Genomic DNA, 56,277 nt, shown 5'->3' with positions numbered 1-56,277 from the left:
CTATTGGCAGCTGCCGGCCGAGTTGCCGCAGGCCGCAGGCCCGATTCCGCAGCTGGCCGACGATGCCCTGGTGGCCATCGGCTTCACTTCCGGCAGCACCGGCAGCCCGCAGCCCAACCCCAAGACCTGGGGCAGCTTCCTGACCAGTACGCGTCAGGATCTGGTCGCGCTGGAAAGCCTGTGGGCGCACACCGATGCGGTGCCGCACGTGGTCGCCACGGTGCCGCCGCAACATATGTACGGCATGGAATTGTCGGTGCTGCTGCCGATGGTGACCGAGCTTGCGGTGCATGCGGGCCGCCCGTTCTTCCCGGACGATGTGGCGCGCGCGCTGTCGGACATTCCTGCCCCGCGCGTGCTGGTGACCACACCGGTGCACCTGCGCGCGCTGGTCGAATCCGGCGTGGCGTTGCCGCCGCTGGTCGGCATCGTCTCGGCCACCGCGCCGTTGGCGCAGGAGGTGGCCGCGGCCGCCGAAGCGCGGTTTGGCGGCGAGGTGCGCGAGATGTTCGGTTCCACCGAAACCTGCGTGTTCGCGGTGCGCCGCACCGCGCTGGAGGCGGCGTGGACACCGCTGCCCGGTGTGCGCCTGGAAACCCAGGCGGCAGGCACCTTGGTGCACGCACCGCATCTGGCCACGCCGGTGCTGCTGGCCGACATGATGGACGTGGCTGCCGACGGCACCTTCCAGGTGCGCGGACGGCAGGCCGATCTGCTGGAAATCGCCGGCAAACGCGCCTCGCTGGCCGATCTGACCCGTCGCCTGCTGGCCATCCCGGGCGTCGTCGACGGCACCATCGTGCAGCTCGCACCCGAGCCCGGTCAGGCGGTCGGCCGCATCGCCGCACTGGTGGTCGCCCCAACCCTGGACGAAGCGCAGATCCTCGCCGCTCTGCGCGTCAGCGTCGACCCGGTGTTCCTGCCGCGCCGCCTGCGCAAACTCGCCGCACTGCCACGCAACGAAACCGGCAAGCTGCCACGCGATGTGGTGCTGGGTTTGCTCAACGGCTGAGCGCGGGTCTCGCCACCGAGCATTGCTGCTGCGTGGCTGCAGCGGGTATCAGTACTGACGCCCGCAATCGCTCACCCATGCACCCCATCGATCTCCACCGCCAGCTCGTCGCGGCAGATCACCGCGTGCAGCAGCAGACGCGGCACCGCATCGCCGAAGCGGGCGTCCAGCGCCTGTGCGACCCTGGGCAGGTCGTCCTGCTCGCGCACGTAGACCTTCAGGCGGGTGCCGGCGCCGAACTGCGCGGACAGGGCGGGGGCGTGCTGGCGTGCGGCGCCGAGCAGGGCATCGAAGTTGGCGAAGGTCTCTTCCAGCTGCGCCAGCAACTGGCCGGTGTGCATCGAGGCGTGCCCGACCACGGCGGCGGTGCCCGACAACAGCAGCGGCATGTCGCTGCCGGCCGGCGGCAGCATGGCGCGCGCGAAACTCGGCGGCTGCGGGCCGTATTGGCGCGGGTAGTTGTAGGCGCTGACCTGGCGTGGATTCTCCAGCGGGGTGCCGGCGTCGCTGGCGGCCAGCCAGTAGATCTGGATGACGCGTTCGGCATCGCAGCGTCCCACCGCCGTGGCGGCTGGCAGCTGCGCAGTGTCGAAGGCGCCCAGCCCGCGCGCACGACCCACGCAGAATTGCCGGTAGCGTTCGCGGTCGCCACTGCCCAGGGTGATGGCGTCCAGATAGTTCCAGATACGCAGCAGGCGCGGAGTCTGGCTGCCGGTGACGAAGGCGGTGATCTCCGCATAGGCCTTGGCGGCGGCGTCTTCGATATCGACATCCTGCTCGTCGATTTCGATCACGCCGAACTGCAGGCGGCCGTCGCTGGCCCAGGCGATGTTGCCGTCGCGGCCGCTGTGCACCGCTGCATCGCTGCGCCACACCTCCAGCACGTTGGCTTGATAAGGCTGCAGCGGCACGCGCAGGTAGCGTGGGTCGTCCAGGCGCGGCGCCGCAGTGCCGAAGCCGAACACGGCCAGCACCTGCGGGTCGGCCAGCAATGCGGACGGGTCGGTCTGATCGACATAGTCGACCTGCAGGCGGGGATGGCGCACGCTGTGCGTGGTCTGGGCCTGGGAAGCGGTCATCGGGTGTCTCGTCGTTGCGTGTCGCGTTGCAGGGTGTCGCCGTCGAAGCCGAGCGTGGCCTGACGTCGGCGCTGGCGCCAGGACTGCCAGGCGCGCGGCATCATCGACAAGGTGGTCAATGCATAGATGGCGCGGAACGCGCGCAGGCGCAGGCGTACCTTGGGGCTGTCGAACACATCGCCGGCCAGCATCGCCACCACCGCTTCTTCGATCTGCCAGGTGTTCCGCGGTTGCGCGAACAGGGCGCGCATGGTCGGCGAGGTGAAGCGGTAGATGAACCACTTGAACTCGTCCACGCCGCGCTTGAGTTCGCGCTGCAAGGCGCGCTGCAGTTTCGCCTCGTGCTGCGGCATGCGCAGGGCCTGGTCCACCATCGCCGCACCGCGCTCGGCGCTGTGCATGGCCAGGAACACGCCCGACGAAAACATCGGATCGACGAAGGTGTAGGCATCGCCCAGCATCAACCAGCGCGGGCCGGACATGCGCGTGCATTCGTAGGCGTAATTGCCGGTGGCATGCACCGGAGCCACGCGTTCGGCGCCGAGCATGCGCGCGTTGAGCTCGGCGTTGAGCGCGAGCGTGCGCATGAAAAAGCCTTCGCTGTCGCCTTTGCGGCTCTTCATGTATTCCGGATAGCAGACCGCGCCCACGCTCATGATGTCGTCCGGCAACGGGATCAGCCACATCCAGCCATGCGCGTGGCGGTAGATGCTGATGTTGCCGGCATCCTCGCCCGGCCGGCGCGCCACGCCGCGAAAATGGCTGAACAGCGCGGCCGATTGATGTCTGGCATTGGCGCGCTTGAGCTTGAAGCGGTTGCCCAGGAAGGTGTCGCGGCCGCTGGCGTCGAGCAGATAGCGCGGGCGGAACTGCTGCACCCCCGCCACGCCTTGTGCCTGCAGCACCGGCTGCTGCCCGTCGAACTCCACCGCTTCGACCTTGACCTGATCGCGCGCATCCACGCCCACCGCCCGCGCGCGCGCGAACAGCACATGGTCGAACTGCGCACGCGGCACCTGGAAGGCGAAATCGGCCTTGACGCCCAGTGCATGCGAAAAACGGAAGGTGTTGTAGCCGCCGCTGTCGTTGGGAAAGTCCGCGCCGCGCTTTAGCACGCCGATGCCGCGCACGTCTTCCAACACGCCCAGGCGTTCGAGAATCGGCATGTTCATCGGCAGCAGCGACTCGCCGATATGGAAGCGCGGATGCTGCGCCTTCTCCAGCAAGGTCACCTGCCAGCCCTGCTGGGCCAGCACGATGGCCGCCGTACAGCCCGCCGGCCCGCCGCCGATGATCAGGATATCCGGGCACTCTGGCGCGGGAGCCGGCCCGGCTGCCGGCTTGGCGGTCGGGGTCGGGCCAACAGCGGTGGAAGTCATCCTGGAACGAACCTGCAGCGGGCGAGCGTCATGCAGTCATGATAGCCTGACCGGCGGCCCGGACAGGTATGCCGGCCGCCGAATCGCTGCTGCAGAACGATCGACACCATCGACAATGCGGCCGCAAGGCCGGCCTGGCGAGTGCTCGGAATCGGCCGGCACGGCAACGTACACTGTCTGTGGTTCCGCAACATCGCCCATGCCGACCCGACGGTTGCCTGCGACGCTGTGGTGGTTGTTTTGTAATTTCGCTGCGAATCTGTCGCCCGACCCTCACCTGGAAGCTCTCTGGATGTCCTCGCAAACCGCTGCCGAACGTGAACTGGCCGAACTCCTGGTCGAAAGCCTGAACCTGGAAGACGTCCAGCCCGCCGACATCGACCCAGAGGCGCCGTTGTTCAATACCGGGCTGGGACTGGATTCGATCGACGCGCTGGAACTGGCGCTGGCGATCAGCAAGCGCTATGGCTTCCAGCTGCGCTCGGACAATGACGAGAACCGTCGCATCTTCGCGTCGCTGCGCGCATTGTCGGCGCATGTCGAAGCCAACAAGACCGTCTGACCTGCCAACTGCAGCGCCTGCCGATGCGCCCCCGTGGGTGCTGGGGCTGGGCGTGCTGCTGGCGGTGGCGTATTCGCCGCTGGCGCATTGGGCCAACGCCAGCCATCGCCCGGACCTGGCCGTCATCGCCGGTGGCTTGCTGGTGCTGATGGTGCTGATCGAACCGATGGTCGCGCGCCGGGCCTGGGCCTGGGCGCTGGCCGTGCCGGCCGTGCTGGGCCTGAGCGCGTTGTGGCACTCGCCGTACGCGATGCTGGTGCTGGCCGCGCCGCCGGTGGTGTTCACCGGCTGGATCGCCTGGTTCTTCGGCCGCAGCCTGCGCCACGGGCGCACGCCGTTGATCAGCCGCATTGTCGAAGGGCTGTATCGCCAGGCCGGCATGCCGATCAGCCCGGAGCAATACCGCTACACGCGCCGCCTCACCCTGGCCTGGGCGCTGCTGCTATGCGCGCTGACTCTGGTCAATCTGGTGCTGGGCCTGTGCGCCGAACCCAGTGGCGTGCTGGCGCAACTGGGCTACGCCTCGCCGCTGCCGATCAGCGACGCGCGCGCGTCGCTGTTCGCCAATCTGCTGGCGTACGGGGTGGTTGGCGGGTTCTTCGTGGGCGAATATCTATTGCGCGGCCGCTGGTTTCCACAGCGCCCCTATCGTAATCTGCCAGACTTCTTGCGCCAGATGGCGCGGCTCGGGCCGGAATTCTGGCGCGATCTGCTGCGCTGAGTGCGTGGCCAGGGCAGCGACGGACGTGCACATTTTCGGGGACAAGACAAAAATGCCGTTGGCAGGGATGCCGTCGCGCCTGGCGTGGGCCGTGTTCAATCTGTTGCAATTGGCTTTCACGCTGACGTTTACCGCTGGCGGAATCGTCTATGCCCTGGCGTTGCTGGCGATCACGCGCGACGCCGACCGCCTGCTGCGCATGGGCGCCTGGATGTGGTCGCCGGTGCTGTTTCGCGGCGCCGGTGCCAAGGTGATCGTGGAAGGCCGCGAGCGCGTGGACTGGTCCAGGAACTATCTGTTCGTCAGCAACCACCAGTCGGTCATCGATATCTGCGCGTTGTTCTACGCCTTGCCGGTGCCGCTGCGGTTCCTGCTCAAGGACGAAATGCTCAAGGTGCCGTTCGTGAACTGGTATGCGCGGGCCACCGGCATGCTGTTCCTGGACCGCGACAGCCGGCGTGCCGGGGCGATGGTGCGCCGGCAAGCAGCCGCGCTGCTGCGCGAGGGCAAACAGTTGTGTCTGTTTCCCGAAGGCACCCGCAGCCGCAGCGGCGCATTGTTGCCATTCAAGGCCGGGCTATTGCAGGCCGCTATCGATGCTGGTGTGCAGGTGGTGCCGGTAGCGGTGGATGGCTGCGGAAAGGTGCTGCCGGTGGAGGGTGTGTTCAGGGTGCGCCCGGGCATCATCCGTGTGCGTATCGGCGATCCGATCCCGGTGACCGGGCCGGATGCGCCGGATCGCCAGCAATTGACCGAGCAGGCACATAACGCCGTGGCTGCGATGCTTCAACCCAGGATTTGAGTTGCCTGCTTATGGATTTCGTCGTGCCGCATGATCATCCCTGCCTGCCCGGGCACTTTCCGGGGCGTCCCGTGGTGCCTGGCGTGGTCGTGCTCGACCACGTGCTGCAGGCGGTGGAGGCCGCATATGGCCCACGTGCCGCGGCACGCCTGCCGCAGGTGAAGTTCGTGCAGCCGTTGCTGCCCGGGCAGATGGCATCGGTCACGCTGGACGGCGTCGGCCCGCGCTGGCGCTTTCGCGTACAGCGCGCCGACGAGCTGCTGGTCAGCGGCGAACTGGTGGCGGAGGCGGCGCGATGAGCAGTCAGTGGAAGCAACGCCCGGAAGGCGGTGGACGGTTCGCGCTGTGGCTGATCCGCGGCATTGCCCAGCATGCAGGGCGCGCGGTGGGACGCGCGCTGCTGTACCCGATCACGCTGTACTTCCTGCTGGTGCGTGCGCCCGAGCGCAGCGCCTCGCGTTCCTATCTGACGCGCGTGCTGGATCGCCCGGCCACGCTGCGCGACGTGGCGCGGCACATCCACACCTTCGCCTCGACGATTCTGGACCGCGTGTACATGCTGTGCGGGCAGATGCAGCGCTTCCGGGTCGACATCACCGGGCTGGATCAGCTGCATACGCAGATGGACCGCGGCCGCGGCGTGCTGATCTTCGGCTCGCACCTGGGCAGCTTCGATGCGCTGCGCGTGCTGGCCACCGAGCGGCCGGACGTGCAGGTCAAGGTGGTGCTGGACAAGGCCCACAACCGCGCCATGACCGAGCTGCTGGGCGCGCTGAATCCGCAGCTGGCGGCCAACATCATCGATGCCGGCATGGACGCGACCTCGATCGTCATGGCGATCAAGGACGCCACCGACGCCGGTGCGCTGGTGGCGCTGCTGATCGATCGCCCGCGCGAGGGCGACCCGGCGTTGCCGACGATGTTCCTCGGCCGCAACGCGATGTTCCCGACCTCGCCGTGGCTGATCGCCGCGGCGCTCAAGGTGCCGGTGGTGCTGGCCTTCGGCCTGTATCGCGGCGGCAATCATTACGAGCTGGCGTTCGAGACCTTCAGCGAAGGCCTGGACGTGCCGCGTCGCCAGCGCGCGCCGGTGCTGGCGGTACTCATGCGCGATTACGCGGCCAGGCTGGAACATTACACGCGCTACGCGCCGTACAACTGGTTCAACTTCTACGATTTCTGGAACACCCACCATGCCGATGTGCCGCACCCTGTCGTGGATGCTGATACTGCTGTTCAGCGCCGCACCGCTATGCGCCGCACCGCCTGAGACGCTGGACGTCGGCCAGGTGCTGCAGCGCCTGGCACGTCCCGCACCGGTCAGTACCGAGTTCGTCGAACTGCGTGGCTCGGCCCTGCTGAAGACGCCGCTGCGCGTGCAGGGCCATTACCGTCGCCCGGATGCGCAGACCCTGGTGCGCGAGGTCAGTGCGCCGTATCGCGAGACCACCACGTTGCAAGGCGACGAGGGCGTGCTGGAACGCGAGGGCAAATCGCCGCGGCGTTTTTCGCTGAGCCGGGTGCCCGAACTGGCCGGCTTGAAGTCCGGCTTCGGCGCGTTGCTGGCCGGCGACCGCGCGCTACTGGAGCAGCACTACCGCATCAGCGGGCAGGGCCAGCCGCAGGCCTGGCAACTGACGCTGCAGCCCAGGGACGCTGCCGTGGCCAGGCAGGTGCGCGAGTTGCGTCTGTACGGGCGCAATGACGAGTTGCGCTGCATCGAAAGCCTGCCGGCCAAGGGCGACGTGCAACGCACGCTGCTGGCCGGTGCGGCGCGCGAGGCTACAAGCGTGACCGATGCAGCGGCATTGACCACGCTGTGCCACGGGTCGGGCGCGTGACGCAGCGCGCCCTCGGCGCAAGCAAGGCGCCAGCACAGCCCGATGCCGCGCGTGCGGCTGGTGGACGTTCCGCTGGCACGGCGAGGCTTGCGCATGGCGTTTAAATTGAACGCAAACCGCCGCATCGGCCTGGCGCTGCTGTGGCTGGCCTTGCTGGCGGTCGCCGGATTCTGGTTGAGCGAGACGCTGAACGTCACCGGCGATCTGCGCAAATTCATGCCCGCCCCGCGCACGCCCGCGCAGAAATTGCTGATCGAAGAACTCGGCGAAGGCCCCGGCTCGCGCCTGTTGCTGATGGCGCTGTCCAACAGCGACCCGGCCACGCTGGCCGCGCAGTCGCAGGCACTGCAGCAGGCCCTGGCCGCACAGCCGGAGCTGTTCGAGCTGGTCGGCAATGGCGGCACTGCGGGGCTGGATGCGATCCCCGAGCGCCTGCTGCCGTATCGCTATCTGCTCAGCGACAGTTTCGATACCACGCCGCTGGATGCGCACACCCTGCAGGCGGCATTGCAGTCGCGCGTGCAGGATCTGGGCTCGCCTGCGGCTGCGCTGGTGGAGCCGTTGCTGCCGCGCGACCCCACGCTGGAAGTGCTGCATCTGGCCGAAACCCTGCAGCCGGCAGCGGCGCCGCAGACGCGTAACGAGGTGTGGTTCGACCGTGCCGGCACCTCGGCCTTGCTGATCGTGCAGACGCGTGCAGCCGGCTTCGATCCCACCGGTCAGCAGCTGGCCTACGACGCGGTGCAGGCGGCGTTTGCCAAGGTCGGCAAGGGCAGCACGACCCGGCTCACCTTGACCGGCCCCGGCGCGTTTGCGGTGGAAATCACCGCGCGCACGCAGGGCGAGGCGCAATGGATCGGCACGCTGGATACGGTGGGACTGGTCTTGCTGCTGCTGGTCGCCTATCGCAGCTGGAAGATTCCGGTGCTCGGCGTGCTGCCGCTGGCCAGTGCCGGGCTGGCCGGTCTGGCTGCAGTGGCGGTGTTGTTCGATGGCGTGCACGGCATCACCGTGGCATTCGGCTTCACCTTGATCGGCGTGGTGCAGGATTACCCGATCCACCTGTTCAGCCATCAGCGTCCCGGTCTGGATCCGCGCGACAACGCGCGCCATCTGTGGCCGACGCTGGCCACCGGCGTGGTGTCCACCTGCATTGCCTATGTGACCTTCCTGTTTTCCGGTGTGGATGGCTTGCGGCAGCTGGCGGTGTTCACCATCGCCGGGCTGGCGACCGCCGCGATTACCACGCGGTGGCTGCTGCCGTGGTTGATCGACCCGGCGCCGCGCGACTACGCCGATTCGCGCATGCTCGCCGCGCTGTGGCGCGGCATCGCGCGCCTGCCGCGGCCGCGCATCAGCCTGGCGGTGATTGCGCTGATCGGCATCGCGGTGATCGCGTTCGCCCCCGGCCAGTTCTGGCAGAACGATCTGTCGAAATTGACTCCGGTGCCGCCCAAGGCCCTGGCGCAGGACACGCATCTGCGGCAGGAACTGGGCGCACCCGACGTGCGTTATGTGCTCGCGCTGCCTGCCGTCAACGACGAGGCAGCGCTGCAGGCCAGCGAGCAGTTGCGCCCGCGCCTGGATGCCCTGGTGCGCGCCGGCGCATTGACCGGTTACGACATGGCCGCGCGCTATCTGCCCAGCGCCAAGACCCAGCGTGCGCGTCAGGCCGCGTTGCCGGATGCCGCGCAAGCGCGCGCATTGACCGACAGTGCGGTGGCCGCCACGCCGTTTCGCAGCGATGCGTTCGCGCCGTTCCTGCAGGATCTGGACGCTGCCAAGCGCGCCGCGCCGCTGTTGCCGAAGGACCTGGCCGGCTCGCCGCTGGCAACGTCGGTCGGCGGGCTGCTGCTGGGCCGTGGCGATCGCAGCACCGCGCTGGTGTCGTTGACCGGCCTGCGTGATCCGTCGGTACTGGCCGCCGCCGTGCAAGGCAGCGGCGCGCAGCTGCTGGATCTCAAGGACGCGTCCGAATCCCTGGTCGCCGCGTATCGTGGACGTGTGCTCGGCGCGCTCGGGCTGGCCGCGCTGCTGCTGGCGGCGACGGTGGCGATCGCGTTGCGCGCCCCACGCCGGATCGTGCGCGTGCTGCTGCCGATGGCGCTGACCACGGTGCTGATCCTGGCGATCCTGCGCGGCATGGGGGTGGAGCTCAATCTGTTCCATCTGATCGCGTTGATCCTGGCGGCAGGTCTGGGCCTGGATTACGCGTTGTTCTTCGACCATGCCGGCGACGATCACGCCGACCAGCTGCGCACCTTGCATGCCTTGATCGTGTGCAGCCTGATGACGCTGCTGGTGTTCGCGTTGTTGGCTGCGTCCAGTATCCCGGTGTTGCGTGCGATCGGCAGCACGGTGGCGCTGGGGGTGCTGTTCAATTTCATTCTGGCCTTGCTGGTGTCGCGCGAGCCGGCGCTGGAACGTGCAAGAAACGGAGATGCACATGCAGGGACGTGAGGCGATTGCCGCGCTGATTCCGCACCAGGACAGCATGTGCCTGTGGGAAGAAGTGGTGGAGTGGGATGCGCAGCGCATCGTGTTGCGCAGTGATGCCCATCGCAGCGACACGCATCCGCTGCGTTCCAATGGCCGCCTGCGCGCGCTGCATCTATGCGAATACGGTGCACAAGCCATGGCCGTGCATGGCGGCTTGCTCGGACGGGAATCGGGCAAGCCGGTGCGCCCGGGCATGCTGGTGGCGTTGCGCGCGGTGGACTTGCACGTCGCGTATCTGGACGACCTGCCCGATGCGATCGTCTGCGAAGCGCAGGTGTTGCTGCAGGGCGAGGACAGCCAGCAATACAGTTTTCGCCTGAGCCACGGCGCGCAATTGCTCGCCGAAGGGCGCGCCACGGTGATGCTGGGCGCCGCGCAGGCGACCGAGGCCTCGTAGGAGCGCGCTTGCGCGCGATGGCTTTAGCGCTGACGCCGCATCGCGCGCAAGCGCGCTCCTACAAGATGTCGGCGATCAATGCTGGATCTATTCCTGCGCCTGCTGCGAGTCGTTAGGATGAGGCTCTTTCCGCCGTCGCGTCTGCGGCTTTCATCGAGGCTTCCATGAGCACTTCCATTCCGCAGCGCCGCGCACTCGTCACCGGCGGTAGTGGCGATCTTGGTGGTGCGATCTGCCGTCAGTTGGCAGCACAGGGTCGCCATGTGATCGTGCACGCCAATCGTAATATCGCCCGCGCCGATGAAGTGGTCGCAGCGATCGTGGCCGACGGCGGCAGTGCGCAGGCGGTGGCATTCGATGTGGCCGATGCGCAGGCCAGTGCATCGGCGCTGGCAAGCCTGCTGGAGGTCGGCCCGATCCAGATCGTGGTCAACAACGCCGGCATCCACGACGATGCGCCGATGGCCGGCATGAACGCCGAACAGTGGCATCGGGTCATCGACGTGTCGTTGCACGGGTTCTTCAACGTGACCCAGCCGCTGCTGCTGCCGATGGCGCGTACCCGCTGGGGCCGTATCGTCAGCGTGTCGTCGGTGGCGGCAGTGCTGGGCAATCGCGGGCAGACCAACTACGCCGCGGCCAAGGCGGCCTTGCACGGTGCCAGCAAATCGCTGTCACGCGAGATGGCCAGTCGCGGCATTGCGGTCAACGTGGTCGCGCCGGGCGTGATCGAAAGCGAGATGGTCGGCGAAAGCTTCGCGCCGGAAGTGATCAAGCAACTGGTACCGGCCGGCAGGGTCGGCAAGCCCGACGAAGTGGCCGCACTGGTTGCGTTTCTGTGTTCGGAGTCAGCTGGCTATATCAATGGCCAGGTCATCGGCATCAATGGTGGGATGGGCTAGACCGCATCGAAGTTGATGTAGCGGCATTCGCCATGCATCACGGATGCCTTGGTAATAAGCACCTCGTCTCCAGCACGACTAAGCGTGTGGATATATTCCAGATGCCCTGAGGAAGTCTTGAGGAATGTATAGACCTCGGCAGTCTTGCCAGGGTAAACAACCAGCACGGATACCGAGCTAGTGCCGCGACTCAGCAGCATGACCTTTGCTCCTTCCTCGCGAGCTGACACTATCTCCTTGCGTACATCTACATACGTCAGGTCGTAGTCATCCCCGTGCTTTGACAGTTTCGTCAGGCCGCCCGTGATCTTTTCATCGTTCCAGCCACTGTCTTTTGCTGTGATGATACCTGTCTCGGCGTAATAGCCCTTTCCTGACGGATTTGAGCACGCGGCAATTTCCTCCGCGTGCGTCGGCGAACTAAGCGCAAGCAAGGTTACGAAGGAGCCAAGTTTCATCCACGCCTCTCTGCACGTAATAAAACTCACGCCGCGTCGGCGTACCAGGCGGCGGTGAGGATCGGTTCGCCGGTGGCGTTGGCGGTCAAGACGTCCAGCCCATGGTCCGGCAGTTCGGCATGACGCTGGCGTGCCTGCTGCAGGATCTCGCGTGCCAGCACCGCCATCTGCGCGACGTTGCTGTGGATGCGTGCGGCAAAGGCGTCGTCGTCGAGGGTGTCGTGCAAGGCGCCGTTGAGTTCGTTGAACCAGCCGATCAGGTATTGATCGAGCAGGCGCCCATCGTCGCTGGCCAGGCCTTGTGCAGTGTTGTGCTGGCCCCAGTCGTGCAGCACACGTTGCATCGCCAGATTCATGTCGCGCGCGTAGAAAAAGTCTGCCTTCATGCGCGAGAGCAGGCTCAGGTCGGCGATGCGTCCGGAGCAGAACAGCGGCGCCAGCAGCGACCAGTAGTAGGTGTAATCCCAGATCACCTTGACCGGCATCACCTGTGCATCGCCGAACAGGGCGTACTGGTCCTGATACAGGGTCAGGGTGTTTTCGTAGAACGAAAAATACAGCTGCTGATACAGCTCGACATACGGGCTGAGCGACCTGCCGGCGCGGTCGCGGCCGATCAGTTCGCAGATGTAGGTGTTGGACATCGCGATGAAGTCGCTGCCGGGCGAATAGAACGGGTCCAGGAACAAGCCTGCTTCGCCGGTCAGCGCCCAGCGCTGCGGCGAGAACACCTGCTTGCAGCCATAGGAGAAGTTACGCAGGAACAGGAAGTCCTGCAGCCGGTAGTCGGCCTTGTCGAGTGTGGCGGCGACCTGCGGCTGATGCGTGCGCAGCCAGGTCATCGCCTTGTCGTGGGTGTTCATCGTGTCCAGCGGGTGCATCGACGCATCGCAGACGATGCCCAGCGAATGCGCACCGGACGACAGCGGAATCAGCCAGAACCAGTAGCCCGGCCCGCACATGTGGTTGGTCGAGCGCCAGCGGTCCGGCGGCGTGCAACGCTGCAGCCAGCTGCTGTCCTGCGACCAGCCATTGGGGTCGATCAGGCCTTCCACGCGCCACCACACCGCATTGGCGTCGTGCGCATTGTCCTGCGCCAGGCCGAGCTTGCGCTTGAGCAGGCCGGCGCGGCCGCTGGCATCCACCACCCAGCGGGCGCTCAGCGTGCCGGCCTCGCCGGCGCGCTCGTAGCGCACAGCGTGGTCGGCCTGGTCATCGGACAGGTCCACGCCCTTGACGCTGCAGCTGTCGACAAACGTGATGCCCTGCGCGCGGGCGCGCTCGCCGAGGAAATTTTCGAAGCGGCCGCGGTCGATCTGCCACGACGGCGTCGGCAGGATCTGGCTGACGCCCAGCTCGGTGCAGCGGTCGATATCCTCGCGCTTGTCGGAGAAGAAGAAGCGGAACCCGAACTTGCGGATCTGCTCGGTCTCCAGATGCTCGCGCAGGCCCAAGACCTCGGCGAAGTAATGCGCGCCGATCTCCACCGTGGACTCGCCCACCTTGAACGCCGCCTCGCGCACCGGGTGCGCACGGCGCTCCAGCACGGTGATCTCCAGCGCGGGATCGCGTTGGCGCAGCTGCAGGGCCAGACTCAGGCCGGCCAGGCCACCACCGGTGATAACGACATCGGCACGCTGTGCATTCATGGAGTTGGCTTGCTCTTGGTAACCGCGGGCACAGTAGCAAATTCGCCGTCAGCGTCGTCGATCAGCACCGGGTTGGCGCGCACGCGGCGGTACTCGCGCCAGATATGCCCGTAGCTCCAGGCCTGGACCACCACATGCGAGGTGATTTCCCACAGGTCGCGTACCAGGCGGAAATGGCTCTTGCGGAACGCGCCCGGCGAGGTGCCGGCGTAGCGGGTTTCGATCGGCACCGCGACCACGCGCGCGCCGGCCTGGCGTGCGGCGGAAATCAGCAGCTGCGCTTCGAACACGAAGCCTTCGCCGGGCACGTCGGGCAGGGTGAACACCGAGGCCGGATACAGGCGCTGGCCGCTCTGGCTGTCGACCAGCTGGAAGCCGCAGGCCCAGGCGATGCCCCAGTCGCCGAAATCGTTGCCGATGCGGCGGATGGTGGGCTGGGTGGCGCGCTTGCGCATGCGGGCGCCGACGATGACGCAGCCGGGGTGGCGGTTGGCCGCCGCCAACAGGCGCGGGAAATCGGCGGCCTTGTGCTGGCCGTCGCCGTCCATGGTCATCACCGCGCGCATGCCCATTCGCTGCGCCTGCGCAAACCCGCTGCGCAACGCGGCGCCCTTGCCCTTGCGCTGCGGATGCCGGATCAAGGTGATCGGCAGGCCGGCGATGCAGTCGGCAGTGCCGTCATCGGAGCCGTCGTCGATCACGATCACGTTGGAACAATAGGTCAGCGCATCGTTGACCACTTCACGGATGCGCAGCGATTCGTTCAGCGCCGGCACCAGGATCGCGGTGTCCTCGCGGGTCAGTGGCTGCCGGCTCACTGCTGGAGCTCCACGCGCAACACCCGGCCCGGGCCGGCGTACAGCGCCACGCGTTCGCCGCCAGTGGCGATCAGGTCGAACAACGGCAGCATCGGCGCCATCGCATTGGCGGCGACATGCCGCGCCAGCGGGCCGGCGCCCGGCGTCGGCGTGCCGTTGTCCAGCCACGCCCGCAACTGCGGCTTGCCGGCCTGGCCTGGCGCACCCAGCACCAGCGCGCCACCGAGCAGCCCCTGGCTGGGGGCGACCCGACCCAGCGGCCCGACCGAGCGGGCGTCGTAGCCGGCCAGCAGCACTGCGTCCATGCCGGCGGCACGTTGGACCAGCGCCTCCAGCAGGCCTTGCGCGAAGCTGCCCAGGCTGGCGCTGATCGCGGTGGCCGGGGTCATCGCCCCGGCGCCGATGGTCCAGTAGCCGGCCGCGGCGTTGTGCACCGAGTTGTGGAACTTGGTCGGCGAGATCGCCGTGGGGTCGCTGGCCAGGGTGGTGCACATGTAGTCGGAGATGGCCAGGTCGCCGTACGTGGAAGTGAAGATCGACGGCAGGCTCGCCGGCTCGCGGCCGGCGGCGGTGCAGGCGGCTAGCGCGGCCTCCAGCGAGACCGCCACCGTGTCCGGTGCGCGACGGCGCTCGTTGGCGGCCAGCAGCTGCGGCGCCGGGCGTGTTCCGGTGTCCTGCAGCGCGCCGCCGCGCACGAACGCCGCAGCGGCGTCCCAGCTCGGCAGGCCCTGGGTCCAGAAGCCGATCCCCTCGATGGTGGCAGCCAGCATCAGCGGGCCTGCCCGAACAGCAGCGAGCAGTTGTTGCCGCCAAAACCGAAGGAGTTGTTCATTGCGTAATCGATCTTGGAATGGGCATTGTCGAAACGGATCTGCGGGCCGCAGGCAGGGTCGGGCACTTCGCTGTTGAGCGTGCCCGGCAGCACGCCGTCGCGCAGCGCCAGCAGCGCGATCACCGACTCGACGATGCCGGCTGCGCCCAGGGTGTGGCCGGTCCAGGCCTTGGTCGAGCTGGCGTGCAGGGTGGCCGGGAAGATCGCCGCCACCGCGGCGGCTTCGACGCTGTCGTTGGCCGGGGTGGCAGTGCCGTGCAGGTTCAGATAGCCCACCGCGGCCGGCTCCAGGCCGGCGCGTTCGAGCGCGCCGCGCATCGCCAGCTGCGCGCCCAGGCCCTGCGGATGCGGGGCGGACATATGGTGCGCATCGCTGGATTCGCCATAGCCGTACAGCCACAGCGTTGCGTCCGGCGCAGCGGCGGTGCGTTCGAGCATGGCAAAGCCGCCGGCCTCGCCCAGGCTCAGGCCGACCCGGCGCGCATCGAACGGCTGGCACAGCTCCGGTGCCACCACCTGCAGCGAGTTGAAGCCGAACAGCACGCTGCCGCACAAGGTATCCACGCCGCCGACCAGGGCGGCATCCACCACCCCGGCATCGATCAGGCGCGCGGCCTGGGCAAACACCTTGGCGCTGGACGAACAGGCGGTGGCCACGGTCACGCTCGGGCCGCGCAGGCCGGTGGCGTGCTGCACGAAGTCGCCCAGCGAGTGCGGGGTGTGCACGATCGGGCGATCCAGGTCGTCGGGGAAGCGCGCGCCGTCGGCGTCTTCGACCAGCCGCGTGTAGGCCTCTTCGCTGGCGCCGATGCTGGAGGTGGAAGTGCCGATGATCACCGCCACGCGCTCTGCGCCGTAGCGCTGCGCGGCGGCCTGCACCGCCTCGGCCATGCCGTCCTGCTGCAGGGCCAGCCAGGCCAGGCGATTGTTGCGGCAGTCCCAGCCTTGCAGGGCCTCCGGCAGCACGACGTCTTCCACGCCGTCGACGCGGCCGATCCAGCACGCCAGCGGCTGCGGGCCGAAATCGTTGCGACGCATGCCGCTGCGGCGAGCAGCCAGGGCGGCGGCCTGGGCATCGAGCCCGGCGCCGAGCGCGGTGGTGGACGTAAAAGCGGTGACGGCGACCGGGGCCATCTGGGACGAATGCTGCGCTTGGCTCACGGTGGTCTGGCTGGCAAGAAGTGGGCTCAGTATATCGATGGCGGGTGCGCCTCCCGTCGATGGCGCAACTGAACGTGCCGGTCATGTCGCTGACGGGGCTGGAGTTTTCGCGCGTTGCCGCGCTTTCGCCATCGGCGCAATTGGGACACAATCCTGCGACACACTTGCCGATCGAGCGCGACCACGCGCGCATGCACGCCTACGTCTATAAAAGCCAACGCAAGCAGGACACCTTCGTCTATCTCGCCACGCGCGACGACTTCTCCGGTCTTCCCGCCGCCGTGCACGCGCAGCTGGCGCCGTTCGCGTTCGTGCTGGAGGTGGCGTTGACGCCGGAGCGCCGTCTGGCGCAGGCCGACGTGGCCACGGTGCGCGAAGCGCTCGCCAAGCACGGCTTCTATCTGCAACTGCCCAAGACGGTGGTGCTGGCGGGCGAGTGCGACTATGACTGAGGCCGCACGGGCCGCACGCTTGCGGGCCGCAGCGCTGGCCGGCCTGGCCGGCGTGGCGTTGTCGTTGCTGGGCGGCATCGGCGGCGGTGTCGCCGCGGTGACGCTGTGGCTGGCGCAGCCGGCGTTCGCGCTGGCGGTGTCGTGGGCGCGCGGTAGCCGCGCACTGCCCAGCCAGCCGCGTGCGGTTGCGCAGGCCTTGCCGCCGTTACTGACGATCTGGGGTGTGGGCCTGCTGGCGTTGGCCGCCCTGATCAGCTGGCCGCTGACCGCCCTGCGCGACAGCGGCAGCCTGGCCGCCGCATTGGCCTTGAGTGTGGCGGTCAGCGCCGCGTTGCTCGGGTTGTGGCGGACCTGGCCGCTGTGGGGCGAGGTCGAACGCGATGGCGGCGCCCTGGCCCCGCGCTGGCATGCGCTGGCGACGCAGGAGTTGCACGCCTGGCGCGGCCTGCTGGCCGCTGCCCTGGTGCTGGCGATGTGCACGCTGGTGGTGGCGCTGGCCTGGCCGGGCTGGTTGTCGAGCAGCCTGCGCTGGAGTCTGGCGATCGCGGCCAGCGTGCTGCTGCCCGCCGCCCACCTGCTGTTGCAACGCACCGCCGCCCCGGCGCGCAGCGATGCCCCGGCGGCCCTGCAGGCGGCCGATTTCTTTTCCGAAGCCGCCGCCGAACCGCGTCCGCTGGAGCCGGTGGCCCAGCACCAACTGGTGCCGGAGCTGTTCGAGGCCGCGCGCAGCGGACGCGTGGACCGCGCGCTGCAGTTGCTCGACGCCGGGGCCGACCCGCAGGCGATGCCGCTGCCGGAGTGGCGCGATCAACGCAGCCTGCCCGCGCTGGCCGCGGTGCTGCCGGATCTGCGCCTGCTGCGCGAGCTGATCGTGCGCCGCGTCGACGTCAACCAGCCGCACCGCGGCATGACCCCATTGCTGGCCGCCACCCGCGACAGCTGGCACGGCCGCCCGGACGCGGTGATGACGCTGCTGGCCAACGGGGCCGACCCGCGCGCCAGCGACAACGACGGCAACACGCCGCTACACCACGCGGTGCGCAGTTCCGACCCGGGCGTGGCCGCGCTGCTGCGCGATGCCGCCGCCGAGCTCGATGCGCTCAACAACGAAGGCCACTCGCCGCTGGCGATGGCCTGCCAGGTCGGCAACTGGCGGCTGGCCAAGTTCCTGCTGGAACGCGGCGCGCACTCCGAACCGGAAGGTGGCGCACCGGTGCTGCTGGCCGCGGCCGGCACCGAGGAAGACGACCCGGCCGGCGTGCAGCTGCTGCTCAAGCACAAGGCGCGCGTGGATGCGCGCGACCGCCAGCGCCGCAGCGCCCTGCACGAAGCGGCGTTGGCCGGACACGGCGACATCGTCGAGGCGCTGCTGGCAGCCGGCGCCAATCTGGAAGCGCGCGACCTGCTCGGCCGCACGCCGTGGCTGGATGCGGCGCGGCAGGCGCGCAGCGGCGTGCTCGAACGTCTGGTCGCGCGCAAGGCCGATGTGCTGGCCATCGACGGCGAGGGCCGCAATGCGGTGATGCTGGCCTGCGCCGCCGACAGCGTGTCGCCGGCGCTGATCCGGCGCCTGCTCGAGCTGCAGGTGCCGGCCGACAGCGCCGACGCGCACGGCCGTCGCGCGGTGGATGTGGCCGCCGAAGCCGGGCGCTGGGCGATCGTGCAATTGCTCGATCCCGCCTATCCCTTGCCGGCGGCGGTCAGCGACGCGCACGGCGAGAGCCCCGGCGTGGCGGTGCTGCCCGATCGCCCGCCACTGGTGCTGCTGCGCGAAGGCCTGCAGTTCGGCCAGCGCGACGGTCTGGTCGCACTGGCTCGCCTGTGCGGCCCGGAAGAACTCGGCGGCCTGCTGCACGACGCGCATCTGGCCTTGAACGCCGATGCGGTGGATTGGCTGCTGCGCCACGGGGCCGATGCCGAAGTGCGCGATGCCTGTGGCGATGTGCCGATGTTTGCGCTGCTGTCGCGGGGCGTGGAGGCGGTGCCGGCGCTGCAGGCGCTGCTGCGCCATGGCGTGTCACCGGCCGGGGCCGGCGGCCTGACGCGGCTGCTCAGCGCCTGCGTGCAGCACGATGCGGCATCGCGCGGGCTGGAACAGTTCGCGCTGGAACTGCTCGAACGCGGCGCCGACCCGTTCGCCGCGTCGGCGGCCGGCGATCCGCCGTTGTCGCTGGCGGTGCGGCTGGGCTGGCTGCGCCTGCAGCAGTGGCTGCTGGAACACGGCGTGGACCGCGAAGCGCGCGACAGCCATGGCATGACCGCGCTGCACCTGGCCACCGCGCTGGGCCGCGAGGCGTCGCTGAAATTGCTGGTCAAGCAGGGCGCCTCGCCGGAAGCGCGCGCTGCCGACGGGCAGACCCCGCTGGGCGTGGCGCTGTCGATCGGCCGCCGCGACCTGGCCGACTGGCTGGACTGGCGCATCTGGTCGCTGCCGCAGCGCAGCCTGCGCGAGGCGGACGTACCGGCCGCCGCGATGGTCGGCGACACCGATGCGGTGCGCCGGCTGATCGATCTCGGCCTGCCGGTCGATGCGATCGATGCCCAGGGCTGCACCGCGCTGCTGCGTGCCGCCGGTGGCGGCCATCTGGGCGTGGTGGCGCATTTGCTCGGTCGCGGCGCCGACCCGCAACGCGCGGCCAATAGCGGCGCCACGCCGTTGTCGGCGGCGGTGAGCATGCGTCAGACCGAGATCGTGGCCGCGCTGCTGCAGGCCGGCGCGCAGATCGAGCACCGCCTGCCCGGCGGCGTCACCGTGCTGATGCTGGCCTGCGCGCTGGGCCTGCCGGATATCGTGGCGCGCCTGCTCACCGCGGCGGCCGATGTGCAGGCCAACGACGATCAAGGCCTGGCGCCGCTGCATTGCGCCGCGCTGTACGGCTTCACCGCGCGCGACAAGAGCCGCCTGCTGGCCTTGCTGGATACCTTGCTGCTGGCCGGTGCCGACCCGGACTACCTGGCCGGCGGCCGGGTCAGCCCCTTGCTGCTGGTGCTGGGGGCGCGCGCCGAGCCGGGCACCGCCTGCGACGAGCAGGTGGTGCTGGCCGGCGTGGAACGCCTGCTCGACGAAGACGTCTCGCTGGACGTGGCCGATCAACGCGGTTTCGGCCCGTTGCACCTGGCCGCACTGCACGGCCTGCCGCTGCTGGTGCAGCGCCTGCTGCGTGCCGGCGCCGATGCCGACCGCCGCGACGCGCTCAACCGCACCCCGCGCGAGATCGCGATCATGCGCGGCTTCATCGATGTGGCCGGCCAGTTCGAACCCGCCTTGCCGGGGGTGTCCTCGATGGCGCGCTTCCTGCGCGAAGGCCGCTGAGCCAGCGCGGCGGCGCACCGCTGCGGGTGCTGTTCGTGTGCAGCCGCAACCGCCTGCGCAGTCCCACTGCCGAGCGCGTGTTCGCCGACTGGCCGGGCGTGCAGACGCAATCGGCCGGGCTGGCCGCCGATGCGGAGGTACAGCTCACCCCGGAGCTGTTGCACGAAGCGCAACTGGTGCTGGTGATGGAGCGTCGCCATCTGCAGTTGCTGCGCAAACGCTTCGCCGCGCATCTGCGCCATTGCCGGGTGATCTGCCTGCAGATTCCCGACGACTACGCGTATATGGATCCGGCACTGATCCGTCGCCTGGAACACACGGTGCCACCGTTGCTGCGTCTGCCGGCGCAGTCGTAACCTGATCCCGACACTGCGCATGCAAAACTTGGCGCTCCCTCGCACGAAGGAAGCGCCTCTACGATGAGCGTGCGTATCGAGGACCACGCCATGCTGGGCAATTGCCACAGCGCGGCCCTGGTCGACCACCGCGGCACCATCGACTGGCTGTGTCTGCCACGTTTCGATTCCGATGCGTTTTTCGCATCCCTGCTGGGCGATGAGCAGCATGGGCAATGGGCGTTGTCGCCGGCCGGCGGCTTTCGCAGCGAGCGTGCCTACGAAGACGACAGCCTGGTGTTGTGCACGCGCATGCACACCGACACCGGCACGGTGGAACTGGTCGACTTCATGGTCGCCAGCGATGAAGGCGACGGCCACCAGCACCTGGTGCGGATCGTGCGTTGCGTGCAGGGCCAGGTGCCGATGCACATGCGCCTGACCTTCCGCTTCAACTATGGCCGCACCGTGCCATGGGTGACGCGCATCGACGGTGGCATCCGCGCCATTGCCGGCCCCGACCAGCTGGCGCTGCGCTCGCCGCAGGCGCTGCACGGCGAGGACATGGGCACCGAAACCGACTTCACGCTGCGGCAGGGCGAGAGCACCTGGTTTCTGCTCAGCCACGGCCTGTCGCATCAGCCCACGCCGACGGCGATCGATCCGGAACAGGCGCTGCAACGCACGACCGCGTTCTGGCATGGCTGGGCGCGGCGCTGCACCGATGTCGGCCCCTGGACCGCGCAGGTGCGCCGCTCGCTGGTGGTGCTGAAAGGGCTCAGCTATCTGCCCACCGGCGGCATCGTCGCCGCGCCGACTGCCTCGCTGCCCGAGCATCTGGGCGGAAGCCGCAACTGGGATTACCGCTACTGCTGGCTGCGCGATTCGGTGTTCACCCTGATCGCCTTGCTGCAGGCCGGCTATCGCGACGAAGCAGAAGCTTTTCGCGACTGGGTGCAACGCGCCATCGCCGGTTCGCCGGATCAGTTGCAGGCGCTCTACGGCATTGCCGGCGAGCGCCGCCTGCAGGAGTGGGAAGCGCAATGGCTGCCCGGCTATGAAAATTCCGGCCCGGTGCGTATCGGCAACGGCGCGGTGGACCAGTTCCAGCTCGACGTCTACGGCGAGTTGATCGGCGCGTTCCATTACGCGCGCGAAAAGGGCGTGGCGCCGCCGTCCGATGACGATGGCTCGTCGGCATCGTTGCTGGAAAAGGTGCTGGAAACGCTGGAAACGCTGTGGCGCCTGCCCGACGAAGGCATCTGGGAAATCCGCGACGAGCGCCGTCATTTCGTGCATTCCAAGGTGATGGCCTGGCTGGCATTCGACTGCGGCGCGCGCGATGGCATCACCAACGCCGATGCGGTCAAGCGCGCGCACTGGGGCCGCATCGCCGACGACATCCGCGCCGAAGTGCTGGAAAAAGGCGTACACCCGGACGGGCACTTCGTGCAGAGCTACGGCTCCGATCGTCTGGATGCGGCGTTGTTGCTGATCCCGATCGTGGGGTTCCTGCCGGCCGATGATCCGCGCATCGCCGCGACCGCCGATGCGATCACACGCGATCTGACCATCGATGGATTGGTCGAACGCTATCGCGCCGACGACAGCGCCGACGGCTTGCCGGCCGGCGAGGGCACCTTTCTTGCCTGCAGCTTCTGGCTGGTGGAAAACTACGCCCTGCTCGGGCGCACCGAGCAGGCACGCGTGCTGCTCGAACGTCTGCTCGGGCTGTGCAACGACGTGGGCCTGCTCGCCGAAGAGTACGACCCGCGCAGCAAACGCATGCTTGGCAACTTCCCGCAAGGGTATTCCCACGTGGCTCTGGTCAATGCGGCATTGCGCCTGCACGGACGCATGGGCAAAGAGGAAACACATCCATGAACGAACAAGCCACCACCCCGCCGTGCATCATCGTGGTGTTCGGTGCACGCGGCGATCTGACCAAGCGCCTGGTGATGCCGGCGCTGTACAACCTGCGCCGCTCCGGCGCACTGGGCGAGCAGTTCGCCATTGTCGGCATGGATCACGGCGATATCAGCGAGCGTTCGTGGCGCACGACGATGGGCCAGTCGATGACCGAGCTGCTCAGCAGCCGCGACGCCGAATTCCAGACCGACGAATTCGACACCGATACCTGGGAGTGGCTGCGCGAGCGCATGCATTACCTGCGCGGGGATTTCACCGACCTGGGCGCCTATCAAACCCTGGGTGGCGCGCTGGAGAAGCTGCACAAGCGCTATGGCACCCAGGGCAACGTGCTGTTTTACCTGGCCACCGCCGCGCGCTTCTTCGAGCCGGTATTGCTCAACCTGGGCGAAGCCGGGCTGGTCAAGCAACGTGAGGGCGAGGGCTGGCGTCGGGTGATCGTGGAAAAACCCTTCGGCCACGACCTGCCCAGCGCCGTCGCGCTCAACGCCACCGTCGCCAAGGTCTTGCACGAGGACCAGGTGTTCCGCATCGACCATTTCCTCGGCAAGGAAACCGTGCAGAACATCCTGGCATTCCGTTTCGCCAATGGCCTGTTCGAGCCGGTGTGGAACCGCGACCGCATCGACCATGTGCAGATCACCGCCGCCGAAACCATCGGCGTGGAAGGGCGCGGGCGTTTTTACGATCCCACCGGTTGCCTGCGCGACATGGTGCCCAATCACCTGTTCCAGTTGCTGGCGATGATTGCGATGGAACCGCCGGCTGCATTCACCACCGAAGCGATGCATCGCCGCCGCGCCGAGGTGATCGAAGCGGTGCGCCCGATCAAGCCCGAAGACGTGGTGCGCGGCCAGTACGCCTCCGGTGCGGTCAACCGCAGCGCCGTACCCGGCTATCGCGAAGAAGACACGGTGCCGGACGATTCGGAAACCGAAACCTACGTGGCGATGAAGCTGCAGGTCGACACCTGGCGCTGGGCCGGCGTGCCGTTCTACCTGCGCACCGGCAAGCGTCTGCGCGAGCGCACCACCGAGATCGCGATCCGCTTCAAGCCCGCGCCGCTGGCGCCGTTCCGCAGCACCGAAGTGGGCGGCTACGGCCCCGACTGGCTGGTGCTGCACATCCAGCCCGACGAAGGCATCTCGCTGCAGTTCGACGTCAAACGTCCCGGCGCGCAGGTCAGCCTGGCACCGGTGCGCATGGACTTCCGCTACCGCGACTGGTTCCCCAAGGAATACACGGTGGGCTACGAGCGCCTGCTGCAGGACTGCATGAACGGCGAGGCCGGCCTGTTCCAGGATGCGGCGATGGTGGAAGGAGCCTGGCGCATCGTGCAACCGATCCTGGATGCCTGGAAGCAACCGCCCAGCGATTTTCCCAATTACGCCGCCGGCAGCGCCGGACCCTCGGCTGCCGACGCCTTGCTGGCGATGAACGGCGGACACGCCTGGCGCGCGCTCACCCCCGGCCGCAAGCCACCGCCGCGCCGCGCACCGGAAGCGCGCAGCAGCGCTGCAACGCCGATCAAGAAAGCCACCGGGAAGACGGTCAAGAAGGCTACCAAGGCGCCGGCCAGGAAGATCACCAAGGCGGCAGCCGAAAAGGTCACCAAGGCGCCAGCCAAACGCGCATCTGCGGCTGCAACAAGACCATCGCAGGATGCGGCTACGTCGCCGGGCAGTGCGGCAAAGAAAGCCGCGGGCAAACGCGCAACCGGCAAGGGCGCAAAGACCGCCGGCAAAACCGCGGCAGGCAAGAGCGCAGCGAAGAAGTCGGCCAGCAAGCCCGCAGTGCGCACACCGCGCCGCTGACGGAGGCAGCCGCCGCAGCTCCACGTAAGAGCGTGCCTGCGCGCGACGGGCTTTATCGGTAACGCCCGGTCGCGCGCAGGCACGCTCCTACGAAGGGCGAAGTGATTGTGGGTGGTTGGTGGGGGCTCGCCATCACATTGGCGTATGACTTGTACGCAATCGGCCGCTCGCGTGCAGGTCGTCGCCGAAGCAACGACGGCGCCGTTACCGTTGACGAACGATGCACCACATCCACGTAGGAGCGTGCCTGCGCGCGACGGGGCTTTACCGATAACGCCTCGTCGCGCGCAGGCACGCTCCTACGAAGGGCTCAGCGATCCTGCGTGGTGGGCGCGGGTTCGCCGTCCACATCGGCCTTGACGTCGGCTTCGAACAGATGCATCAGGTCCGCGCGTGCATCGCGCGAGGTCTGGATCACCTTGGCTTCGTCGTCATAGACCAGGTGCTGGCGATGCAGCAACTCTTCGTCGTGCTGGCGGAACCGCTCGACGTGATCCCTGGCAACCGCCTCGCCCAGTCCGAGCGAGGTCAGCACGCGTTCGCTCAGTTCCAGGCTGGAGGCGAATACCTCGCGGAACGGTTCGGCGCCCAGGTCCATCAGTTTCCAGGCGTGCTGGCGATTGCGTGCACGTGCCAGCACCGTGGCCTGCGGGTACAGGCGACGGATCAACCGCACCGCCTTGATATTGGTTTCCGGGTCGTCCACCGCGATCACGAACACCTTGATGCGGTCGGCACCGGCGGCGCGCAGCAGTTCCGGGCGGGTGGGGTCGCCGTAGTACAGCTGGCTGCCGAAGCGGCGCAAATCCTCCACGGTGTCCGGGTTGTGTTCCAGCGCCACGAACGGCACATGCCGCGCGGTGAGCAGGCGCGCGACGACCTGACCGAAGCGGCCCATGCCGGCGACCAGCACCTTAGGCGTTTGCGCATCGATGGTGTCGAACGGGCGATCGGACTTTGGCGCATGCAGCCGCAGCGGCCCGTTGAGGATGCGCTGCATGCCGAGCAGCAACAGCGGCGTCAGCGCCATCGACACGCCGACAATGGCCACCAGGCGGTCGTGATTGGCGCGCTCCAGCAAGCCGACGCGATCGGCCTCGTTGAACACCACAAAGGCGAACTCGCCGCCCAGCCACAACACACTGCCCAGCATCAGGCTGCTGCGCAGCGGCAGTCTGGCCACGCTGCCGATCCCGACCAGCAGCGAGAACTTCACCACCAGCAGGATCGCCACGCCGCTGGCGATCAGCCACGGCTCGGCGACCACCCGGTTCAGATCGATGCCCATGCCGACCGAGATGAAGAACAGCCCCAGCAGCAATCCTTCGAACGGCTCGATCTGCGATTCGAGCTCATGGCGGAATTCCGAATCGGCCAGCAGCACGCCGGCGATGAAGGCGCCCAGGCTGGCGCTCAACCCGGCTTCCTGCATGATCCAGGCGGTGCCCAGCACCACCAGCAAGGCGCTGGCGGTGAACACTTCCGGCATGCGCGTGCGCGCCACCATGTTGAACAGATAGCGCAGCACGAAGCGTCCGCACAGGATCACCAGCGCCAGTGCCGCGACCGCCTTGGCCACGTCCGGCCACGCCAGCGTGGCGTTCTTGCTGCCGCCGAGCAGCGGAATCGCCGCCAGCAACGGGATGGCGATCAGATCCTGGAACAGCAGGATGGCGAACGCCAGGCGCCCGTAGTCGCTATTGAGCGCCTTGCGCTCGGCCAGCAGCTGCAGGCCCACCGCGGTGGACGACAACGCCAGCGCCACGCCGACGATCAACGCGCTTTTCCAGCCCAGGTTGCCGAGCATCAGCAGGCCACCCAGGATCAGCGTGGTCACCACCACCTGGGTGGCGCCGGCGCCGAACACCGAATGACGCATCACCTTCAGGCGGGCCGGCGACAGTTCCAGGCCGATCACGAACAGCAGCATCACCACGCCGATTTCGGCCGCGCCGCTGATGCGCTCGGCATCCTGCACCACGCCCACGCCATCGGGCCCGAGCACCACACCGGCGACCAGATAGGCCAACACCGCGCCCAGGCCGAAGCGCTTGAACACCGGTACCGCCACGATGGCGGCCAGCATCAGCACCAGAGCCAGTTCCAGACCACCGCTATGCATGCACGTTCTCCGTTGAGGTTCGCATTATGCCGCCCGCGGTCGGCTGCTGGCCTGGATCGGCGTGCGCTGCGTGCAACGGTGTGGATTGGCGGTGTGCTCTGGTTCGGTGATGCGAGCCGGCAGCACCACATCGCGGGCAGCAATGCGCCACGTCGTCCGCATGACTGAGCCGCATGTCGCCACGTCGTTCCACATCGCACGCGTGCACGCAGCCGCCGTTGCAGGCGATGACCCACGGTCCTGGTCGGTCGCGCACGGCCGGTCGTCGGGTGCGATGCAGTCGCTTGTCGACATGACAGGCCCTGCGTTGTGGCGTCCGCCTGGACGCCCGCTGAGCATGGCCTGCGCAGGGCATTGACCAAGCGGGCGCAGGCGCGCAGACTGCGCCGCGCTGCCGCCCGGATCACCGGCCGGTACGCACCCTTCGGAGCCCTTACTCATGTCCAGCGACAGTCACCCTAGACCCGGGTCGATGACCCAGCTGGCGCGCGCCTGAGGCTCAGGTTCGCTGGCTGTCATCGACGACGGTCGTCACCAGGCGAACCACCATGTACAACGAAACCCTGCGCCTTGCCCAAGGCGTCGATGCCTTGATCGCACCCATCGCCGACTTCAACACGGCCGATGCGGTGGAATACCTCAACACCCTCGACCGCGACGAGGCCGCACAGGTGCTGGCCGCGCTGCCGCAGCCGCGTGCGGTGAAATTGCTCGAACAGCCCGAGCTGCACGCCGCCAGCGCGCTGGTCGCGCTGCTGCCGGCCGAGCAGGCCGCATCCCTGCTCGGGCAGATGGCCGACGACCGCGCCACCGACATCTTCCACGGCCTGGATGCCGACCAGCGCGCGCCACTGCTGTGGTTGCTCAGTGCCGAGGCGCGGCTGTCGATCCAGGCGTTGATGCGCTACCCGCCCAATACCGCCGGCGCGCTGATGACCACCGAGTTCGTGGCGGTGCCGGCCGACTGGACGGTGGGCCGCACCCTGCAGCACATCCGCGAGGTGGAGCGCAGCCGCGAGACGGTCTATGCGATCTATCTGCTCGATCCGCACAGCCGCGTGCTGACCCAGGTGGTCACCATGCGCCGGCTGATCACCGGCGCGCCGGATGCGCCGATCCTGGAGGTGGCACAGGTCAACCCGCCGGTCACGGTGGGCCCGGCGCTGGACCAGGAAGAAGTCGCCCGGCTGATCCGCCGCCACGACCTGCTGGCGATCCCGGTGGTGGATGCGCACGGCCATGTACTGGGCATCGTCACCGTGGACGATGTGCTGGACGCATTGATCGCCGAATCCACCGAGGACGTGCACAAGTTCGGCGGCATGGAGGCGCTGGACAAGCCCTACATGCAGATCGGCTTCGGCCAGATGATCAAGAAGCGCGCCGGTTGGCTGAGCGTGCTGTTCCTGGGCGAAATGCTCACCGCCAGCGCGATGCAGCACTTCGAGGACGAGCTGTCCAAGGCGGTGGTGCTGACCCTGTTCATTCCGCTGATCATGAGCTCGGGCGGCAACTCCGGCTCGCAGGCCACCTCGCTGCTGATCCGCTCGCTGGCACTGCGCGAACTGCGCCTGGGCGACTGGTGGAAGGTGGCCCTGCGCGAACTGCCGACCGGGCTCACCCTGGGCGCCATCCTGGGCATCCTGGCGATCGTGCGCATCACCCTCTGGCAGACCGCCGGCCTATACGACTACGGCCCGCACTGGCAGATGGTGGCGCTGACCATCGGCGCGGCGCTGATCGGCATCGTCACCTTCGGCTCGCTGTCCGGCTCGATGCTGCCGTTCGTGCTGCAACGGCTCGGCTTCGACCCGGCCAGCGCCTCGGCGCCGTTCGTGGCCACGCTGGTGGATGTCACCGGGCTGGTGATCTATTTCAGCATTGCCGCCGCAATCCTCAGCGGCACCTTGTTGTAGCGCGGCGGGGGCGGGGTGCGCGCAGCGCTGCGCCCCCGCCATGCCCTGGTCGAGGTGTCGCATGCGGTGCGGCACCTCAACCGGTTGTCGACTCTGCGTCCCGGCAATCGAGACCCGAAACCCGACGCAATGCGCCCGGTGCGAGGCCAGGCGGTACCGGCTGGTCCGGCCTGCATCGCTGCACGGCGGGGCATGCAGCGATGCGCAGCGGCGATCGCATCAGAAGGTCACGTACAGCGTGGCACGCAGGTTGCGCCCCGGTTCGCTGTAGCGACCGATGCCGTCGTCGGTGGCATAGCCGTACAGATAGAAATCGCCGCGGGTGACATTGCGGATGCGCGCCCACTGGTAGTAGCGCTCGTCGAACAGGTTGTAGACGCCGAGATTGACGCGCACGTGCGCGTTGAAGCGGTAGCTGCCGAACAGGTCGACCACGCTGTAGGCGTCGCTGAGGAACGGCTCGGCCGCAGCGCCGAAGATATCGTTCTCGACGTTGACGTCCTTGGCCTGCTTGGCCAGCGCGTGGGTGATGTTGGCGGTGACATGCAGGCGCTCGTCCAGGCCCTGCCAGCTCAGGCCGAGCACGCCGCGATCCGGATTGATGCTGTCCAGCGGGCGGCCATCTTCCAGCTCGCCCTGATTGTGGGTCCATGCCGCGCGCAGCAGCCAGGCGTCGCCGAGCTTGAACTGCGCATCCAGTTCCACGCCCTTGACCTCGACCTGACCGACGTTGAGCAGCGTGGTGTAGGCGTAGCCGTTGCGCGTGGTGCACACGCCGCGGGTACAGGTCTGGTAGAGCGTGCCGGCATCGGTGGTGACCGTCTCGCTCTGGATGAAGTCGTCGTAGCGGTCGCGGAACACCGACAGGCCCACGCGCGCCCAGTCGCTTTCCCAGCGCCAGCCCAGTTCCAGGTTGAGGCTGCGCTCGGCTTCGAGCGCGGGGTTGGCGGCCACCGTCGGCACGTTGACGGTAGCGCCGGTGTCCAGCCGGGTCAGTGCGGTGATGCTGGTCGGGGCGTACATCTCGGCGGTGGTCGGCGCCCGGAAGCCGCGCCCGGCCTGGAACCACAACGTCTGCTGCGGGGTGAACGCGTAGCTGATGCCGGCCTGCCAGGTCGGCGAGGCGAAGGTCACCTCGCGCACCGTGCCGGTGACGTCGACGAAGGTGGACGACAGCGTCGGCGCGTAGCGGTAGTGGTCGTAGCGCGCACCCAGGGTGAGCTGCAGGCGGTCGTCGAGCAGGCCGATGCGGTCGCGCAGGTACACGCTCCATGTGTCGGCATCGGTCTTGGGCACCTGCGCCGGGTCGACGGTGGCGGTGTCCAGCGTGCCGGCGTTGTTCCAGCGGTAGTCGATCGCGCTGAAATCGATGCTGCGGCGCTGCCAGGCCGCCCCGTACAGCAGCGCTTGCGACCACCCGCTTCCCTGCAGCCGCTTGTCGAAGTCGACCGCGAGGCGGTCCAGGGTCTGCTCGGTGTCGCGGTCCTCGGCACGGCGACACGGCAGCGCCACCGTGCAGCGGGTGGTGGCAGCGGTGGCCGGGGTGCTCGAGCTGCCGCTCTGGGTGAGGATGCGGGTGGTGCCGCGGCTGTCGGTCTGCTGGCGGTCGAGCTGCGCCTCCATGGTGTCGAACAAGGTGTTGTCGGCGTTCCAGATATAGCGCAGGCCATAGCGGTCACGGTCGTTGCTGTCTTCGCCGATGCGCTCGGCGTAGCTGGGCGCGCTGACGCGGCTCAGGTTGTCGACCCGGTTCTGCGAGCGATTGCGTTCGTACACCACGCCGATGCGGTGCTGCGCATTCGGCACCACGTCGAGCTTGGCCAGCACGTTGTCGCTCTGGCTGTCGACCGGGTCGGGCGTGCGCCGCGCGCTGCCGGTGTCGATGTCGGTGCTGGAGTACCAGCCTTCCGATTCGTGGCCCTCGCGGCGGGTGTAGGTCAACATCGATTCGACGATGCCGCTGCGGTTGGCGACGGTGAGGTTGCCGAGCAATTGGTCGTTATGGCCGGTGTAGCCGGTCTTCAGGCCGACATAACTGTCGTTGCCCTGTGCCTTGAGGTAGTCGTAGGGATCCTTGGTGGTGAACACCACCGCGCCACCGAGCGCGCCGCTGCCGGCACTGATGGAGTCGGCGCCCTTGACGATGTCCACGCGCTTGAGCGAATCGACGTCCACGCCGCCGCGGCCGGCGCGGAAGAACTCGTAGTCGCGCGCGGTCTCCACGCCCTCGGCCATCGACAGGCCATCGATGGTCATCGCCACCCGGTCGCCTTCCAGGCCGCGGATATTGAAGCCGTTCTCGCCGAAGCGGCCCATGTCGGCGATGCTGACGCCGGGGATGTAACGCACCAGGTCTTCCATGCTCTCGGCTTGCTCCTGCTGCAGCTGCGCGGTGTCGAGGGTGGTGACGTTCTGGTTGCTGGAGGCGCGCTTGTCGCGCGCGGCCTTCACTTCGACCGGGTCGAAGGTGGTGGCGTCGGCGGGTGCCTGTTCGGCATGCAGCGGGAAGGCCAGGCCGGCGGCGATCGCCAGGGCCAGCAGGGTCGGTGTCGAGGTCATCGTGGAGTCCACAGTCAGGAAAGAGGGAGGGGCGCCGGAAGGCGCGCACCTGGCTGCGGGCGGCAAGAGCGGTCGCGTGGCTGGGTGGGCCCGCCGGTGGCGGGCCAGGGGCGCGGGCGCCAAGGCCCGCATCAGCAGGTCAGTCGGCCCGGGCCGATGTGGTGGCCGGCGCTGGCGGCGGCAACGCGGCATCGCCGGCATCGACCACGCCGTCGTGGTTACGGTCGACGCGGGCGAAGGTGCGCAGCCCCGAGGCCTGATATTCGGCAAAGCTCATGCGCTGGTCCTTGTCGGTATCGAGCACGGTGAAACGCACATGCACCTGGCGGTCGTCGGCCTGCTCGAGCGCGGTAAGGCGGCGGTTGAGGCGGTCCTCGAACTCCACCCGGTACTCGTCCAGCGACAGCGCCGCGTTGCGGTCGCCGTCGGCACTGGCGAACTGCGCTGCGCGCAGGTCCGCGTACTCCTTGCGGCCCACCTTGCCGTCGCCGTTTTCGTCGTACAGCGCGACAAAACCCTCGGCCGAGCCGCTGTCGGGCATGCCCGGGCGGCCACCGTCGCGATCGAAGGCGAGCGTCCGCTCGGTGCCGGCCTCCTTGGCCGCCGCCTCCAGCGCCGCCTGGCCGCGCGTCCAGTCCTGCGCCCCGGTGGCATCGAATTCGGCGCGCGACACCTGCCCGTCGCCGTCGATATCGAGTGCGGCAAAACGGGTCCGGCCCTGTGCCGCCTGAGCGCCGCGTTCCTGCTCCAGCGCACGCTGGCGGCGCTGGCGGAACTCGTCCACGTACTCGTCCTCGTCGACGCTGCCGTCGTGGTTGCGGTCGGTGGCGTCGAAGCGGGCGCGGCGGAAGGCCGCGAAGTCGGCGGCGGTAATGCGGCCGTCGTGGTCGTCGTCATGCTGGGTGATGAAGGCCTGCACGTTGTTGCCGTGCCCGCCGAGCAGCGGGCGCGGGTCGGACTGGGCGATTGCGGTCGCAGGAAGCAGCAGCGCGCACAGGCACGCGCCGGCCAGGGAGCCAGGGTTCATGGGTTGCCTCTTGAGGAAAAAACGGTGCCGGGCCGTGGCGCTGGCTGGGCCTGCAGGCGGATCGGTGGGCCGGGCGGATGCGCCGCGCCGGTGGCGTCATGCTGGTGGGGCAATGCAACCGCCGCAGCGGTTGCGCGGCGCTATGGCTCCAGCACCTGGAAGGTGAGCGTGGTGCTGTTGCTGTACTCGCGCACCGGGGCATCGGGCGGGGCCGGGGTGCGGTGACGGGTCAGCGCCAGCCAGGTGCCGGCGCGGTCCAGTTGCAGGGTGGCGCGGCCCGCCGCGTCGGTGGTCACGCTGACCTGCGCCGGCTTGCGGTCGGAGGTCCAGACCGCCTCGCTGATGTCCACGCTCTGCCTGGCCAGCGGCACGCCGTCGTACTGCACCGTGAAGGCGAAGGTCTCGCCGACGTACAGGTCGTTTGGATGCGTTACCGGCACCAGTTCCAGCCCGCGGTTGCGCGGCGCCAGTGCGCGGCGATCGGGTTTGCCGACGCTCAGATAGGTTTCCGCCAGGGTGCGCGACTGGAAACTGGCGATCAGCGTGGCGCCCTTGGGCATGGCCACGTTCGGGTCGCGCACGGTCTGCCGTTTGCCGTCCAGCTCCCAGGTGCGGAACTGCGCACCCACGCGCAGGCCGGTGCTGACCCGATAGGTGCCGGGCTGTTTGCCCAGGGTGTGTTCGACCACGGTGCGGGTGTCGAGCGGCTGCACCCGGGCCGGTTCGACATCGCGGCCGTCGGGCCCGGTGATGCTGAAGTGGCTCTGGTCGAAGGCCGCTTCCGGGACGAAAAAGGTCTCGGCGAAGGCCGCGTCCAGGGTCACCGTCTGGCCGGGCTGGGGCGCGAAGGTGTTGGGTGCCAGATAAGGGGTGTGCGCAGAGGCGGACGCAGCGAGCAGCAGCGCCGACAAGGTCAGCAGTTTCATTGGGGGCCCTGTTCCGAGTGGGTCGCTGGCGGAGGGCGCGGGGCGGCGCAGGAAGCTGGCTGACCACATGATATTAACGAAAATGCGAATCGTTCACAACAAATAAGGGGCGGTGCGTCGCTGTTCTGTCCCGCGCGATCGATGACGTGCGCTCGGGCCGACGTGTACCGTGTCCGTTTCTCCGCGTCTCTTTTAGCCATGAGTACCTACCACCTGCAGCAGGTCTTTCGCCCCACCACCGTGGCGGTGGTGGGCGGCAGTCCGCGCGATCGCTCGGCCGGGCGGGCGGTGGTGCGCAACCTGCGCGCGGCCGGGTTTGCCGGGCAGATCGGCTGGGTGAGCCCGCGCTACAGCGAGATCGATGGCGTGCGCACGGTGGCGCGGCTGACCGATCTGGCCTGGGTGCCGGACCTGGTGGTGATCACCGCGCCGGCGCGCATCGTGCCGCGCATCGTGTCGATCGCGGCGCGGCGCGGGGTGGCCGCGGCAATCATCCTCACCGCCGGGCTGGGCAGTGGCCCCGGCTCGCCGGCTGCGCGGATGGAGGCGGCCGCGCGCGCCAAGGGCATGCGCATCCTCGGCCCGCACTGCCTGGGCGTGATCGCCCCGCATGCGCGGCTCAATGCCAGCATCGCCGCGCATTGCCCGCAGGCCGGCGACCTGGCGCTGATTTCCGAATCCAGCGCGATTGCCGCCGCACTGGTGGAATGGGGCGTGGCGCGCTCGGTGGGGTTCTCGGCGGTGGTGTCGCTGGGCGATACGCTGGATGTGGATTTCGGCGATCTGCTCGACTACTTCGCCACCGACTACCGCACCCGCGCGATCCTGCTGTATGTCGAACGCATCGGCGATGCGCGCAAGTTCATGTCGGCCGCACGCGCCGCCGCGCGTGCCAAGCCGGTGGTGGTGGTCAAGTCCGGGCGCCAGTTCCGCATCAATCCCAATGCCGACACCCACGCGCAGGCGCTGGCCGGCTCGGATGCGGTGTATGGCGCGGCATTCGCACGTGCCGGCCTGTTGCGGGTGGGTGCGCTGGACGAATTGTTCGCCGCCGCCGAAACCCTGGGCCGGCTCGGCAGTTTTCCCGGCCGGCGGCTGGCCATCCTCAGCAATGGCGGCGGGGTGGGGCAGCTGGCGGTGGACCAATTGGTGCTGCGCGGCGGCACCCTGGCCGAGCTGTCGGCCAAGACGCTGGAGCGGCTGGATCAATCGCTGCCGCAGGGCTGGTCGCGCAGCAATCCGGTCGACATCATCGTCGATGCCGACGGGCCGCGTTATGCCGCGGCGATCGAAGCCTTGCTGGACGACCCCGAGAACGACGCACTGCTGGTGGTCAACGTGCCCACCGCATTCACCTCCTCGGCCGATGCGGCCAAGGCGCTGACCCGCGCGCTGGACCAACGCAACCGCCACCAGCGCGAAAAGCCGGTGTTTGCGGTATGGCTGGGCCAGGACGATGCGGCGATCGCCGCGCTCAATGCCGCGCGCGTGCCCACCTTTGCGACCGAATCGGACGCGGTGCGCGGCTTCACCCACCTGGTGCGCTACCGCGAGGCGCAGGCAGCGTTGATGGAGACCCCGCCCAGCCTGCCGGAAGATTTCGTGGTGGATGCCGGCATCGCCCGCGCGCTGGTGGAGGAGGCGCTGGCCGCGGGCCAGCGCTGGCTGGATCCGGTGGCCACCAACCGGCTGCTGGCCGCCTACGGCATCCCGATCGTGCCGCTGCAGGTGGCCGCCACCGCCAACGAGGCCGCCTTGCTGGCCGACCCGTTACTGGCCGTCGGCCGCACGGTGACCTTGAAGGTGCTGTCCAGCGACATCGCGCACAAATCCGATGTCGATGGCGTACGCCTGAACCTGTCCAGCGTGGCGGCGGTGCGCGAAGCGGCAACCGGCATCCTGGCGCGTGCGCGCACCGCGCACCCCAAGGCGGTGATCGACGGGGTGATCGTGCAGCCCACGGTGCTGCGGCCCAAGGCGCGCGAATTGATCGCAGGGATCGCCGACGACCCGGTGTTCGGCCCGGCGATCGTGTTCGGGCGCGGCGGCACTGCGGTGGAAGTGATCAACGACCGCGAGCTGGCGCTGCCGCCGCTGGACCTGCGTCTGGCCCACGAACTGATCGGGCGCACGCGGGTGTCGCGCATCCTCAAGGCCTACCGCGACGTGCCGGCCGCCGACGAGCGCGCGGTGGCATTGGTGCTGGTCAAGCTGGCGCAGCTGGCCGCCGACATCCCCGAGATCACCGAGCTGGATATCAACCCGCTGCTGGCCGACCGCGATGGCGTGATTGCGCTGGACGCGCGGGTGGCGGTGGCACCGGCGCGCAAGCTGCACAAGGGGCGCGGTCATCCGCGTTTTGCGATCTTTCCGTATCCGAAGGAATGGGAGCGCCAGATCGGGCTGGGCGATGGCACGCATGCGCTGGTGCGCCCGGTGCGCCCCGAGGACGATGCATTGTTCCGCGCGTTCTTCGCGCGGGTGACCGACGAAGACCTGCGGCTGCGCTTCTTCCAGTTGGTCAAGCATTTCAGCCACGAATTCATCGCGCGGCTGACCCAGCTCGATTACGCGCGCTCGATCGCGCTGGTGGCCATCGACCCCAAGACCGGCGACATGCTCGGCGCGGTGCGGCTGCATGCCGACGCCGACTACGAGCGCGGGGAGTACGGCATCCTGATCCGCTCCGACCTCAAGGGCCACGGCATCGGCTGGCAGCTGATGCGCATCATGATCGAGTACGCGAGCTGGCTGGGCCTGAAGCAGATCGAAGGCCAGGTGCTGCGCGAGAACCGCACCATGCTGGCGATGTGCCAGAGCCTGGGCTTCGGGGTCCGCCCGGATCCGGACGATGCGACCCTGATGGCGGTGACACTCCCTATAATGGGCGAGCCACGCCCGGCCTGACCTTGCGTCACGCCGCGGTCCCCCATCCTCCACCGCATGCCGGATCTGCCGGGCCCCGCCCTGGCCGGTTGCTCCGGCTGTCGTCTCGGCCCGCCTGGGAGTGTCAATGTTTCGCGATTTCAGAATGTCGTTCTTGGTCACAGCGATCTGCCTGGGCCTGGCTGCCTGGTGGGGTCATACCTCCGCGATGGGCATCTGGCAGGCGCTGTGGCTGTGCCTGGTGCTGAGCGTGCTGGAGGTGTCGTTGTCGTTCGACAACGCGGTGGTCAACGCCGGCGTGCTCAAGCACATGAATGCGTTCTGGCAGAAGCTGTTCCTCACCGTCGGCATCCTGATCGCGGTGTTCGGCATGCGCCTGGTGTTTCCGATCGTGATCGTGTCGGTGGCCACCGGCATGGGTCTGGTGCCGGTGATGCAGATGGCGCTGAAGGAGCCGGACCGCTACAGCCAGGTACTGACCGACAACTACCCGTCCATCGCCGCCTTCGGTGGCATGTTCCTGCTGCTGGTGTTCCTGAACTTCCTGTTCGACCAGGAGCGCAAGCTGCACTGGCTCGGGCCGGTGGAACGGCTGGTCGGCAAGCTGGGCAAGGCCGATGCGATGTCGGTGATCGTGGCGGTGTCGGTGCTGCTGGGCACCAAGCTGTTCCTGCCTGACGAAATCTTCCAGAGCGTGCTGTTCGCCGGCCTGGGCGGCATCCTGCTGTACCTGCTGGTCGGCAGCGTGGACGCGCTGTTCGAGGCCGAAGAGGGCGAGGACGGCATGGGCCCGGCCAAGCGCTCGGGTATTGCCGCCTTCCTGTACCTGGAAGTGCTGGACGCCTCGTTCTCGTTCGACGGGGTGATCGGCGCGTTCGCGATCACCCGCGATGTGGTGATCATCATGCTGGGCCTGGCGATCGGCGCGATGTTCGTGCGTTCGATGACGGTCTATCTGGTGCACAAGGGCACGCTGGACGAGTTCGTGTTCCTGGAGCACGGCGCCCATTACGCCATCGGCGTGCTGGCGATCATCATGCTGGTCGGCACCGTATACCACGTGCCGGAAGTGCTGACCGGCCTGATCGGCGTGGCCTTCATCGCCGCCTCGGTGTGGTCGTCGATCCGCTACCGCAAGCGCCACCACATCGGCCCGACCGAGATCTGATCTCGCGCATGGCCGCGCTCAGGGCGTAATGCTGTTCACTTGAGAGCGGCTGACAGCGTCTTCATGGCCATCGGGCGGGCGTCGCTAGTTCTGTGGCTTGGCTGCAGGGCTCCTGCCTGCCCACACTCGACGCAGTGAGTTGCTGCAGGGCCCTTGCCCGCCCACCATCGCGGGACACGCCGCAAGTACGTCCATGTAGGCTCTTACGCGGCATCCATGCCGCGTAAGGTCCCGCGACGGTGAGCGGACAAGGACCAGTCGAGTTGGTCGGTGTGCACGGCTTTCAATAAACCACCGGCTGACTTTCTGGCTGGTGCGGTGCCCTCGCCGCGCCCTTGACGCGGTGAGTTTGCTGCAGGGCCCTTGTCCGCCCACCATCGCGGGACACGCCGCAAGTACGTCCATGTAGGCTCTGGCGCGGCATCCATGCCGCTCAAGGTCCCGCGCGGTGGGCGGACAAGGACCAGTCGAGATGGTCGGTGTGCACGGGTGGAGCCGTGTTTGATGCGCGTTGTTCGATCATGACGCGCCGGCTCAGCGTCCGACGCGCAATGCGCTACAGCAGCTTTCACGCGACCACCGACCAACTTTCTGGTGCGGTGTCCTCGCCGATTGCGGGACCGTTGGCGGCATGGATGCCGCCATCGAGCCCCCAGGGACGGGTTCACGGCGTGTCCCGCGAGCGGTGAGGGCGCCGCGCCCTCGACCTAAAGTCGGCAGTGCGAGTTTCCTCCCGTCGCCCGGGCCAGAGCAGGCGTCCCAGGCGTGGGGTGCCGCCTGAGGCAGTCACGGCCAACCGTGACCGGCCTCGGCATCGATAGGTGTCGCAGCCGACCCAACCGGACCCAACCGATCGACAAAATTGCCGTTTCGGGCCTTGACTGCGCACTCAGATTGGGCAGTCCGCGGCGGCGAATCGACCGTTCGTCAGATGGCGCTTTGCACCACAAGGGTTTACGGGCTTTTCCCACATTATGTGTTGACCCCTCATGGGTACCCCACTATCTTGGGGGAGTCGGTGGTTGGCTGCCCCAAGCAGCTGGACCTGAAAGAGCACGATCTGCAGTCGGTACGCGGTCGATCAGCCTCCTCGCCGCAACCGCATTCGGTGTCATCCAGCCATCCATGGCAATGCCGTGGCGCGGACTGCGTGGGCCGATGGGGTTGCGGTTGTTTCGCCACCGACCACTGCGCGACAGCACACCGCGCGGTGGCGGCCGTGGAATCTCCGGTAAGGAGATGGCTGGTGAAGGCGATGCCGCCGCAGACCGTGGGTCTTGCGTGCTGGTCGTCGCGCACCGCCATCGCTGTCCAGGGAATCCGGATCCGGCCGCAACCCGTCCCCAGCCGGGTTCGTGTGCCTACGCATGGAGGACGCATGACCACCAACGACACCCTTGCCGCGATCGCCGCCGGTACCGCAACACCCACCAGCGTTCCCGCCAGTGTCAGCGCGCCCGGTTGCGGCGCGCCGGAATTGACCGACCCGTCGGACATCGTGCCGCCTCCCCGCCAAGCCATTGCAATGCACGCACAGACCATCGAAGAACAAGCCGTCGCCACCTGGATCACCAAGGAAGCCGGCAACCGCCGGATCCCGTTCGAGCCGGAGCGCCTGGAGCGCGCCATCGACCAGATCCATGCCGAATTCCCGCAGCTGGACGTGGCCGACTACAAGCGCTCGGTGTTCGGCTTCGTCGACCGCAAGGACAGCGTCAACGCTGACGACCTGGTCGATCACTTGATCCGCGAGGCCGAAGCCCGCGTCGATCTGACCACCCCGGAGTGGGAGCACTTTGCCGCGCGCCTGTACCTGCGCCGCCTGTACAAGCGCGCCAGCCGCAACCGTTTCTACGACGCCAGCCAGAAGTACGGCTCGTTCGTCGGCCTGCAGGAGAGCCTGGCCGACCGCAATGTCTATTCCAACGACATCCTGCGCCGCTATTCCAAGGACGAGCTGATCGAAGCCGGCAAGATGATCGAGCCCGAGCGCGACAAGCTGTTCGCCTACAACGGCCTGTACCTGCTGGCCACGCGTTACCTGGCCACCGACAACTCGCGCGGCGTGTTCGAGCTGCCGCAGGAGCGTTGGCTGACCATCGCGCTGTACCTGATGCAGGACGAGATCGGCAACGGCAAGGGCAGCCGCGAGCGCCGCATGCAGCTGGTCGGCGAGGCCTACTGGGCGCTGTCCAACCTGTACATGACCGTGGCCACCCCGACCCTGGCCAATGCCGGCAAGGTCGGCGGCCAGCTGTCGAGCTGCTTCATCGACACCGTCGACGACAGCCTGCAGGGCATCTACGACTCCAACACCGACGTGGCGCGCGTGTCCAAGCACGGCGGCGGCGTGGGCGCCTACCTGGGCTATGTGCGTTCGTCCGGTTCGGCGATCCGCGGGGTGTCCAATTCCTCCGGTGGCGTGGTGCCGTGGATCAAGCAGCTCAACAACACTGCGGTGTCGGTGGATCAGCTGGGCCAGCGCAAGGGTGCCATCGCGGTCTATCTGGACATCTTCCACCGCGACATCGAGGCGTTCCTGGATCTGCGCCTGAACAACGGCGACCAGCGCCTGCGCGCGCACGACGTGTTCACCTCGGTGTGCATCCCCGACCTGTTCATGGAAGCGGTCGAGCGTCGCGGCGACTGGTACCTGTTCGATCCGCACGAAGTGAAGCGGATCAAGGGCTGGTACCTGCAGGACTTCTTTGATGAGAAGAAGGGCGACGCCAACAGCAGCTTCCGTCGCAAGTACGAGGAAGTGGTGGCCGACGAGCGCATCACCCGCAAGACGGTCAAGGCGATCGAGATCTTCAAGCGGATCATGGTCAGCCAGCTGGAAACCGGCAACCCGTTCATGTTCTATCGCGATGAGGTCAATCGCAAGAACCCGAACAAGCACGAGGGCATGGTCTATTCGTCCAACCTGTGCACCGAGATCCTGCAGAACATGAGCCCGACGCGGATGATGCAGGAGATCATCAGCGGCAATCAGATCGTCACCACCAAGAAGGCCGGCGACTTCGTCGTGTGCAACCTGTCCTCGATCAACCTGGGCCGTGCGATCACCGTGCAGGCAGACCAGGCCGATCTGCTGGGCGCCGACGTGCTGGAGCGCTTGATCCCGATCCAGGTGCGCATGCTCGACAACGTGATCGATCTGAACCAATTGCCGGTGCCGCAGGCCACCATCACCAACCAGAAGTACCGCGCCATCGGCCTGGGCACCTTCGGCTGGCACCATCTGCTGGCGCAGAAATCCATCCACTGGAATGCCACCGAAGCCGAGGACTACAGCGACGAGCTGTACGAGCGCATCAACTATCTGACCGTCCAGGCGAGCATGGAGCTGGCCAAGGAAAAGGGCACCTACAGCGTGTTCCGCGGCAGCGACTGGCACACCGGCGAGTATTTCCGTGCGCGCGACTACAACAGCCCGCAGTGGCTGGAGCTGTCCGCGCAGGTGGCCGTCAACGGCGTGCGCAATGCCTGGATGCTGGCGGTTGCGCCGAACATGAGCACCGCGCAGATCGCCGGCTCCACCGCCTCGATCGACCCGATCTACAGCGCGTTCTACTACGAAGAGAAGAAGGACTTCCGTCGCCCGGTCGCCGCACCTGGCCTGTCGCTGGAAACCTGGCCGTACTACGAAAAGGGCGCCTACAAGGTCGACCAGTTCGCCAGCGTGCGTCAGAACGCGCGTCGCCAGCGGCATATCGACCAGTCGATCAGCTTCAACTTCTACGTGCCCAGCACCATCCGTGCGAGCACCTTGCTGGACCTGCACATGACGGCCTGGCGCGAAGGCCTGAAGACCACGTACTACGTGCGCTCCAACGACATCGACATCAGCGAATGCGAGTGGTGCAGTAGCTAAGCGCATTCGCGCTTCGCTTCCACGGTTCGCGTTGCGAACCGTGGACCCTGCTTCACCAGCTCCCACACCCCGCGCCTTCGGCGCGCCCCCTGACTCAGGGGGCTTTCCTCCAGAACAATTGCTGCCGCCGTCCCCGCTGCACGCGCGAGCGCCTGAAACACGAGTAGAGACCCATGTCCGCAACACCGCTTGAGCGCATCAAGATCCTGGAGCCGCGTCACCCGAACCGCTCCACCGCCATCATCAATGGCCAGACGTCCGGCATCCTCAACTGGAACGATATCCCGTACCCGTCCTTCTATCGGGCCTACAAGGAGCTGTCGACCAACTTCTGGATCCCCGACGAAGTGGACATGAAGGGCGACGCACGCCAGTACAACGAGCTGTCGGCGCGCGAAAAGAACGCCTACGACTCGATCATCGGCCTGCTGGCCACGCTGGATTCGCCGCAGACGCGCTTCATCTACAACGTCGCCGAATACATCACCGACCCGGCCGCGCATGCCAATGCCGCGATCATCGGCCAGCAGGAAGTGATCCATAACGAGAGCTACAGCTACGTGCTGGCCTCGATCACCGGCCTGGCCGATCAGAACCGCGTGTTCGAGATCGCGCGCACGCATCCGACCATCATCAAGCGCAATGCGCCGATCATGGGCGCCTACGAAGACTTCATGCGCGACAAGACGGCCGAAACGCTGATCCGCGCGCTGATCCAGTCCTCGATCCTGGAAGGCATCAATTTCTATTCCGGCTTTGCGTATTTCTACAATCTGGTCCGCCAGAACCGCATGACCGGCACCGGCAAGATCATCAGCTTCATCAACCGCGACGAGCTGGCCCATTCCAAGTTCATCAGCGAGCTGATTCGCGCCATCATCGGCGAGAACCAGGCACTGCAGGGCGACCAGCTCACCGATTACGTGCACAAGGCCTTCGAGCACGCGATCGACCTGGAAACGGTGTGGACGGCCGAAGTGCTGGACGGCATCGACGGCATCGACGTCGACGAGATGATCCGCTACGTGAAGTACCGCGCCAACAAGATGGCCGGCATGCTCGGCATCGAGAAGCTGTACGAAGGCGCCAACGACAACGTGATGCCGTGGATCAAGGCCTACGCCGACAACTTCACCGAAACCAAGACCGACTTCTTCGAAATGCGCAATGCCTCGTACAAGAAGACCAATTCGGATAACGGCTTCGACGATCTGTGAGTCATCGGGAATAGGGAATCGGGAATGGCAAAAGCAGACAACGCCGCGCTCTTCCGATTCCCCATTCTCCACTCCCAATTCCCCGCCTCATGAACATCCTGCTCGCACTGGCCTCGTTGAGCGGCAACACGCGCGATCTTGCGCGTAGTGTTGCGCTGCGCTGCGAAGCGGCCGGGCATGCGGTGACCTGGGTGGAAACCGATGTGCAGACGCTGGCGCAGGTGCCGCATGCGCCGGGGCAGTACGAGCTGTTTCTGCTCGGTAGCTGGACCGACAACGGCGGCCGTACGCCGGCAGAGATGAAACGCTTCATCGTCGAATTGGTCGAAACGCTGGGCAAGCCGCCGCGGGTGGCGGTGTTCGGCACCGGCGAAACGCAGTGGGGCGAGGACTATTTTTGCGGCGCGGTGCATCGCATCGCCCAGTTCTTCGCCAGCCCGTTTCCGCGTTTGACCATCGAACAGATGCCCCACGGCCAGCGCGACGCGCAGGCCATCGCCGCCTGGACCGACGAGGTCCTGGCCCAATGCAAGAACGATCCCCATGATGCAGACCATTACCGTCACGTCGCCTGAGCACTACACCGCCACCCTGGCCGCGCATCCGCGCGCGCTGGTGGATTTCTACAAGGACAACTGCCCCGGCTGCCGCATGCTCGGCATGTCGCTGGACAAGTTCGCCAACAGCGATGCCGCCGAAGGTGTGGCCTTGTTGAAGGTCAAGCTGGAAGTGGTCGGCGAGGAGTTCTTCCGCGACCTGGGCCTGCGCCAGACCCCGACCCTGGCGCTGTACCGCGATGGCAGCGAGGTGGCACGCCTGCCCGGCTTCCAGTCGCCGGCGCAGGTGGAAACTGCGGTCAAGACCAGCCTCTGAGCCACCGTGGCGCGCAGCCGCCTGCGCGCTTGCGGTTGCACGCCATTGCATCGGAAAGGTGGCTGCATGCCGCCGCCTAAGCGAGCGAGCGCGACGCAATCTGATGCTCACGTAGGAGCGGCCCCGGCCGCGACCGCCGTCCCGACAAACCCCATCGTGCGCGCGGCGGTACACGACAGCCACGCCGAATGCCGGCCGCCGGCCAACACGCCAACGGCAGCCGCGCGCAAGCGCAACGTAGCGCCTGCGTCGGCAAGATGGCCGCCAATCACCACTGCGGCTGACCGCCTATCCTGTCGGTGCCAGGCTGCTGCAATCGCCCTGGCGCGCAGCGCCCCCTTCCCTGGAAATCCCCATGTCAGACAGCCTGCAGACCCGGCCACCGATCGAAGTCCGCATGGCCGAGATCGTGTTCCCGAACCACACCAACCACATGGGTACGCTGTTCGGTGGGCAGGCGCTGGCATGGATGGACAAGGCCGCCTTCCTGGCCGCCTCGCGCTATGCACGCCGTGCGGTGGTGACCGCGCGCTCGGACCAGGTGGATTTCAAGCTGCCGATCCGCCAGGGCCAGATGGTGGAAACCATCGCGCGGGTGGTGTCGGTGGGACGCAGTTCGATCAAGGTGGAAGTGGAACTGATCGCCGAAGACCTGCTCAGCGGCGCACGCGAGCTGTGCACCCGCGGCCACTTCGTGATGATCGCGCTCGGCGACAACGGCAAGCCGACCACGGTGCCGCCGCTGCCAGCGGTCAGTAGCTGACGGCGCTTATTCCTCGACCTCGCGGTCCTCGCGTTTGGTTTCCGCCATCGCCTCGGGCTCCAGCTCTTCGGCGCTGCGATTGAGTTTGACGAATACGCCCCAGGCGATCAGCAACAGCGCCGCGCACAGGCCCACCGCCGCCGCATACGGCAGCTTGGCCGGGTCGTCGTGCATCAGCTCGAAGATCGACACGAGCGTCTCGATCGCCAGCGCAATCACGATCACCACGAAGAACCGCGACAGATAGCGGCGCACGCGTGTAGGGCCGCTGACCTTGACGTCGCGCAGGATCTCTTCCTCAAAGATGGTCTGGCCCAGCTCCAGCGTCACCAGCGCCACGGTGAGCAGGCCGATCGCCTCCAGCACCACGTTGAAGCGGTCGCGTACCACCATGTCGCCGCCCGGGGTAAAGCCATGCCACAGCTCCAGCCCGGCCATCGCCACCAGACCCGCCGCGCACAGCACAAAAAATGCCAGGATCACGAAGTGACCGGCACGGAACAGGTGGCTGAGCAGTTTCATCGGCGGCGACACGGGCGAGGGGATGCAGAGCATCGTGCGCACCGCGTCGTGATTGCGCGAAGGCAATGGCAATGCCCATGTCGGCGGTGGCGCGTTGCGGCGATGTCGCCTTGCAGTGGTCATGCGTTGGCACTGCGACGCATGCGTCTGATCGAAGCAGACATCAGGAGCAGCTTCTTTCCGAAGACCGCTTCAACGATCAGCGCCGAAAGGGCGCCAATCAGCCGCGACACGGGTGGAGGTGCCAGAGAGGCGGACGGCGCTACACGAAAAGCCGTCCGCTCCAGGTCGCAGCCCTTCCCCCACCGGGGGAAGGTGCCCGCAGGGCGGATGGGGGGACGGTGCACCCGCAGCCCAACAACCGCCCGCACACCCCAACACCCTCAGCTATGCCGCAACACCTGATACGCCTGCAGATGCACGTTCGCCGCCATCAGCAGCGGCGCGTTGCGCCCTGTCTCGCGCACGCGCCTGAGCATGTCGCCGACGATCTGCGCCGCTTCCACGTCCTGGCCGGCTTCCAGATCGCGCAGCATCGAGGCCTTCAGCGGCGAATCCACCTGCAACAAGGTCTGCAGCGCCTTGGCGCGCGCAGCTTCCGGGATCGGCTGCCCGGCCGCATCGGCGGCCCACAGGCATTCGTTGTACAAGCCGTTGATCAACGCGCGGCCGTCGTCGGTGGCAACGATCGCCCCGACCGGCGCACGCATCAGGCAGGTGGCCGCGGCCAGCGCGGTGAGGAAGCTGTATTTGATCCACTGCTCCTGCGCGATCTGCTCGCTGGCCACATGATCGATGCCGGCCTGCGCGCAGGCCGCCGCAAACGCCTGCACCCGTGCCGATGCGGCGCTGCCATCGCGCTCGCCGAAGGTCATCGCTGCCGGCTTGCCCAGGTGCAGGATTTCGCCGTGCTCGCCCTTGGTCGCGCTGATGAAGCACAGCCCACCCAGCACGCGTGCGGCACCGAAACGCTCGTCCAGCGCCGCGTAATGGCGCAGGCCGTTGAGGATCGGCAGCACCGTCGTGTGCTCGCCCACCGCCGGCGCAATCGCCTCGATCGCGCTATCCAGGTCGTAGGCCTTGCAGCTGAGGATCACCAGATCGAACGGCCGCTGCGCCACCAGGGCCGGCAAGTCCTGCGCGGTGACATGCGCCACCGGCAGATCCGCATCGCCCAACGGACTGCGGATACGCAAGCCATCGGCCTGCAGCTGCGCCGCGCGTGCATCGCGCACCAGAAAGGTCACATCGACACCGGCCTGCGCCAGGCGTCCGCCGAAATAACCGCCGGTGCCGCCGGCACCGAGGATGAGGATACGCATCGCCATCGTCATCAGCTCCGCAAACCCACGCCACGGCGCAGCAGCCACAGCGCCAGCGCGCTGAGCACCGCGACAAAGCCCAGCATCAGCGCGTAGGCGACCCAGATCGGCACGTCCGAGCTGCCGAGCAGGCCGTAGCGGAACGCGTTGACCATGTAGAAGATCGGGTTGGCGTGGGTGGCCGCTTCGGCCCACGGCGGCAGCAGCTTCACCGAATAGAACACGCCGCCCAGATAGGTCAGCGGGGTCAGGATGAAGGTCGGCACGATCGCCACGTCGTCGAACTTCTTGGCGTACACCGCGTTGACGAAGCCGGCTAGCGAGAAGATGGTCGCGCCCAGCAGCACCGTGGTCAGCGTGACCAGCGGATGCGGGATGCGCACCGGGGTGAAGAACATCGCGATGATCAGCACCAACGCGCCGACCATCACCCCGCGCAGCACCGCGCCGGAAACGTAGCCCCACAGGATCACCCAATTGGGCATCGGGCTGACCAGCAGCTCTTCCACATGCCGGCCGAACTTGGCGCCGAAGAAGCTGGAGGAGATGTTGCCGTAGCTGTTCTGGATCACGCTCATCATCACCAGGCCGGGCACGATGAACTGCATGTACGAGTAGCCGCCCATGTCGCCCACGCGCGAGCCGATCAGCCCGCCGAAGATCAAGAAGTACAGCGTCATGGTGATGGCCGGCGGCACCAGGGTCTGGCCCCAGATGCGCAGGATGCGCTGCACTTCGCGGCGCACGATGGTGCCCAGCGCAATCCAGTTGCGGCGCGCGTTGGTGGGTTCGGTCACGGTGCGGATCTCGTTCATGGCTGGCCTCCGCTGCGCGGCTGCGCGGGCGGTGTGCCGTTGGGGGCGACGGGCGTGGGGGCGGTGGCCGGTACCGGGGCGTCACCAGTCAGGCGCACGAACAGCTCTTCCAGCCGGTTGCTCTTGGTGCGCATCGAGCGCACCCGGATGCCGGCGCTGCCGAGCGTGGCGAACACGCGGTTGAGGTCCATCGCGCGCGGCATGTCCAGGTCCAGCGTGTGGCCATCGATGGCGGTGAGCGTGGTGCCTTCGATCACCGGCAGTTCGGCCGGCAGGACACCGTCGATATCGAACAGGAAGCCTTCCACGTCGAGCTTGGCCAGCAGTTCGCGCATCGGCCCCTGGGTGACGATCTGGCCGTGGTTGATGATGGCCAGGTTGCGGCACAGGTGCTCGGCTTCTTCCAGGTAATGCGTGGTCAGGATGATGGTGGTGCCGGCGGCGTTGATCTCCTTGAGCACGCGCCACATGTCGCGGCGGATCTCGATGTCCACGCCGGCGGTGGGCTCGTCCAGGATCAGCAACCGCGGCTGGGTCATCATGGCGCGGGCGATCATCAGCCGGCGCTTCATGCCGCCGGACAGCGTGCGGCTCATCACCTGGGCCTTTTCCCACAAGTGCGAGCGGCGCAGCTCGGCTTCGGCCAGCGCGGCGGCCTGCTCGCGCGGCATGCCGTAGAAGCCGGCGTAGTTGACCAGGATGTCGAAGGGTTTTTCGAACAGGTTGAAGTTGACCTCCTGCGGGACCAGCCCGATCAGGCGCATCGCATCGCTGCGTTGGCCGACCAGGTCGGTGCCGAACACTTCCACCTGGCCGGCGGACAGGTTCACCAGCGAGCTGATGATGCCGATCAGGGTGGATTTGCCGGCGCCATTGGGGCCGAGCAGGGCGAAGAAATCGCCAGGCGCCACGTCCAGCGAGACGCCCTTGAGCGCCTGGGTGCCGTTGTCGTAGGTCTTGCGCAGATCGCACACACGCAGCGCGGGTGCGGTGATCGGAGATGGAGAATTCAAGATGTTCCTTCGCGTCAGCGTGACGGCGCAGCGAGTTGCAGGCCGTTATTATAGAAGCCCGCGGGGGCAAGCCCCGATCACAGACTGTCCCAAATACGTTCGTGCCCGTTCAATTCCCCCTCAAGCTTGTCGACCGGCGCATGATTGCGCCCACCGTGGCCCACTGCCAGTTCCTGCGTGACGACGGGCAGCCGCTGGATTTCCAGCCCGGGCAGTTCATCCAGATCCATTTCGATGCCGCCGACGGTACGCCGACCAAGCGCAGCTATTCGCTGGCGACCATTCACGACCATGCGCTCGGACCGGGCGAGGCGGTGGATATCGCGGTGAGCTTCGTGCCCGGCGGCTCGGCCACCGCGCTGTTCGAAGGTCTGCAGATCGGCGACCAGTTGCAGGCCAGCGGGCCCTACGGGCGCTTCTGCCTGCCGCCGGGCGACCACAACCGGCGCTATGTGCTGATCGCCACCGGTACCGGCGTCACCCCGTACCGGTCGATGCTGCCGCTGCTGGCCGAGGCGATCGCCACCCGCGGCGTGCAGGTGCTGCTGCTGCAGGGTGCACGCACGCCGGCCGAGCTGTTGTACGGCGACGACTTCCGCGCGTTTGCCGATGCGCACCCGCAGTTCCGCTATGTGCCGTGTTTTTCGCGCGCACTGCCCGAGCAGCCGCATGCCGATGTACGCCAGGGTTACGTGCAGCAGCAGCTGGCCGAATGCGCGCCCGATGCGCATGGCGATATTGCCTACCTGTGCGGCAACCCGGACATGGTGGACAGCTGCATCGAGGCGTTGAAGGCAGCCGGCCTGCCGAACGCGCAGATCCGCCGCGAGAAATACGTCAGCCCGGCTCCGGCCAAAACCTGAGCCAGTCGCACGGTGCCGGGCTGGCTTGCTCGGCACCCGCCGATCGCGCCCGGTGCGCGGGTCCCGACGCGTTCAAGGCCGCTCGACAGCATCGCGATGCTGTCCCGGCCATCCCTCCCGCCCACTGTGCGCTGCTGCTGTCGCATCCTGTGCTCCGGCGCGCGGTGCAACTGGAGCCACTGCTGCTCGGGCTGGCATTCTCGCTGACCGCTTCCGCGCTCACTACAGCAGGGCGCCGGATGCAGCGCGCCGCCGAATCGTCAGGCCGCAGCCCGCGCCGCTGGCGGGCGCTGCAACTCGACAGTGATGTGCACCAGTTCTTCGTGGATCTGCAAGGCAGCGCGGACCAGGTCCGCATCGATGTCGGCTGCCGTGACCAGACTGACGACGCAGGCATAACGATCGCTACCGACGCGCCAGACATGCAGGTCGCCGATGTCGATGGCATGCGGCAGCTCGGCGATGACCTGCTTCACTTCTTCCACCACCGGTGCATCCATCTCCGCATCCAGCAGCACGCGGCCGGTGCTGCGCAGCAGTCCCCATGCCCACACGGTGACCAGCACCGCGCCGACGATGCCCATGATCGGATCCAGCCAGGTCACGCCCCAGTACATGCCGGCGAGCAGCGCGACGATCGCCAGGACCGAGGTCGCCGCATCGGCCACCACGTGCAGATATGCGGCACGCAGATTGAGATCGGCATGAGCATCATGATGACCATGACCATGACCATGACCATGACCATGACCATGACCATGACCGTCATGCGCGTGGGCGTGGGCGTGGGCGTGGGCGTGGCCGTGGTGATGGCCATGCGAGTCGCGTAACCACCAGGCGCAGATCAGGTTGACCAGCAAGCCGATGACGGCAATGACGGTGGCTTCCTGGTACTGGATGGGCTTGGGCGAGAACAGCCGTTCCAGCGACTGGAACGCCATCAGGCCGGCCACGCCCAACAGCAGGATCGCGCTGGTATAGCCGCCCAGCACTTCGACCTTCCAGGTGCCGAAGCTGAAACGCAGGTCGTTGGCGTTGCGCCGCGCGAAGCGGTAGGCGAACAGTGCCAGCCCCAGCGCCAGTGCGTGCGAGCTCATATGCCAGCCATCGGCGAGCAGGGCCATGGAATTGAGCGTCCAGCCGCCGACGATTTCCACCACCATCATGACCACGGTCAGGATGACGGCCTTGCGGGTGCTGCGCTCGGCAAGCGGGTTGGCGCTGGCGAATGTGTGCGATTGCGCGCAGTGCGGCGCGGCGTGCGTGATCGACATCGGAAGAGGCTCTGGCTACGATACCCCCCTATGGTATCTCAGATACCCCTAGGGGGTATATGGCAATGGCACATCTGAATCAGGACAAATCCAAACTGCTCGCCCGCGTGCGCAGGATCCGTGGGCAAGTGGAGGGGCTGGAGAAAGCCCTGGCGCAGGACGTGGACTGCACTGCGTTGCTGACGCAGGTGGCGGCATTTCGTGGCGCGGCGCAGGGCTTGATGGTCGAGTTGCTCAGCAAGCATTTGAAGCACCACGTTGCGGCACCGGAGGCGCTGGGCGAGCGCGAGCTGGCGGTCGACGACATCACCGCCATTCTCAAGACCTATCTCAAGTAAGAGCGGCCATCAAAACGACTGCGCTCACCGTCAGGTGGGGCGCGGCCGGTGCTTGGAATGGGCATGCACCACCCGTGCACTGCGGTTGCTCCGCGCTGTCTGCACCCGCTGGTCACTGCGCGCTACGTTTTGTTTGCCGCTTCAAGTCCTGCACATCGGGTCGATGCGATCACGCCGATTCGATTTCAACCTCTTGTGCGCTGCGCGGACTGAGCGACGGCCTCGCATGCGCTGGACCTTGATGATGTCGTGCCTGCAATGTCCTTCGGCGATGCGCGCGACATGCGGCAACGCACGCATGACGCACCCGATGTCGCGAACGATGCACGGTCGGGACATCGCGCCGAACTGCGCGCACGCAATCCACACACAACGCCTCGCCTGATTGTAGGCGCAATGGCTTGCCGGGCGCTCAGCGCGCCGATGGCTCCAGCGTCATCAGCACCACATCGTTGCTGCGCATCGGCACGTGGATCTCCACCACGCCATCGGCGCCGACGCGCACGCGCCGGTCCTGCTCGGGCGTGTCGCGCGTGGCTTGCTGCAACTGCGCCAGCTGCCGCGGCGCCAGGTCCTTGGGCATGCCCATGTCGATGTACATCGACAGCGGATCGTTGCGCCGGTAGCCGGTCTTGCGTACCTGCAGCCGGTAGTTGCCGGCCGGCACGTGCGCCAGGCGGAACAGCACTGGGGCGCTGTCGGTGCTCGGCACTTGTCTGGTATAGAACGGGGTATTGCTCACCGCCTGCACCGGCTGCTGCCAATCCCAGGCCAGCGCGGCGATGCGCTCGCCATCCACCGCCGCAAATGCGTGCGCATCGCGCAGCGGAATATCGCGGCCCTTGAGCGCGTTCAAGTATTTGTAGGCAAACCACGCCGGCTTACGGATGCCCTCGCGATTCATCAGCCCGAATCCGCCGTGGAAGGGCGTGGGCGGCGGGCCGGGTTCTTCGAACAGATCGGTGTAGGTCCAGTAACTCATGCCCTGCACCAGGCCTTGCACTTGCTTGAGTTTGGTCAGGATGTAAGGCGCGTTGATGTAGCTGTCGTGGACGAAATCGCGCGGCGTGTAGCTGCTGCTCCACTCGGTGAAATACAGCGGCAGATCCGGAAACGGCGAGGCCTGGATCTGTGCACGCACGCGGCGCACATCGCCGACGATGGCATCCGGCGATGCCGACAGCTTGACGTCCTGCTTGCCATCTTCATCGAGAAAGCCGCCGTCCACGCCATAGGTATGCGTGGTGACGAAATCGATCGGCAGTTTGTGCTTGGCAACGAAGGCCAGCAGTTCCGGCACCCAGTCCGCACCGGCGGTGGAGGGGCCACCGACGCGCAGCTGCGGATCGATCGCCTTGATCGTGCGCGCGGTGTTCGCATACAGGTCAAAGTAGGCCTGTTGGTCGGCGTTTTCCCAGAAGTCCTTGAGGTTGGGTTCGTTCCACACCTCGAAGTACCACTGCCGCACCTCGTCGGCTCCGTAGCGCGCACGGATATGGCGCACGTACGCATCGATCAGCTGCGTCCACTTGGCCGGGTCCGGATGCGAGGTGTTGCCCTTCCAGTAGAAGAGCGTCTGCTCGGAGGTCTTCATCGCGGCGGGTGTAAAGCCCAACTCCACGAATGGACGGATGCGCTTGGCCAGCAGCGCATCGTAGAGCTGGTCCAGTTTGGTCCAGTCGTAGACGAGTGTGCCGTCGACGTCTTTCACCGTGCCGAGCACGTCATGGAACACGTCGTGGAAACGGATATAGCGAAACCCCAGCTCCTGCACCGCCGGAACCAGCTGTGCCTGGCTGTCGCTGCGGATCAAGGTGCCGGGAAAGTCCGAGCCGATCGACAGATCGTAGAACCGGTCGACCGGCGCAGCGGCGCTGGCCAGATCCAGTTCGATCGTGCGAGGCGCGGCGGCCTGCGCCATGGCAGAGCTCGCCATGCAGCCGCTCAGTGCAATTGCCCACCAGATCTTCAGACGCATCACCGCTCCCGCCAATGTTCGATCGCGGAGCGTAACCCAGCTCTGGCCCGGTGCTGCGGACCCGGGGTGCTTGCGTCTTCCTGCTGCCAGCGTTGCGTGGCGATGGGCAGGGATTGCACGCGGTCGAGTGTGTAAAGGGTGCTTGACAGCGGGCCGCGTCGGGCGCATCGTGCCTGTCAAGTTGACTTGACAGGCGAAGGGAATGCGTCAGCAGCATCGGCAACGGGAATGCACACCGGCATGGTCGGCGCAGCGGCCGCTGCGCGGCGATGCCGGGATGGGGAACACTGGCCTGCCAGTGCGCCCATCGGCGCGCGCGAGGTCACGCGCATGAGCCGCTGCAAACGCAACGCGCTACTGGCGCTCGGTCTGGGAGCCGGCCTGCTCGCCGTCAGCGCGCTCGGTCGCTGGCAGCTGCTGCCGATGAGTGCTCACCTTGCCGGGCTCTGTGCCGGCGTGGGCGTGTCCTGCCTGGTGCTGTCGCTGCTGCTCTTGCTGTCGCGCGGCAGCCTGCGCGACAGCACACGGCCGGCATTGGCGCGGCGCTATCACCGCGAATTCGGCGTGCCGATGGGGTTGTATGTAGTGATGATGCTGTTCTGGAGATACTTGCTTGCGCATGTGGATCCGAGCTGGGCGCGCGTGCTGATCGCCTTGTTGCCGGCCGTGCTGGTCGCCCTGGTGATCCGCGCGGTGGCGCGCTACGTGCGCGACTCGGACGAAATGCAGCGGCGCATCGAACTGGAGTCGATCGCCATTGCCGCCGGCCTGGTCAGCGGCGGGTATATGACCGGCGGGTTCCTGCAGGCTGCCGAGCTGATCGACATCCCCGCGACGGTGGCGATGTTGTGGGTGTTTCCGATGTTGTGCGCCATCTACGGCGTCACCAAAAGCATCAATGCCCGACGGTTCGAATGAATAGCCGGGTGCGCGAATTGCGCGAGGCCAGCGGCTGGTCGCAAGGCGAGTTGGGCGAACGACTGGGCGTATCGCGGCAGACCATCAATGCGCTGGAGACCGGCAAGTACGATCCCAGTCTGCCGTTGGCGTTTCGCATCGCGCGCCTGTTCGGGGAATCGATCGAGCACGTCTTTCTTTACGAAGACGGGCAGTAGCCGTGCCGGTCACGCCCGACCGGATGCGGCGTCAGGGAACAGGAACTCAGGAGAGATGGTGAATATGGTGAAGCAACCCACACTGGTGGCGGCGCTGCTGATCGCATTGCTGGCAACCGGATGCCAGCCTGCTGACAAATCGGCTGAAAACGCAGTTGCCGCGCCCAAGGCGCGCGCAGCCACGCCCGGCACCGCGCAGCCGCAGGCCGCCAAGCCGCAGACCGGCACTGCCGCAGGCACTCGCTACGGCACGCTGCAATTTGCACCGTGCACGCTGAGTTCCGGCAGCGCGGCCGGCAATATCGAGGCGCAATGCGCCAGCCTGCGCGTGCCGGAAAACCCGGCCGCGCCGACCGGGCGCAGCATCGATCTGAAGATCGCCTGGCTGGAAAGCGATGCCGGCGCCGGCAGCACGCCGGATCCGGTGTTCTTCATTGCCGGCGGGCCGGGACAATCGGCCACCCAGGTCGCCGCGATCGTGGACATGGGGCTGCATGAAGTCCGCAAACGGCGCGACATCTTCCTGGTCGACCAGCGCGGCACCGGCGGTTCGCATCCGCTTGCGTGCCGCGATGCCGCCGGCAAGCCGCTCGTACTGGAAAACAGCAGCGCCGCCACCGCCGAGCAATTGACCGATTACGCACGCCAATGTGCACAAGGGCTACGCAACGATGCCGATCCGCGCTATTTCACCACCAGCGAGGCGATTGGCGATCTGGATGCGGTGCGCGCCGCACTGGGCGTGCAGACGCTCAACCTGATTGGCGGCTCCTACGGTACCCGGGTCGCACAGCACTATGCGGCGCGCTATCCGCAACACACACGCACGCTGGTGATCGATGGCGTGGCGCCAAACGATCTGGTGATCGGCGGCGAGTTCGCGCGCACGTTCGAAGACGCGATCGCGTTGCAGGCCACCCAATGCCGCAAGGACGCGGCATGCGCCAAACGCTTTCCGGTGGACACGCGCACGCAGCTACGGCAGGTGGTGGAGCGCTTGCGTCAGGCGCCGGTGGCGGTGGATTACCGCGACCCGCGTACCGGTGAACTGCACCACGAGCAGGTGACGGCCGATACCGTGGTTGGCCTGGCGTTCGGGTTTTCGTATGCACCGCAAACCGCCTCGTTGTTGCCGCTGGTGCTGGACGAGGCGGCGGCAGGGCGTTACGCCTCGCTGGTGGCGTTGGCGCAGATGAGCGCTTCGGACATGTCCGACCAGATGAATCGCCTGATGCAATGGTCGGTGCTGTGCAGCGAAGACGCCGGCCGCTACACGCCGCCATCCGGCAAGGACGACACCTTGCTGGGAGCGGAGGTGGCGCAGATGTTCTTTGCGCCCTGCAAGGCCTGGCCGACCAAACCGACCCCGGCTGCCGACGCCGCACCGTTCAAATCGAACCTGCCGGTGTTGTTGCTGTCGGGCGAGCTGGATCCGGTGACGCCGCCGCGTTATGCCGAGCGTGTGCTGCAGGGCCTGCCCAATGGCCGTCACCTGGTGGCGCCAGGGCAGGGCCACGGGGTGTTTCGACTGGGCTGCATGCCCAAGGTGCTGGGCCAGTTCCTGCAGACCGCCAATGCCAAGGCACTGGATGCGCAGTGCGTAGCCAGCCTCAACAATGTGCCCGCGTTTACCTCGTTCAACGGATGGGAACCATGAGCCGCACCGACCACGCCACGGAGGCGCACGCATGATCGTCGTCGACAACCTGCACAAATCGTTCAAGACCAAGACCGGCCTGGTGAAGGCGGTGGATGGGGTCAGCTTCAGTGCTGCCGACGGCCAGATCACCGGCCTGCTCGGTCCCAACGGCGCCGGCAAGACCACCACCTTGCGCATGCTCTACACGCTGATGTCGCCCGACCAGGGCAGCGTCATGGTGGACGGTGTGGATGCCGCCCGCGACCCGGTGACGGTGCGCCGCGCGCTGGGCGTGTTGCCGGATGCGCGCGGCGTCTACAAGCGGCTGACCGCGCGCGAGAACATCGCCTATTTCGGTGAGCTGCATGGCCTGTCGCGTGCTCAGATCGCCGAGCGCACGCGCCTGCTGTCGGCCGCGCTGGACATGGACGACATTCTCGACCGTCAGACCGAAGGCTTCAGCCAGGGCCAGCGCACCAAGACCGCGATTGCGCGCGCGCTGGTGCACGACCCGCGCAACGTCATCCTCGACGAGCCCACCAACGGGCTGGATGTGATGACCACGCGCGCCATGCGTGGCTTCTTGCAGCAACTGCGGGCCGAGGGGCGTTGCGTGATCTTTTCCAGCCACATCATGCAGGAGGTGGCGGCGCTGTGCGATCGCATCGTCATCGTCGCCAAGGGCACGGTGGTGGCCTGCGGCAGCGCCGACGAACTGCGCGCCAGCACCGGTGAAGACAACCTGGAAGACGCCTTCGTCAAGGCGATCGGTTCGGACGAGGGACTGCACGCATGAGCACCACATCGTTGTTGTCCACGCTATGGACGGTGCTGCGCAAGGAATTGCGCGACATCGGCCGCGATCGCCGCACGCTCGCACTGGCGTTGCTGCTGTCGCCATTGCTGTATCCGGTGCTGATCCTGGGCATGGGCGCATTGAGCGAAAGCCGCGTGCGTACGCAGATCGACAAGCCGTTGGAGATCCCCATGCTCGGCCGCGAGAACGCGCCCAATCTGGTGCGGTTCCTGGCCGCGCAGGGGCTCAATGCGGTCGATGCGCCGGCCGATCTGATCACCGCGATCCGCAATCAGGATGTGGATGTGGCGCTGCGCATCAGCGACAGCTACGCCGACGATTGGCGCGCCGGGCGCCCGGCGCTGGTGGAGGTCATCAAGGACAGCACGCGGCGTGAAGCCGACGTGCCGAGCCTGCGCCTGCAGGCTGCGCTCGGCAGCTATAGCCAGCAGGTGGGTGCACTGCGCCTGCTGGCGCGCGGCATCGACGCGCAGGTGGGCAGGCCGCTGGAAATCGCCGCGCAGGATCTGGCCACCGCCGACGCCAAGCGCGGGCAGATGATGGCGATGCTGCTGCCGGTGCTGCTGGTGATCACCTCGTTTCTGGGTGGCGCCTCGCTGATCCTGGATGCCACTGCCGGCGAGCGCGAACGCCAGTCGCTGGAACCCTTGCTGGCCACCCCGGCGCCGCGCAGTGCGATCGTCAGCGGCAAGATCGCCGCTGCCTGCGTGATCGGCATGGTGTCGCTGTTGCTGACCTTGCTGGCTTTCAAGTTGAGTGCGCAGCTGTCCACCTCGAACCTGGGCCGCCAGCTCAACGTCGGCTTCGTGCCGATGCTGCAGATGCTGTTCATCCTGGTGCCGATGCTGTTCATCGGCACCTCGCTGCTGACCTATCTGGCCGCTGCCGCCAAGAGCATGAAGGAAGCGCAGGCGCATATGACCTGGCTGTTGCTGCTGCCGATGCTGCCGGGCTATGCGCTGATGGCGTATCCGTTGAAGACGCAGCTCTGGCATTTCGCGGTGCCGTTTCTGGCGCAGAACCAGATGCTGCTCAAGGTGATCCGCCACGAGCACATCACTGCGCAGACCTGGGCGGTGTATCTGCTGGCGGGCTTCGGTGTGGCCGCGGTGCTGTGGTACGCAGCGGTGCGGCGCTATCACCAGGAGCGGCTGGCGATTTCCGGCTGATGTTCCTTCTCCCATTGGGAGAAGGTGCCCGCAGGGCGGATGAGGGTACCGATCACCAGCAAACAAAAAGCCCGCATCGCTGCGTAATGCTGTTCACTTAAGCGGAGCAGCCTTCCGATCTAC

General features: G+C 67.2%; 47 protein-coding genes and 1 other RNA gene (1 of these 48 only partly in view). 31 read left to right on the top strand and 17 right to left on the bottom strand.

The genetic code is table 11. The annotated features are described in order from the left end of the window. Window positions 1-1,012, top strand: the 3' portion of a protein-coding gene (locus XARJCFBP2528_RS19555) for an AMP-binding protein (RefSeq protein WP_026064401.1). It extends 332 nt beyond the left edge of the window; only the last 1,012 of its 1,344 coding nucleotides appear in the window; its start codon lies off the left edge, out of view; it ends in the stop codon at window positions 1,010-1,012. A gap of 71 nt (window positions 1,013-1,083) precedes the next feature. On the opposite strand, the gene XARJCFBP2528_RS19550 is transcribed toward XARJCFBP2528_RS19555, so the two are convergent. Both XARJCFBP2528_RS19550 and XARJCFBP2528_RS19545 read right to left on the bottom strand, forming a co-directional pair. Then, window positions 1,084-2,091: a chorismate transformation FkbO/Hyg5 family protein gene (locus XARJCFBP2528_RS19550; RefSeq protein WP_016902830.1), complete on the bottom strand. Its 1,008-nt coding sequence runs from the start codon at window positions 2,089-2,091 to the stop codon at window positions 1,084-1,086. Continuing rightward, entirely contained in the window at window positions 2,088-3,470 is a 1,383-nt protein-coding gene (locus XARJCFBP2528_RS19545) for an NAD(P)/FAD-dependent oxidoreductase (protein WP_016902831.1), read from the bottom strand. The genes XARJCFBP2528_RS19550 and XARJCFBP2528_RS19545 overlap by 4 nt, the downstream gene beginning before the upstream one ends. 292 nt (window positions 3,471-3,762) lie before the next feature. Here XARJCFBP2528_RS19545 and xanC point away from each other — a divergent pair, with 292 nt between their 5' ends. The 9 genes from xanC to fabG all read left to right on the top strand — a co-directional run bounded on the left by xanC (window position 3,763) and on the right by fabG (window position 11,194). Then, window positions 3,763-4,032 carry a xanthomonadin biosynthesis acyl carrier protein XanC gene (gene xanC / locus XARJCFBP2528_RS19540; RefSeq protein ID WP_011260626.1) on the top strand — a complete coding sequence of 90 codons (270 nt, stop codon included), beginning with the start codon at window positions 3,763-3,765 and terminating at the stop codon, window positions 4,030-4,032. A gap of 37 nt (window positions 4,033-4,069) precedes the next feature. Next, on the top strand, window positions 4,070-4,753 hold the full coding sequence (locus tag XARJCFBP2528_RS19535) for a COG4648 family protein (protein ID WP_016902832.1): 684 nt from the start codon (window positions 4,070-4,072) through the stop codon (window positions 4,751-4,753). A 52-nt stretch (window positions 4,754-4,805) separates the two neighbouring features. Further along, window positions 4,806-5,555, top strand: coding sequence for a lysophospholipid acyltransferase family protein (locus tag XARJCFBP2528_RS19530; protein WP_026064402.1), 750 nt, complete (start codon window positions 4,806-4,808; stop codon window positions 5,553-5,555). A gap of 11 nt (window positions 5,556-5,566) precedes the next feature. Then, a complete protein-coding gene (locus XARJCFBP2528_RS19525; RefSeq protein ID WP_016902834.1) occupies window positions 5,567-5,854 on the top strand; it encodes an ApeI family dehydratase in 288 nt (95 codons plus the stop codon). Continuing rightward, window positions 5,851-6,825, top strand: coding sequence for a lysophospholipid acyltransferase family protein (locus XARJCFBP2528_RS19520; protein WP_016902835.1), 975 nt, complete (start codon window positions 5,851-5,853; stop codon window positions 6,823-6,825). Before XARJCFBP2528_RS19525 ends, XARJCFBP2528_RS19520 begins: the two co-directional genes overlap by 4 nt. Then, window positions 6,749-7,396 (top strand): LolA-related protein, encoded by a 648-nt coding sequence (locus XARJCFBP2528_RS19515; RefSeq protein WP_047125017.1) that lies wholly within the window; start codon window positions 6,749-6,751, stop codon window positions 7,394-7,396. The genes XARJCFBP2528_RS19520 and XARJCFBP2528_RS19515 overlap by 77 nt, the downstream gene beginning before the upstream one ends. A 93-nt stretch (window positions 7,397-7,489) precedes the next feature. Then, window positions 7,490-9,856, top strand: coding sequence for an MMPL family transporter (locus tag XARJCFBP2528_RS19510; protein WP_026064403.1), 2,367 nt, complete (start codon window positions 7,490-7,492; stop codon window positions 9,854-9,856). Beyond that, on the top strand, window positions 9,843-10,292 hold the full coding sequence (locus tag XARJCFBP2528_RS19505) for a hotdog family protein (RefSeq protein WP_016902838.1): 450 nt from the start codon (window positions 9,843-9,845) through the stop codon (window positions 10,290-10,292). The genes XARJCFBP2528_RS19510 and XARJCFBP2528_RS19505 overlap by 14 nt, the downstream gene beginning before the upstream one ends. Window positions 10,293-10,456: 164 nt before the next feature. Next, on the top strand, window positions 10,457-11,194 hold the full coding sequence (fabG, locus tag XARJCFBP2528_RS19500; RefSeq protein WP_016902839.1) for a 3-oxoacyl-ACP reductase FabG: 738 nt from the start codon (window positions 10,457-10,459) through the stop codon (window positions 11,192-11,194). Here the strand turns inward: fabG and XARJCFBP2528_RS19495 are convergent. Genes XARJCFBP2528_RS19495 through XARJCFBP2528_RS19475 form a run of 5 tightly spaced genes read right to left on the bottom strand, consistent with a single transcriptional unit; the run spans window position 11,191 to window position 16,085 of the window. After that, entirely contained in the window at window positions 11,191-11,652 is a 462-nt protein-coding gene (locus tag XARJCFBP2528_RS19495; protein WP_016902840.1) for a hypothetical protein, read from the bottom strand. The two genes, fabG and XARJCFBP2528_RS19495, sit on opposite strands and share 4 nt — an antisense overlap. A gap of 26 nt (window positions 11,653-11,678) precedes the next feature. Then, window positions 11,679-13,301, bottom strand: a complete 1,623-nt coding sequence (locus XARJCFBP2528_RS19490) for an NAD(P)/FAD-dependent oxidoreductase (protein WP_016902841.1) — start codon at window positions 13,299-13,301, stop codon at window positions 11,679-11,681. Continuing rightward, window positions 13,298-14,119, bottom strand: coding sequence for a glycosyltransferase family 2 protein (locus XARJCFBP2528_RS19485; RefSeq protein ID WP_016902842.1), 822 nt, complete (start codon window positions 14,117-14,119; stop codon window positions 13,298-13,300). The genes XARJCFBP2528_RS19490 and XARJCFBP2528_RS19485 overlap by 4 nt, the downstream gene beginning before the upstream one ends. After that, window positions 14,116-14,889 (bottom strand): beta-ketoacyl synthase chain length factor, encoded by a 774-nt coding sequence (locus tag XARJCFBP2528_RS19480; protein ID WP_016902843.1) that lies wholly within the window; start codon window positions 14,887-14,889, stop codon window positions 14,116-14,118. Before XARJCFBP2528_RS19480 ends, XARJCFBP2528_RS19485 begins: the two co-directional genes overlap by 4 nt. Further along, window positions 14,889-16,085, bottom strand: a complete 1,197-nt coding sequence (locus XARJCFBP2528_RS19475) for a beta-ketoacyl-[acyl-carrier-protein] synthase family protein (protein WP_016902844.1) — start codon at window positions 16,083-16,085, stop codon at window positions 14,889-14,891. The genes XARJCFBP2528_RS19480 and XARJCFBP2528_RS19475 overlap by 1 nt, the downstream gene beginning before the upstream one ends. A 218-nt stretch (window positions 16,086-16,303) precedes the next feature. Between XARJCFBP2528_RS19475 and XARJCFBP2528_RS19470 the strand changes: the two genes are divergently transcribed. The 5 genes from XARJCFBP2528_RS19470 (at window position 16,304) to zwf (ending at window position 23,955) form a co-directional block, all read left to right on the top strand. Beyond that, window positions 16,304-16,564: a YcgL domain-containing protein gene (locus XARJCFBP2528_RS19470; protein WP_026064404.1), complete on the top strand. Its 261-nt coding sequence runs from the start codon at window positions 16,304-16,306 to the stop codon at window positions 16,562-16,564. Beyond that, window positions 16,557-19,877, top strand: coding sequence for an ankyrin repeat domain-containing protein (locus tag XARJCFBP2528_RS19465; RefSeq protein WP_016902846.1), 3,321 nt, complete (start codon window positions 16,557-16,559; stop codon window positions 19,875-19,877). The genes XARJCFBP2528_RS19470 and XARJCFBP2528_RS19465 overlap by 8 nt, the downstream gene beginning before the upstream one ends. 26 nt (window positions 19,878-19,903) lie before the next feature. After that, entirely contained in the window at window positions 19,904-20,233 is a 330-nt protein-coding gene (locus XARJCFBP2528_RS19460) for a low molecular weight protein tyrosine phosphatase family protein (RefSeq protein WP_016902847.1), read from the top strand. A gap of 63 nt (window positions 20,234-20,296) precedes the next feature. Continuing rightward, window positions 20,297-22,096: a glycoside hydrolase family 15 protein gene (locus XARJCFBP2528_RS19455; RefSeq protein ID WP_016902848.1), complete on the top strand. Its 1,800-nt coding sequence runs from the start codon at window positions 20,297-20,299 to the stop codon at window positions 22,094-22,096. Then, on the top strand, window positions 22,093-23,955 hold the full coding sequence (gene zwf, locus XARJCFBP2528_RS19450) for a glucose-6-phosphate dehydrogenase (protein ID WP_016902849.1): 1,863 nt from the start codon (window positions 22,093-22,095) through the stop codon (window positions 23,953-23,955). The genes XARJCFBP2528_RS19455 and zwf overlap by 4 nt, the downstream gene beginning before the upstream one ends. A 310-nt stretch (window positions 23,956-24,265) precedes the next feature. Here the strand turns inward: zwf and XARJCFBP2528_RS19445 are convergent, their stop codons facing one another. Continuing rightward, window positions 24,266-26,077, bottom strand: a complete 1,812-nt coding sequence (locus tag XARJCFBP2528_RS19445) for a monovalent cation:proton antiporter-2 (CPA2) family protein (protein WP_016902850.1) — start codon at window positions 26,075-26,077, stop codon at window positions 24,266-24,268. Window positions 26,078-26,625: 548 nt separating this feature from the next. Between XARJCFBP2528_RS19445 and mgtE the strand changes: the two genes are divergently transcribed. After that, a complete protein-coding gene (gene mgtE / locus XARJCFBP2528_RS19440; RefSeq protein ID WP_016904365.1) occupies window positions 26,626-27,993 on the top strand; it encodes a magnesium transporter in 1,368 nt (455 codons plus the stop codon). Window positions 27,994-28,212: 219 nt separating this feature from the next. On the opposite strand, the gene XARJCFBP2528_RS19435 is transcribed toward mgtE, so the two are convergent. From XARJCFBP2528_RS19435 to XARJCFBP2528_RS19425, 3 genes are all read right to left on the bottom strand, one after another. Then, complete coding sequence (locus XARJCFBP2528_RS19435; RefSeq protein ID WP_016904364.1) at window positions 28,213-30,552, bottom strand: TonB-dependent hemoglobin/transferrin/lactoferrin family receptor; 2,340 nt, start codon at window positions 30,550-30,552, stop codon at window positions 28,213-28,215. Between the two features lie 139 nt (window positions 30,553-30,691). After that, entirely contained in the window at window positions 30,692-31,579 is an 888-nt protein-coding gene (locus XARJCFBP2528_RS19430; protein WP_016904363.1) for an EF-hand domain-containing protein, read from the bottom strand. A 140-nt stretch (window positions 31,580-31,719) separates the two neighbouring features. Beyond that, window positions 31,720-32,505, bottom strand: a complete 786-nt coding sequence (locus XARJCFBP2528_RS19425; RefSeq protein WP_016904362.1) for a DUF4198 domain-containing protein — start codon at window positions 32,503-32,505, stop codon at window positions 31,720-31,722. Between the two features lie 198 nt (window positions 32,506-32,703). Between XARJCFBP2528_RS19425 and XARJCFBP2528_RS19420 the strand changes: the two genes are divergently transcribed. From XARJCFBP2528_RS19420 to XARJCFBP2528_RS19390, 7 genes are all read left to right on the top strand, one after another. Next, entirely contained in the window at window positions 32,704-35,412 is a 2,709-nt protein-coding gene (locus XARJCFBP2528_RS19420; RefSeq protein WP_016904361.1) for a bifunctional acetate--CoA ligase family protein/GNAT family N-acetyltransferase, read from the top strand. Window positions 35,413-35,518: 106 nt separating this feature from the next. Then, window positions 35,519-36,559 (top strand): DUF475 domain-containing protein, encoded by a 1,041-nt coding sequence (locus XARJCFBP2528_RS19415; protein ID WP_026064785.1) that lies wholly within the window; start codon window positions 35,519-35,521, stop codon window positions 36,557-36,559. A gap of 1,378 nt (window positions 36,560-37,937) precedes the next feature. Continuing rightward, window positions 37,938-40,436 (top strand): ribonucleoside-diphosphate reductase subunit alpha, encoded by a 2,499-nt coding sequence (locus XARJCFBP2528_RS19410; protein WP_016903641.1) that lies wholly within the window; start codon window positions 37,938-37,940, stop codon window positions 40,434-40,436. Between the two features lie 173 nt (window positions 40,437-40,609). Beyond that, window positions 40,610-41,653 carry a ribonucleotide-diphosphate reductase subunit beta gene (locus tag XARJCFBP2528_RS19405; RefSeq protein WP_016903642.1) on the top strand — a complete coding sequence of 348 codons (1,044 nt, stop codon included), beginning with the start codon at window positions 40,610-40,612 and terminating at the stop codon, window positions 41,651-41,653. An 89-nt stretch (window positions 41,654-41,742) separates the two neighbouring features. After that, window positions 41,743-42,228 carry a flavodoxin gene (locus XARJCFBP2528_RS19400; RefSeq protein WP_016903643.1) on the top strand — a complete coding sequence of 162 codons (486 nt, stop codon included), beginning with the start codon at window positions 41,743-41,745 and terminating at the stop codon, window positions 42,226-42,228. Further along, window positions 42,200-42,526 carry a thioredoxin family protein gene (locus XARJCFBP2528_RS19395; protein WP_016903644.1) on the top strand — a complete coding sequence of 109 codons (327 nt, stop codon included), beginning with the start codon at window positions 42,200-42,202 and terminating at the stop codon, window positions 42,524-42,526. Before XARJCFBP2528_RS19400 ends, XARJCFBP2528_RS19395 begins: the two co-directional genes overlap by 29 nt. Window positions 42,527-42,881: 355 nt before the next feature. Continuing rightward, window positions 42,882-43,289 carry an acyl-CoA thioesterase gene (locus XARJCFBP2528_RS19390; protein WP_016903646.1) on the top strand — a complete coding sequence of 136 codons (408 nt, stop codon included), beginning with the start codon at window positions 42,882-42,884 and terminating at the stop codon, window positions 43,287-43,289. A 6-nt stretch (window positions 43,290-43,295) separates the two neighbouring features. On the opposite strand, the gene XARJCFBP2528_RS19385 is transcribed toward XARJCFBP2528_RS19390, so the two are convergent. From XARJCFBP2528_RS19385 to XARJCFBP2528_RS19370, 4 genes are all read right to left on the bottom strand, one after another. Continuing rightward, complete coding sequence (locus XARJCFBP2528_RS19385) at window positions 43,296-43,811, bottom strand: hypothetical protein (RefSeq protein ID WP_016903647.1); 516 nt, start codon at window positions 43,809-43,811, stop codon at window positions 43,296-43,298. Window positions 43,812-44,194: 383 nt separating this feature from the next. After that, window positions 44,195-45,139 carry a 2-dehydropantoate 2-reductase gene (panE, locus tag XARJCFBP2528_RS19380; protein WP_026064610.1) on the bottom strand — a complete coding sequence of 315 codons (945 nt, stop codon included), beginning with the start codon at window positions 45,137-45,139 and terminating at the stop codon, window positions 44,195-44,197. A 5-nt stretch (window positions 45,140-45,144) separates the two neighbouring features. Then, window positions 45,145-45,948 carry an ABC transporter permease gene (locus XARJCFBP2528_RS19375; RefSeq protein WP_016903649.1) on the bottom strand — a complete coding sequence of 268 codons (804 nt, stop codon included), beginning with the start codon at window positions 45,946-45,948 and terminating at the stop codon, window positions 45,145-45,147. Then, entirely contained in the window at window positions 45,945-46,961 is a 1,017-nt protein-coding gene (locus tag XARJCFBP2528_RS19370; RefSeq protein WP_024940739.1) for an ABC transporter ATP-binding protein, read from the bottom strand. The genes XARJCFBP2528_RS19375 and XARJCFBP2528_RS19370 overlap by 4 nt, the downstream gene beginning before the upstream one ends. Before the next feature lie 35 nt (window positions 46,962-46,996). Between XARJCFBP2528_RS19370 and XARJCFBP2528_RS19365 the strand changes: the two genes are divergently transcribed. Next, window positions 46,997-47,824, top strand: coding sequence for a ferredoxin--NADP reductase (locus tag XARJCFBP2528_RS19365; RefSeq protein ID WP_026064612.1), 828 nt, complete (start codon window positions 46,997-46,999; stop codon window positions 47,822-47,824). A 260-nt stretch (window positions 47,825-48,084) separates the two neighbouring features. Here XARJCFBP2528_RS19365 and dmeF read toward each other — a convergent pair whose 3' ends face one another. After that, window positions 48,085-49,098 (bottom strand): CDF family Co(II)/Ni(II) efflux transporter DmeF, encoded by a 1,014-nt coding sequence (gene dmeF, locus XARJCFBP2528_RS19360; RefSeq protein WP_047125016.1) that lies wholly within the window; start codon window positions 49,096-49,098, stop codon window positions 48,085-48,087. Between the two features lie 65 nt (window positions 49,099-49,163). On the opposite strand from dmeF, the gene XARJCFBP2528_RS19355 reads away from it, so the two are divergent. Together XARJCFBP2528_RS19355 and XARJCFBP2528_RS22935 are read left to right on the top strand one after the other, a co-directional pair. Beyond that, complete coding sequence (locus tag XARJCFBP2528_RS19355) at window positions 49,164-49,436, top strand: metal/formaldehyde-sensitive transcriptional repressor (protein ID WP_016903652.1); 273 nt, start codon at window positions 49,164-49,166, stop codon at window positions 49,434-49,436. Window positions 49,437-49,499: 63 nt separating this feature from the next. Beyond that, window positions 49,500-49,574, top strand: a non-coding RNA gene (locus XARJCFBP2528_RS22935) — sX9 sRNA. 274 nt (window positions 49,575-49,848) lie between these two features. Here XARJCFBP2528_RS22935 and XARJCFBP2528_RS19350 read toward each other — a convergent pair. Then, window positions 49,849-51,414, bottom strand: a complete 1,566-nt coding sequence (locus XARJCFBP2528_RS19350) for a GH39 family glycosyl hydrolase (protein ID WP_016903653.1) — start codon at window positions 51,412-51,414, stop codon at window positions 49,849-49,851. A gap of 330 nt (window positions 51,415-51,744) precedes the next feature. Between XARJCFBP2528_RS19350 and XARJCFBP2528_RS19345 the strand changes: the two genes are divergently transcribed. Genes XARJCFBP2528_RS19345 through XARJCFBP2528_RS19325 form a run of 5 tightly spaced genes read left to right on the top strand, consistent with a single transcriptional unit; the run spans window position 51,745 to window position 56,154 of the window. After that, on the top strand, window positions 51,745-52,332 hold the full coding sequence (locus XARJCFBP2528_RS19345; protein ID WP_026064613.1) for a hypothetical protein: 588 nt from the start codon (window positions 51,745-51,747) through the stop codon (window positions 52,330-52,332). Continuing rightward, window positions 52,329-52,529 (top strand): helix-turn-helix transcriptional regulator, encoded by a 201-nt coding sequence (locus XARJCFBP2528_RS19340; RefSeq protein ID WP_016903655.1) that lies wholly within the window; start codon window positions 52,329-52,331, stop codon window positions 52,527-52,529. The genes XARJCFBP2528_RS19345 and XARJCFBP2528_RS19340 overlap by 4 nt, the downstream gene beginning before the upstream one ends. A 58-nt stretch (window positions 52,530-52,587) precedes the next feature. Continuing rightward, on the top strand, window positions 52,588-54,186 hold the full coding sequence (locus XARJCFBP2528_RS19335) for an alpha/beta hydrolase (RefSeq protein WP_026064614.1): 1,599 nt from the start codon (window positions 52,588-52,590) through the stop codon (window positions 54,184-54,186). 31 nt (window positions 54,187-54,217) lie between these two features. Continuing rightward, window positions 54,218-54,964, top strand: coding sequence for an ABC transporter ATP-binding protein (locus XARJCFBP2528_RS19330; RefSeq protein ID WP_016903657.1), 747 nt, complete (start codon window positions 54,218-54,220; stop codon window positions 54,962-54,964). After that, entirely contained in the window at window positions 54,961-56,154 is a 1,194-nt protein-coding gene (locus tag XARJCFBP2528_RS19325) for an ABC transporter permease (RefSeq protein ID WP_016903658.1), read from the top strand. The genes XARJCFBP2528_RS19330 and XARJCFBP2528_RS19325 overlap by 4 nt, the downstream gene beginning before the upstream one ends. The last annotated feature ends 123 nt before the right edge of the window (window positions 56,155-56,277 follow it).

This window comes from Xanthomonas arboricola pv. juglandis, from assembly GCF_001013475.1.
In the GTDB taxonomy this organism is placed as follows: Bacteria; Pseudomonadota; Gammaproteobacteria; order Xanthomonadales; family Xanthomonadaceae; genus Xanthomonas; species Xanthomonas arboricola.
The sequence above is the reverse complement of the archived record's forward strand: the minus strand, read 5'-3'. Positions and strand labels throughout refer to the sequence as shown.

Bases quoted from the DNA above. Each gene is read 5' to 3' on its own strand.
- mgtE (WP_016904365.1), top strand. From the start codon at position 26,626: ATGTACAACGAAACCCTGCGCCTTGCCCAAGGCGTCGATGCCTTGATC.
- XARJCFBP2528_RS19330 (WP_016903657.1), top strand. From the start codon at position 54,218: ATGATCGTCGTCGACAACCTGCACAAATCGTTCAAGACCAAGACCGGC.
- fabG (WP_016902839.1), top strand. From the start codon at position 10,457: ATGAGCACTTCCATTCCGCAGCGCCGCGCACTCGTCACCGGCGGTAGT.
- XARJCFBP2528_RS19545 (WP_016902831.1), bottom strand. From the start codon at position 3,470: ATGACTTCCACCGCTGTTGGCCCGACCCCGACCGCCAAGCCGGCAGCC.
- zwf (WP_016902849.1), top strand. From the start codon at position 22,093: ATGAACGAACAAGCCACCACCCCGCCGTGCATCATCGTGGTGTTCGGT.
- XARJCFBP2528_RS19445 (WP_016902850.1), bottom strand. From the start codon at position 26,077: ATGCATAGCGGTGGTCTGGAACTGGCTCTGGTGCTGATGCTGGCCGCC.
- XARJCFBP2528_RS19325 (WP_016903658.1), top strand. From the start codon at position 54,961: ATGAGCACCACATCGTTGTTGTCCACGCTATGGACGGTGCTGCGCAAG.
- XARJCFBP2528_RS19510 (WP_026064403.1), top strand. From the start codon at position 7,490: ATGGCGTTTAAATTGAACGCAAACCGCCGCATCGGCCTGGCGCTGCTG.
- XARJCFBP2528_RS19395 (WP_016903644.1), top strand. From the start codon at position 42,200: ATGCAGACCATTACCGTCACGTCGCCTGAGCACTACACCGCCACCCTG.
- XARJCFBP2528_RS19550 (WP_016902830.1), bottom strand. From the start codon at position 2,091: ATGACCGCTTCCCAGGCCCAGACCACGCACAGCGTGCGCCATCCCCGC.
- XARJCFBP2528_RS19400 (WP_016903643.1), top strand. From the start codon at position 41,743: ATGAACATCCTGCTCGCACTGGCCTCGTTGAGCGGCAACACGCGCGAT.
- XARJCFBP2528_RS19520 (WP_016902835.1), top strand. From the start codon at position 5,851: ATGAGCAGTCAGTGGAAGCAACGCCCGGAAGGCGGTGGACGGTTCGCG.
- XARJCFBP2528_RS19410 (WP_016903641.1), top strand. From the start codon at position 37,938: ATGACCACCAACGACACCCTTGCCGCGATCGCCGCCGGTACCGCAACA.
- XARJCFBP2528_RS19475 (WP_016902844.1), bottom strand. From the start codon at position 16,085: ATGGCCCCGGTCGCCGTCACCGCTTTTACGTCCACCACCGCGCTCGGC.
- XARJCFBP2528_RS19530 (WP_026064402.1), top strand. From the start codon at position 4,806: ATGCCGTTGGCAGGGATGCCGTCGCGCCTGGCGTGGGCCGTGTTCAAT.
- xanC (WP_011260626.1), top strand. From the start codon at position 3,763: ATGTCCTCGCAAACCGCTGCCGAACGTGAACTGGCCGAACTCCTGGTC.
- XARJCFBP2528_RS19435 (WP_016904364.1), bottom strand. From the start codon at position 30,552: ATGACCTCGACACCGACCCTGCTGGCCCTGGCGATCGCCGCCGGCCTG.
- XARJCFBP2528_RS19470 (WP_026064404.1), top strand. From the start codon at position 16,304: ATGCACGCCTACGTCTATAAAAGCCAACGCAAGCAGGACACCTTCGTC.
- XARJCFBP2528_RS19490 (WP_016902841.1), bottom strand. From the start codon at position 13,301: ATGAATGCACAGCGTGCCGATGTCGTTATCACCGGTGGTGGCCTGGCC.
- XARJCFBP2528_RS19525 (WP_016902834.1), top strand. From the start codon at position 5,567: ATGGATTTCGTCGTGCCGCATGATCATCCCTGCCTGCCCGGGCACTTT.
- XARJCFBP2528_RS19345 (WP_026064613.1), top strand. From the start codon at position 51,745: ATGAGCCGCTGCAAACGCAACGCGCTACTGGCGCTCGGTCTGGGAGCC.
- XARJCFBP2528_RS19355 (WP_016903652.1), top strand. From the start codon at position 49,164: ATGGCACATCTGAATCAGGACAAATCCAAACTGCTCGCCCGCGTGCGC.
- XARJCFBP2528_RS19505 (WP_016902838.1), top strand. From the start codon at position 9,843: ATGCAGGGACGTGAGGCGATTGCCGCGCTGATTCCGCACCAGGACAGC.
- XARJCFBP2528_RS19390 (WP_016903646.1), top strand. From the start codon at position 42,882: ATGTCAGACAGCCTGCAGACCCGGCCACCGATCGAAGTCCGCATGGCC.
- XARJCFBP2528_RS19340 (WP_016903655.1), top strand. From the start codon at position 52,329: ATGAATAGCCGGGTGCGCGAATTGCGCGAGGCCAGCGGCTGGTCGCAA.
- XARJCFBP2528_RS19375 (WP_016903649.1), bottom strand. From the start codon at position 45,948: ATGAACGAGATCCGCACCGTGACCGAACCCACCAACGCGCGCCGCAAC.
- XARJCFBP2528_RS19420 (WP_016904361.1), top strand. From the start codon at position 32,704: ATGAGTACCTACCACCTGCAGCAGGTCTTTCGCCCCACCACCGTGGCG.
- XARJCFBP2528_RS19515 (WP_047125017.1), top strand. From the start codon at position 6,749: ATGCCGATGTGCCGCACCCTGTCGTGGATGCTGATACTGCTGTTCAGC.
- XARJCFBP2528_RS19495 (WP_016902840.1), bottom strand. From the start codon at position 11,652: ATGAAACTTGGCTCCTTCGTAACCTTGCTTGCGCTTAGTTCGCCGACG.
- XARJCFBP2528_RS19415 (WP_026064785.1), top strand. From the start codon at position 35,519: ATGTTTCGCGATTTCAGAATGTCGTTCTTGGTCACAGCGATCTGCCTG.
- XARJCFBP2528_RS19465 (WP_016902846.1), top strand. From the start codon at position 16,557: ATGACTGAGGCCGCACGGGCCGCACGCTTGCGGGCCGCAGCGCTGGCC.
- XARJCFBP2528_RS19480 (WP_016902843.1), bottom strand. From the start codon at position 14,889: ATGCTGGCTGCCACCATCGAGGGGATCGGCTTCTGGACCCAGGGCCTG.
- XARJCFBP2528_RS19455 (WP_016902848.1), top strand. From the start codon at position 20,297: ATGAGCGTGCGTATCGAGGACCACGCCATGCTGGGCAATTGCCACAGC.
- dmeF (WP_047125016.1), bottom strand. From the start codon at position 49,098: ATGTCGATCACGCACGCCGCGCCGCACTGCGCGCAATCGCACACATTC.
- XARJCFBP2528_RS19425 (WP_016904362.1), bottom strand. From the start codon at position 32,505: ATGAAACTGCTGACCTTGTCGGCGCTGCTGCTCGCTGCGTCCGCCTCT.
- XARJCFBP2528_RS19430 (WP_016904363.1), bottom strand. From the start codon at position 31,579: ATGAACCCTGGCTCCCTGGCCGGCGCGTGCCTGTGCGCGCTGCTGCTT.
- XARJCFBP2528_RS19405 (WP_016903642.1), top strand. From the start codon at position 40,610: ATGTCCGCAACACCGCTTGAGCGCATCAAGATCCTGGAGCCGCGTCAC.
- XARJCFBP2528_RS19350 (WP_016903653.1), bottom strand. From the start codon at position 51,414: ATGCGTCTGAAGATCTGGTGGGCAATTGCACTGAGCGGCTGCATGGCG.
- XARJCFBP2528_RS19385 (WP_016903647.1), bottom strand. From the start codon at position 43,811: ATGAAACTGCTCAGCCACCTGTTCCGTGCCGGTCACTTCGTGATCCTG.
- panE (WP_026064610.1), bottom strand. From the start codon at position 45,139: ATGGCGATGCGTATCCTCATCCTCGGTGCCGGCGGCACCGGCGGTTAT.